General features: G+C 61.9%; 59 protein-coding genes (1 of these 59 cut by a window edge). 40 read left to right on the plus strand and 19 right to left on the minus strand.

Annotated elements, in window-relative coordinates:
* The 7 genes from ABDB87_RS09580 to ABDB87_RS09610 all read left to right on the plus strand — a co-directional run.
* Positions 1 to 623, plus strand: partial view of a patatin-like phospholipase family protein gene (locus ABDB87_RS09580; protein WP_345926367.1) — the 3' portion only. The gene continues 412 nt to the left of window position 1, outside the view; only the last 623 of its 1,035 coding nucleotides appear in the window; its start codon lies off the left edge, out of view; it ends in the stop codon at positions 621 to 623.
* A gap of 100 nt (positions 624 to 723) precedes the next feature.
* A complete protein-coding gene (flhB, locus tag ABDB87_RS09585; protein ID WP_345926369.1) occupies positions 724 to 1,878 on the plus strand; it encodes a flagellar biosynthesis protein FlhB in 1,155 nt (384 codons plus the stop codon).
* Positions 1,879 to 1,889: 11 nt separating this feature from the next.
* A complete protein-coding gene (gene flhA / locus ABDB87_RS09590) occupies positions 1,890 to 3,989 on the plus strand; it encodes a flagellar biosynthesis protein FlhA (protein ID WP_345926371.1) in 2,100 nt (699 codons plus the stop codon).
* A gap of 331 nt (positions 3,990 to 4,320) precedes the next feature.
* A complete protein-coding gene (gene flhF, locus ABDB87_RS09595) occupies positions 4,321 to 5,874 on the plus strand; it encodes a flagellar biosynthesis GTPase FlhF (RefSeq protein ID WP_345926373.1) in 1,554 nt (517 codons plus the stop codon).
* Entirely contained in the window at positions 5,871 to 6,653 is a 783-nt protein-coding gene (locus ABDB87_RS09600) for a MinD/ParA family ATP-binding protein (protein ID WP_345926375.1), read from the plus strand. The genes flhF and ABDB87_RS09600 overlap by 4 nt, the downstream gene beginning before the upstream one ends.
* A gap of 140 nt (positions 6,654 to 6,793) precedes the next feature.
* On the plus strand, positions 6,794 to 7,546 hold the full coding sequence (locus tag ABDB87_RS09605; protein ID WP_345926377.1) for an RNA polymerase sigma factor FliA: 753 nt from the start codon (positions 6,794 to 6,796) through the stop codon (positions 7,544 to 7,546).
* A gap of 20 nt (positions 7,547 to 7,566) precedes the next feature.
* A complete protein-coding gene (locus tag ABDB87_RS09610; RefSeq protein ID WP_345926379.1) occupies positions 7,567 to 8,307 on the plus strand; it encodes a flagellar motor protein in 741 nt (246 codons plus the stop codon).
* 12 nt (positions 8,308 to 8,319) lie between these two features.
* Here ABDB87_RS09610 and ABDB87_RS09615 read toward each other — a convergent pair whose 3' ends face one another.
* Entirely contained in the window at positions 8,320 to 8,667 is a 348-nt protein-coding gene (locus ABDB87_RS09615) for a cupin domain-containing protein (protein WP_345926381.1), read from the minus strand.
* 169 nt (positions 8,668 to 8,836) lie between these two features.
* On the opposite strand from ABDB87_RS09615, the gene ABDB87_RS09620 reads away from it, so the two are divergent.
* Positions 8,837 to 9,094, plus strand: a complete 258-nt coding sequence (locus tag ABDB87_RS09620; RefSeq protein ID WP_345926383.1) for a DUF1161 domain-containing protein — start codon at positions 8,837 to 8,839, stop codon at positions 9,092 to 9,094.
* 36 nt (positions 9,095 to 9,130) lie between these two features.
* Here the strand turns inward: ABDB87_RS09620 and ABDB87_RS09625 are convergent, their stop codons facing one another.
* Genes ABDB87_RS09625 through ABDB87_RS09640 form a run of 4 tightly spaced genes read right to left on the minus strand, consistent with a single transcriptional unit; the run spans position 9,131 to position 14,127 of the window.
* Positions 9,131 to 10,615 (minus strand): glycosyltransferase family 39 protein, encoded by a 1,485-nt coding sequence (locus tag ABDB87_RS09625; protein ID WP_345926385.1) that lies wholly within the window; start codon positions 10,613 to 10,615, stop codon positions 9,131 to 9,133.
* A 23-nt stretch (positions 10,616 to 10,638) separates the two neighbouring features.
* Positions 10,639 to 12,183 (minus strand): ArnT family glycosyltransferase, encoded by a 1,545-nt coding sequence (locus ABDB87_RS09630; protein ID WP_345926387.1) that lies wholly within the window; start codon positions 12,181 to 12,183, stop codon positions 10,639 to 10,641.
* Between the two features lie 8 nt (positions 12,184 to 12,191).
* The gene (locus ABDB87_RS09635; RefSeq protein WP_345926389.1) at positions 12,192 to 13,208 is read right to left on the minus strand and encodes a glycosyltransferase family 2 protein; all 1,017 of its coding nucleotides are present in this window, start codon (positions 13,206 to 13,208) and stop codon (positions 12,192 to 12,194) included.
* Positions 13,201 to 14,127, minus strand: coding sequence for a lysylphosphatidylglycerol synthase transmembrane domain-containing protein (locus ABDB87_RS09640; RefSeq protein ID WP_345926391.1), 927 nt, complete (start codon positions 14,125 to 14,127; stop codon positions 13,201 to 13,203). The genes ABDB87_RS09635 and ABDB87_RS09640 overlap by 8 nt, the downstream gene beginning before the upstream one ends.
* A 204-nt stretch (positions 14,128 to 14,331) precedes the next feature.
* Between ABDB87_RS09640 and ABDB87_RS09645 the strand changes: the two genes are divergently transcribed.
* The 4 genes from ABDB87_RS09645 to ABDB87_RS09660 all read left to right on the plus strand — a co-directional run bounded on the left by ABDB87_RS09645 (position 14,332) and on the right by ABDB87_RS09660 (position 18,097).
* On the plus strand, positions 14,332 to 15,630 hold the full coding sequence (locus tag ABDB87_RS09645) for a threonine/serine exporter family protein (RefSeq protein WP_345926393.1): 1,299 nt from the start codon (positions 14,332 to 14,334) through the stop codon (positions 15,628 to 15,630).
* Positions 15,627 to 16,547 carry an arginase gene (gene rocF, locus ABDB87_RS09650; protein WP_345926395.1) on the plus strand — a complete coding sequence of 307 codons (921 nt, stop codon included), beginning with the start codon at positions 15,627 to 15,629 and terminating at the stop codon, positions 16,545 to 16,547. Before ABDB87_RS09645 ends, rocF begins: the two co-directional genes overlap by 4 nt.
* Before the next feature lie 192 nt (positions 16,548 to 16,739).
* Positions 16,740 to 17,690: a GGDEF domain-containing response regulator gene (locus ABDB87_RS09655; RefSeq protein WP_345926397.1), complete on the plus strand. Its 951-nt coding sequence runs from the start codon at positions 16,740 to 16,742 to the stop codon at positions 17,688 to 17,690.
* Positions 17,687 to 18,097, plus strand: coding sequence for a response regulator (locus tag ABDB87_RS09660; protein WP_345926398.1), 411 nt, complete (start codon positions 17,687 to 17,689; stop codon positions 18,095 to 18,097). Before ABDB87_RS09655 ends, ABDB87_RS09660 begins: the two co-directional genes overlap by 4 nt.
* A gap of 15 nt (positions 18,098 to 18,112) precedes the next feature.
* Here ABDB87_RS09660 and gloB read toward each other — a convergent pair whose 3' ends face one another.
* Entirely contained in the window at positions 18,113 to 18,886 is a 774-nt protein-coding gene (gene gloB / locus ABDB87_RS09665; protein ID WP_345926399.1) for a hydroxyacylglutathione hydrolase, read from the minus strand.
* A gap of 25 nt (positions 18,887 to 18,911) precedes the next feature.
* On the opposite strand from gloB, the gene ABDB87_RS09670 reads away from it, so the two are divergent.
* Both ABDB87_RS09670 and rnhA read left to right on the plus strand, forming a co-directional pair.
* Positions 18,912 to 19,667, plus strand: a complete 756-nt coding sequence (locus tag ABDB87_RS09670) for a methyltransferase domain-containing protein (RefSeq protein ID WP_345926401.1) — start codon at positions 18,912 to 18,914, stop codon at positions 19,665 to 19,667.
* Positions 19,668 to 19,690: 23 nt separating this feature from the next.
* A complete protein-coding gene (rnhA, locus tag ABDB87_RS09675) occupies positions 19,691 to 20,152 on the plus strand; it encodes a ribonuclease HI (protein ID WP_345926403.1) in 462 nt (153 codons plus the stop codon).
* A gap of 23 nt (positions 20,153 to 20,175) precedes the next feature.
* Here rnhA and ABDB87_RS09680 read toward each other — a convergent pair whose 3' ends face one another.
* Complete coding sequence (locus ABDB87_RS09680; protein WP_345926405.1) at positions 20,176 to 20,643, minus strand: OmpA family protein; 468 nt, start codon at positions 20,641 to 20,643, stop codon at positions 20,176 to 20,178.
* 51 nt (positions 20,644 to 20,694) lie between these two features.
* Entirely contained in the window at positions 20,695 to 21,420 is a 726-nt protein-coding gene (locus ABDB87_RS09685; RefSeq protein WP_345926407.1) for a type 1 glutamine amidotransferase, read from the minus strand.
* A 79-nt stretch (positions 21,421 to 21,499) separates the two neighbouring features.
* On the opposite strand from ABDB87_RS09685, the gene ABDB87_RS09690 reads away from it, so the two are divergent.
* The 3 genes from ABDB87_RS09690 (at position 21,500) to ABDB87_RS09700 (ending at position 23,730) form a co-directional block, all read left to right on the plus strand.
* The gene (locus tag ABDB87_RS09690) at positions 21,500 to 22,099 is read left to right on the plus strand and encodes a retropepsin-like aspartic protease family protein (protein WP_345926409.1); all 600 of its coding nucleotides are present in this window, start codon (positions 21,500 to 21,502) and stop codon (positions 22,097 to 22,099) included.
* 8 nt (positions 22,100 to 22,107) lie between these two features.
* Positions 22,108 to 22,698: a CoA pyrophosphatase gene (locus ABDB87_RS09695; RefSeq protein WP_345926411.1), complete on the plus strand. Its 591-nt coding sequence runs from the start codon at positions 22,108 to 22,110 to the stop codon at positions 22,696 to 22,698.
* A 108-nt stretch (positions 22,699 to 22,806) separates the two neighbouring features.
* Positions 22,807 to 23,730 carry a CobD/CbiB family protein gene (locus ABDB87_RS09700; protein WP_345926413.1) on the plus strand — a complete coding sequence of 308 codons (924 nt, stop codon included), beginning with the start codon at positions 22,807 to 22,809 and terminating at the stop codon, positions 23,728 to 23,730.
* A gap of 3 nt (positions 23,731 to 23,733) precedes the next feature.
* Here the strand turns inward: ABDB87_RS09700 and miaA are convergent, their stop codons facing one another.
* Positions 23,734 to 24,687 (minus strand): tRNA (adenosine(37)-N6)-dimethylallyltransferase MiaA, encoded by a 954-nt coding sequence (gene miaA / locus ABDB87_RS09705; RefSeq protein WP_345926415.1) that lies wholly within the window; start codon positions 24,685 to 24,687, stop codon positions 23,734 to 23,736.
* A 20-nt stretch (positions 24,688 to 24,707) separates the two neighbouring features.
* Here miaA and ABDB87_RS09710 point away from each other — a divergent pair, with 20 nt between their 5' ends.
* Positions 24,708 to 25,592: a TraB/GumN family protein gene (locus ABDB87_RS09710; RefSeq protein ID WP_345926417.1), complete on the plus strand. Its 885-nt coding sequence runs from the start codon at positions 24,708 to 24,710 to the stop codon at positions 25,590 to 25,592.
* Positions 25,593 to 25,641: 49 nt separating this feature from the next.
* Here ABDB87_RS09710 and ABDB87_RS09715 read toward each other — a convergent pair whose 3' ends face one another.
* A complete protein-coding gene (locus tag ABDB87_RS09715; protein ID WP_345926419.1) occupies positions 25,642 to 26,739 on the minus strand; it encodes a TRAP transporter substrate-binding protein in 1,098 nt (365 codons plus the stop codon).
* Between the two features lie 78 nt (positions 26,740 to 26,817).
* Positions 26,818 to 28,167: a metalloprotease PmbA gene (pmbA, locus tag ABDB87_RS09720; protein WP_345926421.1), complete on the minus strand. Its 1,350-nt coding sequence runs from the start codon at positions 28,165 to 28,167 to the stop codon at positions 26,818 to 26,820.
* A gap of 118 nt (positions 28,168 to 28,285) precedes the next feature.
* On the opposite strand from pmbA, the gene yjgA reads away from it, so the two are divergent.
* Together yjgA and mog are read left to right on the plus strand one after the other, a co-directional pair.
* Positions 28,286 to 28,843 (plus strand): ribosome biogenesis factor YjgA, encoded by a 558-nt coding sequence (gene yjgA, locus ABDB87_RS09725; RefSeq protein ID WP_345926423.1) that lies wholly within the window; start codon positions 28,286 to 28,288, stop codon positions 28,841 to 28,843.
* Positions 28,840 to 29,433, plus strand: coding sequence for a molybdopterin adenylyltransferase (gene mog / locus ABDB87_RS09730; protein ID WP_345926425.1), 594 nt, complete (start codon positions 28,840 to 28,842; stop codon positions 29,431 to 29,433). The genes yjgA and mog overlap by 4 nt, the downstream gene beginning before the upstream one ends.
* On the opposite strand, the gene ABDB87_RS09735 is transcribed toward mog, so the two are convergent.
* The 3 genes from ABDB87_RS09735 to ABDB87_RS09745 are packed head-to-tail and all read right to left on the minus strand — an operon-like array spanning position 29,434 to position 31,587.
* On the minus strand, positions 29,434 to 30,018 hold the full coding sequence (locus ABDB87_RS09735) for a DNA-deoxyinosine glycosylase (RefSeq protein ID WP_345926427.1): 585 nt from the start codon (positions 30,016 to 30,018) through the stop codon (positions 29,434 to 29,436).
* Complete coding sequence (locus ABDB87_RS09740) at positions 29,996 to 30,541, minus strand: acyltransferase (RefSeq protein WP_345926429.1); 546 nt, start codon at positions 30,539 to 30,541, stop codon at positions 29,996 to 29,998. The genes ABDB87_RS09735 and ABDB87_RS09740 overlap by 23 nt, the downstream gene beginning before the upstream one ends.
* On the minus strand, positions 30,538 to 31,587 hold the full coding sequence (locus ABDB87_RS09745; RefSeq protein ID WP_345926431.1) for an Ldh family oxidoreductase: 1,050 nt from the start codon (positions 31,585 to 31,587) through the stop codon (positions 30,538 to 30,540). Before ABDB87_RS09745 ends, ABDB87_RS09740 begins: the two co-directional genes overlap by 4 nt.
* Before the next feature lie 118 nt (positions 31,588 to 31,705).
* Between ABDB87_RS09745 and ABDB87_RS09750 the strand changes: the two genes are divergently transcribed.
* Complete coding sequence (locus ABDB87_RS09750) at positions 31,706 to 31,957, plus strand: hypothetical protein (protein WP_345926432.1); 252 nt, start codon at positions 31,706 to 31,708, stop codon at positions 31,955 to 31,957.
* Between the two features lie 74 nt (positions 31,958 to 32,031).
* On the opposite strand, the gene ABDB87_RS09755 is transcribed toward ABDB87_RS09750, so the two are convergent.
* Entirely contained in the window at positions 32,032 to 34,602 is a 2,571-nt protein-coding gene (locus ABDB87_RS09755) for a [protein-PII] uridylyltransferase (RefSeq protein WP_345926435.1), read from the minus strand.
* Between the two features lie 2 nt (positions 34,603 to 34,604).
* Entirely contained in the window at positions 34,605 to 35,444 is an 840-nt protein-coding gene (gene map, locus ABDB87_RS09760; protein WP_345926437.1) for a type I methionyl aminopeptidase, read from the minus strand.
* A gap of 283 nt (positions 35,445 to 35,727) precedes the next feature.
* On the opposite strand from map, the gene rpsB reads away from it, so the two are divergent.
* The 19 genes from rpsB (at position 35,728) to ABDB87_RS09855 (ending at position 53,074) form a co-directional block, all read left to right on the plus strand.
* A complete protein-coding gene (gene rpsB / locus ABDB87_RS09765) occupies positions 35,728 to 36,477 on the plus strand; it encodes a 30S ribosomal protein S2 (RefSeq protein WP_345926439.1) in 750 nt (249 codons plus the stop codon).
* A 95-nt stretch (positions 36,478 to 36,572) separates the two neighbouring features.
* Positions 36,573 to 37,472, plus strand: coding sequence for a translation elongation factor Ts (gene tsf, locus ABDB87_RS09770; protein ID WP_345926440.1), 900 nt, complete (start codon positions 36,573 to 36,575; stop codon positions 37,470 to 37,472).
* A 14-nt stretch (positions 37,473 to 37,486) separates the two neighbouring features.
* Entirely contained in the window at positions 37,487 to 38,200 is a 714-nt protein-coding gene (gene pyrH, locus ABDB87_RS09775) for a UMP kinase (RefSeq protein WP_345926441.1), read from the plus strand.
* A gap of 10 nt (positions 38,201 to 38,210) precedes the next feature.
* Entirely contained in the window at positions 38,211 to 38,768 is a 558-nt protein-coding gene (frr, locus tag ABDB87_RS09780; RefSeq protein ID WP_345927283.1) for a ribosome recycling factor, read from the plus strand.
* Positions 38,769 to 38,802: 34 nt separating this feature from the next.
* Complete coding sequence (gene uppS / locus ABDB87_RS09785) at positions 38,803 to 39,573, plus strand: undecaprenyl pyrophosphate synthase (RefSeq protein ID WP_345926443.1); 771 nt, start codon at positions 38,803 to 38,805, stop codon at positions 39,571 to 39,573.
* A gap of 2 nt (positions 39,574 to 39,575) precedes the next feature.
* Positions 39,576 to 40,400 (plus strand): phosphatidate cytidylyltransferase, encoded by an 825-nt coding sequence (locus ABDB87_RS09790; protein WP_345926445.1) that lies wholly within the window; start codon positions 39,576 to 39,578, stop codon positions 40,398 to 40,400.
* Positions 40,401 to 40,412: 12 nt separating this feature from the next.
* Positions 40,413 to 41,603, plus strand: coding sequence for a 1-deoxy-D-xylulose-5-phosphate reductoisomerase (gene ispC, locus ABDB87_RS09795; RefSeq protein ID WP_345926448.1), 1,191 nt, complete (start codon positions 40,413 to 40,415; stop codon positions 41,601 to 41,603).
* Positions 41,600 to 42,961, plus strand: a complete 1,362-nt coding sequence (rseP, locus tag ABDB87_RS09800) for an RIP metalloprotease RseP (protein WP_345926450.1) — start codon at positions 41,600 to 41,602, stop codon at positions 42,959 to 42,961. Before ispC ends, rseP begins: the two co-directional genes overlap by 4 nt.
* Entirely contained in the window at positions 42,961 to 45,264 is a 2,304-nt protein-coding gene (gene bamA, locus ABDB87_RS09805; RefSeq protein ID WP_345926453.1) for an outer membrane protein assembly factor BamA, read from the plus strand. Before rseP ends, bamA begins: the two co-directional genes overlap by 1 nt.
* 80 nt (positions 45,265 to 45,344) lie before the next feature.
* Positions 45,345 to 45,776 carry an OmpH/Skp family outer membrane protein gene (locus ABDB87_RS09810; RefSeq protein ID WP_385918051.1) on the plus strand — a complete coding sequence of 144 codons (432 nt, stop codon included), beginning with the start codon at positions 45,345 to 45,347 and terminating at the stop codon, positions 45,774 to 45,776.
* 5 nt (positions 45,777 to 45,781) lie between these two features.
* Complete coding sequence (lpxD, locus tag ABDB87_RS09815; protein WP_345926457.1) at positions 45,782 to 46,810, plus strand: UDP-3-O-(3-hydroxymyristoyl)glucosamine N-acyltransferase; 1,029 nt, start codon at positions 45,782 to 45,784, stop codon at positions 46,808 to 46,810.
* Between the two features lie 5 nt (positions 46,811 to 46,815).
* Positions 46,816 to 47,253: a 3-hydroxyacyl-ACP dehydratase FabZ gene (gene fabZ, locus ABDB87_RS09820; protein WP_345927285.1), complete on the plus strand. Its 438-nt coding sequence runs from the start codon at positions 46,816 to 46,818 to the stop codon at positions 47,251 to 47,253.
* A complete protein-coding gene (lpxA, locus tag ABDB87_RS09825; RefSeq protein ID WP_345926459.1) occupies positions 47,250 to 48,020 on the plus strand; it encodes an acyl-ACP--UDP-N-acetylglucosamine O-acyltransferase in 771 nt (256 codons plus the stop codon). The genes fabZ and lpxA overlap by 4 nt, the downstream gene beginning before the upstream one ends.
* An 18-nt stretch (positions 48,021 to 48,038) precedes the next feature.
* Positions 48,039 to 49,178 (plus strand): lipid-A-disaccharide synthase, encoded by a 1,140-nt coding sequence (gene lpxB, locus ABDB87_RS09830; RefSeq protein ID WP_345926461.1) that lies wholly within the window; start codon positions 48,039 to 48,041, stop codon positions 49,176 to 49,178.
* Between the two features lie 2 nt (positions 49,179 to 49,180).
* Positions 49,181 to 49,765, plus strand: a complete 585-nt coding sequence (gene rnhB / locus ABDB87_RS09835) for a ribonuclease HII (protein ID WP_345927287.1) — start codon at positions 49,181 to 49,183, stop codon at positions 49,763 to 49,765.
* A gap of 10 nt (positions 49,766 to 49,775) precedes the next feature.
* Positions 49,776 to 50,570 carry a TrmH family RNA methyltransferase gene (locus tag ABDB87_RS09840; protein ID WP_345926463.1) on the plus strand — a complete coding sequence of 265 codons (795 nt, stop codon included), beginning with the start codon at positions 49,776 to 49,778 and terminating at the stop codon, positions 50,568 to 50,570.
* Between the two features lie 157 nt (positions 50,571 to 50,727).
* Entirely contained in the window at positions 50,728 to 51,513 is a 786-nt protein-coding gene (locus tag ABDB87_RS09845) for a formate/nitrite transporter family protein (RefSeq protein WP_345926465.1), read from the plus strand.
* 124 nt (positions 51,514 to 51,637) lie between these two features.
* Positions 51,638 to 52,171 (plus strand): AP2 domain-containing protein, encoded by a 534-nt coding sequence (locus ABDB87_RS09850; protein WP_345926467.1) that lies wholly within the window; start codon positions 51,638 to 51,640, stop codon positions 52,169 to 52,171.
* A gap of 147 nt (positions 52,172 to 52,318) precedes the next feature.
* Entirely contained in the window at positions 52,319 to 53,074 is a 756-nt protein-coding gene (locus ABDB87_RS09855; protein WP_345926469.1) for a HesA/MoeB/ThiF family protein, read from the plus strand.
* Here ABDB87_RS09855 and ABDB87_RS09860 read toward each other — a convergent pair.
* From ABDB87_RS09860 to nrdR, 3 genes are all read right to left on the minus strand, one after another.
* The gene (locus tag ABDB87_RS09860; protein ID WP_345926471.1) at positions 53,057 to 53,311 is read right to left on the minus strand and encodes a hypothetical protein; all 255 of its coding nucleotides are present in this window, start codon (positions 53,309 to 53,311) and stop codon (positions 53,057 to 53,059) included. The genes ABDB87_RS09855 and ABDB87_RS09860 overlap by 18 nt on opposite strands.
* Positions 53,312 to 53,409: 98 nt before the next feature.
* Positions 53,410 to 54,495, minus strand: coding sequence for a bifunctional diaminohydroxyphosphoribosylaminopyrimidine deaminase/5-amino-6-(5-phosphoribosylamino)uracil reductase RibD (gene ribD / locus ABDB87_RS09865; protein WP_385918047.1), 1,086 nt, complete (start codon positions 54,493 to 54,495; stop codon positions 53,410 to 53,412).
* A complete protein-coding gene (gene nrdR / locus ABDB87_RS09870) occupies positions 54,492 to 54,971 on the minus strand; it encodes a transcriptional regulator NrdR (protein ID WP_345926475.1) in 480 nt (159 codons plus the stop codon). Before nrdR ends, ribD begins: the two co-directional genes overlap by 4 nt.
* Between the last annotated feature and the right edge of the window lie 21 nt (positions 54,972 to 54,992).

A 54,992-nucleotide genomic window follows, 5' to 3' on the forward strand; every position in this document is an offset into this window, starting at 1 on the left:
GTCAGAGCACGATCGAGCTGTTCATTGCCGCCACACATGCCAATACCGGCCACCTGAAGCTCTTTCGCAATGCGGAGCTGAGCGTGGACGCACTGCTGGCCTCCGCCTGCCTGCCCAGCATCCACCGGGCGGTGGTGATCGACGGGGAGCCTTACTGGGATGGCGCGTATTCGGCCAATCCGGCGGTTTTTCCGCTGTTCCGTTTCTGCGCGAGCCGCGACATCCTGATCGTGATGCTGGCGCCGCTGAGTCACGACCGAACTCCCCGCAGTGCTGAGGAAATCCAGCAGCGCACCCTGGAGCTGGGCTTCAACAACTCCTTCCTGCGCGAGATGCGGCTGCTGGCCGCGATGCGGGAGATGACCGAGCAGAGCGGCTGGCTGGCCGGCACGCTGGAGCAGCGTCTGCGCAGCATGCGTTTCCACCTGGTGGAAGCGACCGAAGCCCTCGATGGCCTGGGCGCGCTCAGCAAGATCGTGGCGAATCAGGCCTTCCTGCATCGTCTGCGTGACGCCGGCCGGGCGCATGCGCAGAGCTGGCTGGCCGCGCATGGAGAGGCCGTGGGCCGGCGATCCAGCATCAATGTGGGCGATGTCTTCCTTCCGCCGGTCGTTGTCAGCTGAGCCGCCCACGGCGGGCGAATAGGCTGGATTTCTCCGGTCTGTTCCACGCGGCAGAGATTGCCGTGCCGGCAAATAATGTCTTCATCCGGCAGAGGCAGGCATGGCTGAAGACAGCGATCTCGAGAAAACCGAACCAGCGTCACAGCGGCGAATCGAAAAGGCCCGCGAGGATGGTCACGTTCCGCAGTCGCGCGAGCTCTCCACGTTTCTGGTGCTGCTGGCCGGCGCGATGATGCTCTGGGTCTCGTCGCAGTGGATGGTGCAGCGCTCGGTCGTGATGCTGGAAAAGGGGCTCAGTTTCGGCCGGACGGAGGTCTTCCGGCAGGAGTACATGTACGAGCAGCTCATGCGCCTGAGTTGGGACGCCTTGCTGGTGCTCGCTCCCCTGCTGGTGGTGATGATCGTTGCCGCACTTGCGGCGCCGGTGCTGGTCGGCGGCATGATCTTTTCCGGCAAGGCCTTCCAGCCGGACTTCAGCCGGATGAACCCGATCTCGGGCATCACCCGGATTTTCTCCCTCCATGGCGTGGCGGAACTCGTCAAGGGCGTGCTCAAGAGCGCGCTGGTGGGCAGCGTATGCGCCTGGGTGATCTGGACGCATCGCCTCGAGATCCTGGCCTTGATGAATATGCCGGTCGAGTCAGGTCTGAGTGCCTTCGGCCATCTGCTGCTGGTCTCCGTGATTTCCATCGTGGCGGGGCTGGCCCTGGTGGCGGGGATCGACGTGCCCTTCCAGCTCTGGCGTTACTACGACCAGCTCAAGATGACCAAGGAAGAGCTCAAGCAGGAATACAAGGAGCAAGAGGGGGATCCGCAGCTGAAGGGCCGGATCCGCGCCCGTCAGCGCGAAATGGCCAAGCGCCGCATGATGGCAGCGGTGCCCAAGGCCGATGTGGTTGTGACCAACCCGACTCACTTCGCGGTGGCCCTCAAATACGAGGCCAGCAGCATGGGGGCCCCCACGGTGGTGGCAAAGGGGGCGGACCATGTGGCCGCCGCCATCCGCGAGCTCGCTGCCGAGCACAAGGTGCCGATGCTCGAGGCGCCGCCGCTGGCGCGCGCGCTCTTCCGCCACACCGAGGTCGGCGAGCAGATTCCGGCCGCCCTCTATACCGCCGTGGCCGAGGTCATGGCCTACGTATTCCAGCTCAATCACTACCTGGCGGGGGAGGGGCTGCCGCCCGAAACCCCGCACGATCTGCCCGTCCCGGTCGAGATGGACCCTGGCGCACCGGCTGACGCAGAAACCACCTGACGGTTACAAACATGGCTTCCAACGAAAACGTCCTGGATCTCAAGCATCTATTTTCGCTGTCCAACATCCGCCAGCTGGCCGCGCCACTGCTGCTGCTGACGGTGCTGGCGATGATGGTGCTGCCGCTGCCGGCCTTCGCGCTGGATGTGTTCTTCACCTTCAATATCGCGATTTCGATGATGGTGCTGCTGGTGGCGATGTACACCCGCAAGCCGCTGGATTTCTCGGTGTTCCCGACCGTGCTGCTGGTCACCACGCTGCTGCGCCTGTCACTCAACGTCGCATCCACCCGTGCGGTGCTGCTGCATGGTCACACCGGGCCGGACGCGGCCGGGAAGGTGATCGAGGCCTTCGGCCACTTCCTGGTCGGTGGCAACACCGCCGTCGGCATCGTGGTGTTCGTGATTCTTACCGTGATCAACTTCGTGGTGATCACCAAGGGTGCCGGCCGGATCGCGGAAGTGGGCGCTCGCTTTACCCTGGATGCGATGCCCGGCAAGCAGATGGCCATCGATGCCGACCTCAACGCCGGCCTGATCGATGACAAGGAAGCCAAGCGGCGTCGCGCCGAGGTGGCGCAGGAGGCGGACTTCTACGGCGCGATGGACGGTGCGTCGAAATTCGTACGCGGTGACGCGGTGGCCGGGATCCTGATCCTGGTCATCAACGTGGTGGGCGGCCTGATCGTCGGGGTCGCGCAGCATGACATGGAGTTTTCCCGCGCCATGTCTCAATACACGCTGCTGACCATCGGTGATGGTCTGGTGGCCCAGCTTCCGGCCCTGATCATCTCGGTGGCGGCCGGCATGGTGGTGTCCCGCGTGGGGGATGACGGTGACATCGGCGCCCAGTTCGTCAATCAGCTCTTCAACAACCCGGTGGTGATGGTGCTCACCGCAACCATCCTGGCCGTGCTGGGCCTCATTCCCGGCATGCCGAACATGGTTTTCCTGCTGCTGGCCTCGGCGCTGGGCGGGCTTGCCTGGTACATGAACCGGAAGAGCGCGGAAGCCGCGGCGGACAAGGAAACAGCCACCCCGGCGCAACCGGTGGCCCAGGCCGTGGAGGCGCATCAGGAAGCCAGCTGGGAAGACGTGACGCCGGTCGACGTGCTGGGGCTCGAAGTCGGCTACCGGCTGATTCCGATGGTCGACAAGAGTCAGGATGGCGAATTGCTCAAACGCATTCGCGGGCTGCGCAAGAAATTCGCGCAGGACATCGGCTTCCTTGCCGCGCCGGTGCATATCCGTGACAACCTCGAGCTGCGGCCGAATGCTTACCGCATCACCCTGAAAGGGGTGGAGATCGGCAATGGCGAAGCCTATCCGGGGCAATTCCTGGCGATCAATCCCGGTCGCGTGTCGGGCCCCTTGCCAGGCAACATGACGAAGGACCCCGCCTTCGGCCTGCCTGCGGTATGGGTGGAAAGCACCCGCCGCGAGCATGCCCATGCGCTCGGCTATACCGTGGTGGACGCGAGCACGGTGGTGGCGACCCACCTCAATCACGTCATCATGAGTCATGCCTCGGATCTGCTCGGCCGTCAGGAAACCCAGGCCCTGCTCGAACACATCGCCAAGGATTCGCCCAAGCTCGTCGAAGATCTTGTGCCCAAGGTGCTGCCCCTGCATGTGCTGCAGCGCGTGCTGCAATATCTGCTCGAGGAAAGCATCAATATCCGCGACATGCGCAGCATCGTCGAAACGCTGGCCGAGCATGCGCCGCGCACGCAGGACGCGGTGGAGCTCGCCTCCCGTGTTCGCATGGCGCTGGGTCGGGCCATCGTGCAGCAACTCTTCCCGGGCAGTGCCGAGATCGATGTCATTGCGCTGGAGCCGGGGCTCGAGCGGATACTCGGTCAGGCCATGGCCAGCGGCGGCGAAGGCGGCGCGATCGAGCCCGGGCTGGCCGACACCCTGCTGCGCGAGACGGCCGGCGCAGCGCAGCGTCAGGAAGATCTCGGCTTGCCGCCGGTGCTGCTGGTGCCGAACAACCTGCGCTGGCTGCTGGCGCGCTTCCTGCGCCGCTCGGTGCCCAATCTCAAGGTCATCGCACACTCCGAAGTACCGGAGAGCCGGAACATCCGCGTGGTGGCCGTCGTTGGCGGCTGAGCCGGCTCGAATGGCTGATCCGGATTCCGGGTCAGCCTGGCTTGCTGCATTCCCCCAGTTTTTTTCTCTCGCGAGTCCTACGGCCATTCGATTCCGCAGACCTGTTTCGGCGGTCGTTCCATTCCTCTTTTCGGACGCCCGTCCGTCCTTGTAAGACGGCTTCCTACAAGGCTTTGAGCGCCGGCAGAGATTGCCGGAAAAGCTTGCCGAATTACCGGATTTTTACCGTTTTGTTCCGCTGCTCGCGGCTGTTTGCCGGGGCAAATAATGTGTCTCACGGAAACGCAGGAGAAATGTTTCCGGAACACGGAATGGAAGCGGAGGCAGTCTCATGGTCCAGGTCAAACGGTATGTCGGAAGAACGGCGCGGGAAGCGCTGGCGGCGGTCAAGGCCGAGCTCGGGGCCGACGCCGTGGTGCTGTCGAACCGCGCAGTCGAGGGCGGTGTCGAAATCGTCGCCATGCCTTCGGAACAGATGGGTGCGCTCTCGGCGACCGTGCATCAGGCTCGTCAGCCGGCACCTGCGCCTGCGCCCGTTCCGGTCCGCGCCCCTGCGAGCGCTGCGGTTTCGCGCCATGTCGATCCGGACGAGGACAGCGATTTCACCGTTACGCTCGGCCAGCACATCGCGCGCCTGGCGCGGGAGCAGACGCCGGCCTCGCTGCCTGCGCGCAAGCGTCCGGAAGCCCGTTTTGCCGATGGTCTGGTGACGCGCCAGGCCGACGAATCCGCGGGCACCCAGATGGATGTGAGACCTTTCAATCCGCCGCGGGTGAAGCCCAACGGAGACCCCTGGGAAGCGCCCGCTCCGGCTGCGCAGAAGCCGCGTGTACCGGCGGAAAACCTTGCGCCGGTACGCCATGAGTCCTTTGCCGCGCATGCCGGCTTTGCGCCGGAAGGGGACCCCAAGGTCGAGGCGCTGGAAGCCAGTAACGCCCGTCTGGCCGAGGAGCTCGCGTCGATCAAGGGCATGCTCGAGCGCCAGCTGGCGGGCTTCGCATGGAACGAGATGTCGCGCCAGGCACCGGTCCGCGCCCAGCTCATGAGCGAACTGCTGGAGAGCGGCTTCTCGGCCCAGATGGCGCGCGAGCTGACCGAGGCGCTGTCCGCCGAACTCAGTGCCAACCAGGCCCGCGCAGATGTCCGCAATCGCCTTGCACGGCGACTGAAAGTGATCGACAGCGATGCCGACATCATCGAGCGCGGCGGCGTCTATGCGCTGGTGGGGCCGACCGGTGTCGGCAAGACCACGACTGCGGCGAAGCTCGCCGCACGCTGTGTGGTGAGGCACGGCGCAGACAAGCTCGCGCTCATCACCACCGATGGCTACCGGATCGGCGCCCATGAGCAGTTGCGTATCTATGGCCGCATCCTCGGCGTGACGGTTCACGTGGTCCGCGATGCGACCGATCTGCGGCAGACGCTGCAGGATCTTCGCCAGAAGCACATGGTGATCATCGATACCATGGGCATGAGCCAGCGCGACAAGATGGTCGTGGAGCAGGCCTCCATGCTGACGGCTGCCGGCGTCGTCCGCCGCCTGCTCGTTCTCAACGCGACTTCGCGCGGCGATACCCTCGACGACGTGGTGCGTGCCTACGATGGCCCGGATCTTGCGGGATGCATCCTGAGCAAGGTCGATGAAGCGGCTTCGCTGGCGCCGGTGCTGGATGTGGCCATGCGTCGCGAGCTGCAGATGTACTACGTCGCCAACGGTCAGCGCGTGCCGGAAGATCTCCATCTTCCCAACTGTGCCTATCTGGTCCATCGGGCCTTGCGTGAGATCGGGGCGGATTCGCCCTTCAAGCTGGACTCGAAAGAGGCCGGCATGCTCATGACGAAGCCGCTCGAACCGGTGCGTGCCCAGAGGGGAGTGACGAGATGATGGACAAACGCTTTCAGGATCAGGCCCAGGGCTTGCGCCAGCTGCTTCATGCAGCGCCGCCCGAGGTGCTGGCGGTGCTGCCCTGCGGGCAGGGCAGCATGAACTGGGTGGCCGGACAGCTGCGCGCGCGCGCCGCATCAGGCGCCCGCATCCTCGCGATGGAAGAGCGTCGTGCCTACGGCAATCTGGCCGACTGTCTCGGCATCAGCCCGCGCTTCGATCTGGCTGCGGCCATGCGCGGCGAACTGCCGCTGGATGCGTGCATCCATGAATCGGTGGCCGGTCTGGATGTGACCCTGGTGGCTGCACTTGCCGACGCGCTGGGCAAGGATCGCATTTTCAACCAGCGCTGCGAGGCCCAGCTTCGCGTGCTGCGCAGCGGCTGGGACGAATGGGTGGTGCTGGCCCGGGGCGGCTCCATCGAAGGCTTCTCGCAGCTTTCCCTCGCCTCGCCGAGGTTTCTGGTGGCCCTGTCGAGCGACCCCATGTCGCTGACGGCGGCCTATGCTTGTCTCAAGCAGATCGCTGCCGCGGGCGGCGAGCGTCTGGTGTCGATCTGCATGACGGATGCGGAGGCGCCTCACGCCCGGCAAACCTTGCAGCGTCTGTGCGATGTGGTCCTGCAGCGGCTCGACATGCCCCTGCAGCCGGTTAGCAGCGTGGGCGAGGCGCTGGCCTGCGGGCGCCATGAGCCGGGCAGCGGGGCCGATGCCTACATCGACCGCCTTGTGCGTGCTGCCGCAGGGGGCGCGCGTCAGGGGCTGGCCGCCAAGGGCTGAATGGCTCCGAATTGAGCGGGACTTGTCCGCTTTTTCCGGCGCTAGGAAGCAGCAGGGCCGTCGCAGAATGGTGACAACATTCTTTAACGCATGTCGCAGCTCCGCAAGGCGCCGCAACCCGTCAGAAGAGAGAGACAACGATGTATAACGCAGCTGGAACACTGGACAAGAACCAGCTCATTGCGCGCTACGCGCCGCTGGTCAAAAGGATTGCCTACCACTTGATGGCCAAGCTGCCGGCGAGCGTGCAGGTCGATGACATCATCCAGAACGGCATGATGGGTCTGCTCGATGCGATCACGCGTTACGAGGAAGGACTGGGCGCCCAGTTCGAGACCTACGCGGTGCAGCGCATCCGCGGCGCCATGCTCGATGGTCTGCGCGAGAACGACTGGTTGCCACGCAGTCTGCGCCGCGAGATGCGACGCATCGAGACCGCCGTGCACACGCTGGAGCAGCAGAACGGACGCCAGCCCACCGAGGGTGAGCTTGCCAAGCTGCTGGGCATGGATCTGGGCGAATACCAGAAGATGCTTCAGGACGCCCGCGGCTATCAGCTGGTGTATTTCGAGGATTTTGGTGACGAGGATGACGACGATTATCTCGAACGTCATATCGTCGGTGCAGCGCCCGATCCACTCACGATGCTGGAGGATCATGACATGCGCAACACGTTGATACAGGCGATCGAAGATTTGCCCGAGCGCGAGAAGATGGTCATGGGGCTTTATTACGAGGAAGACATGAACCTGCGCGAGATCGGCGAGGTGCTGGGCGTGTCGGAGTCGCGCGTCTGCCAGCTGCACAGCCAGGCCATTGCACGCCTGCGCTCGCGCATCTCGGGTGGCCGCGAAACACCGCGCACGCGTCAGCGCCGCGCCAGCGCAGCCTGAGCGGAAGGGTGGAGTAGCGCGTGGATCTCATCAGCATCATTGGCCTGCTCGTCGGTCTGGTCGCGATTGTCGGCGGCCAGCTGCTCGAAGGCGGCCATATCGGTTCGCTCATTCAGCCGACCGCTTTCCTGATCGTCATTGGCGGCACTGCGGGAGCCGTGATGCTGCAAAGCCCGTGGAAGACCTTCAAGGCCGGTCTGCGGATGGTGAAGTGGGTTTTTCAGCCGCCGGCGCCTTCGCTCGAGCGGATCATCGCCGACATCGTTTCCTGGAGCGGGGTGGCGCGCAAGGAAGGCCTGCTGGCGCTGGAGTCCCGCATCGAGTCGCATCGTGATCCCTTCGTCCGCAAGGGGCTGCAACTGCTCGTCGACGGCGTCGAGCCCGAGCGCATCCGTGATGTGCTTGAAGTCGAGATCGGTGCGTGGGAAGGCGAGCTCAAGCAGGCAAGCAAGATCTGGGAGGCCGCGGGCGGCTATGCGCCGACCGTGGGGATTCTCGGTGCGGTGATGGGGCTCATCCATGTGATGGAGAACCTCTCTGACCCTTCCAAGCTGGGCGCCGGTATCGCGGTGGCGTTCGTGGCGACGATATACGGCGTGGGCTCGGCGAACCTGGTCTTCCTGCCGATTGCCAAGAAGCTGCATGCCACCATCGGTCAGCTGGTGGCGGTTCGCGAGATGACGCTTGACGGGCTTATCGGCATCGCGCACGGAGATAACCCCCGCCTCATCGAGTCCCGCCTGAGGGGCTACATCAACTGAGGCGCGCGCGGCTTACAGCGCCCAGAAGACGAACACGCCCATGGTTTCGTCGCCATCGTTGAGCAGCATGTGTGTCGAGCCTGCCCGGGTAAGGATCACGTCCCCCTGCTTCGCGCGCCGCTCCTCGCCATCGATCCTGATCAGGCCGCAACCGTATTGCACGACATAGATTTCCTCGCGGTCGTCCTTGTGTCCGTGCTCTCCGATCGAGGTGCCCGGAGGCAGCTCGGTGAAGGCGACGTAGCGCAGCCCGGACGCAAAGTCTTCGGCACCGAAGAGCTTGCAGCTGCGTGCCAGCCCCTGACCGTCGTGAATGCTTTTCTCGACGACAGGCATGTCGTGGTAGTTGCGGATTTCCATGCGTTTGCTCCCTGATGATGCCCGGCATCTTACCTGCTCCGGCCGCGGCCTCCGTCCTGGCCAGCCCTGTCAGGCGAAGGCGGCTGCCACGTCCGGCAGAAGGGTTAGAATGGCTCAGGCACATGCAGGAGTCATGTGCCTCACACACCGCAAACAAGGAGGCTTTCACATGAAACGCGTAGTCATTGCACTGTCGCTGGCTGCATTGTCCGTCCCCGCTTTTGCGAAGATGGACTGCGCCGAACTCAAGTCTGCCATTGCGGCGAAGATCGAGTCCAAGGGCGTGACGGCCTATACGCTTGAAGTCGTCGATAAAGGCCAGGGCGGGTCGGCGCGGATTGTCGGTTCCTGTGAAGGAGGCGCCAAGGAAATCGCTTACGTGCGCGGCAAGGCGGCTCCTGCCGCAGCAGCGCCGGAGTCGAAGTAATCGTGTTGTCAGGCGCGCGCAAGGCGCGCCTGTTTTTCAGCGGCTGTAGCCGCGGAATCCGCTGAGCAGCCAGACCGAGGCTTCACGCCGCAGGCCGGGTTCGATCTCGACACTGATCCGGGCGAGTTTCGTTGCGCTGGCAAAGCGCTCGAGCAAAGCCTGGTTGTCGTCCCGGCTGATGAGGATGAACGGGCGGCTGTGCAGCGAGTCGTCCAGCGGAGAGGTCAGCTGGTAGTGGTCTGCCGGGTGCGGTCCGGGCGTCCAGGCCGCGTGATCGGGCTCGATGTCGCGGAACTGGTAGAGCATGTGAGCCATCATGGTCCGGTCTTCGGTCAGCATGACAGCGTCAGGATGTGCCGCCAGGTACGGCCGGATGGCTGCTGCCAGCGTATCCCAGCCTTTCGCCCGCTTGAGCGGATCCATCCTTGCGGTCTGCGTTTTGCCGCTCACCCGGTAGAAGTCCCCCAGGTGATAGGCGCCGAACATCAGCACGAGGTTGAGCCCCAGCGCAATCAGCCACCAGTTCTGGTTACGAAGGCGGGCCAGGAATTTCGTGGCCAGCAGCAGCGCGGCCAGCAAGGCTGGCGCGGCCCAGTTGCCGTTCGCTTCGGAGCGGCTGGCCTGGATGATGACAATGGCAAGCAGCGGCACGCTGAAGGCGAGCAGGAACTGGTAGCGCCCGTCACGGCGCTTGCGCCAGGCGAGCAGCAGGCCCCCCAGAAAAGCGAGGGCGAAGCCCGGGCCCAGTGATCCGGCCTGGGCAAGCAGAAACTCGCCAAGGTTGCCGCTTTTGTCGTTGAGGCCATCCACATGCGTGATGTCAGCCGTATGGCGCAGGGTCGGGAAGTCGTGCGCCCAGTTCCACAGGATATTGGGCAGCACGATCAGGCAGGCCAGCGCGATGGCGGCCCAGAGCCCGGGATGAACGAAAATGCGCCGCAAGCGGATGTTGGACAGCAGATAGAACCCGGCGGACAGGCCGAAGGCGGCCATCGTGTACTTCGACATGATGCCGAGGCCCACTGCCGCACCGAGCAGGAGCCAGTCCCGCATGTAGTCGGTTTCCAGTGCGCGGATCAGGGCCAGCATGCCCAGCGCCCAGAAGAACATGAGCGGCGCGTCGGTGGATACGGCCAGCCCGAGTGCAGAGACGAGCGGGATGAGGCAGAAGGCGAGCCCGGTGCGGAAGCCCACGCGGGCGTCGAAGAGCCGGGTACCGATCCGGTAGAGCAGCCAGGAGGTTGCGGGATACAGGATCAGGGCGGGCAGCTTTACCGCGAGCAGTCCGTCGCCGAAGAGTGCCGTGCTGGCGGCGATCAGCCAGCCGATGACCGGGGGCTTGGAGAAGTATCCCCAGTCGAGCGACTGCGCCCAGGTCCAGTACTGGGCTTCGTCGATATAGAGCGTGACCCCCAGACGCGGAATGACCCAGAGCCGGTAGACAGTCAGCAGGATCAGCAGCAGCACGAGCAGCCAGGGCTGTGCCATGTGGCTGGTCGGCCGGGTTTCAGCCGAGCTCATGCGCATCCGCGTCCAGTCTTCCATTACTTCACTTTCACGAGAACAACGCCGCCTTCACGGAAGAGCACTTCAACATTGGCGTCGGCGGGAAGACGATCAACGCGGGTCAGCGCGATCACGCCCGGCTGGGCCTGTACGGTCGGGCTGACCTGTTGACGATAGACCGAGAAGCTGGGCGCATGGAAGTTCCAGAGGATGCCCGGCGTCTCCAGCTTACGAGCGACCAGCCCTGCGCGCTTGACCGGCCCTTGCAGGACGTCTCCCACGAAGGGCGCGACGGCCAGCGCCATCAGCAGCGTGTTGAGTACGGTCGCCACCAGAATCCGGCGCGGCAGCTCGATCGGCGCACGCAACACGAACACGCTGGCCAGAAAGGCGACCGCGATCGTGACGTAATAGCCGGCAGGAATTGCATCGGCCACGCGGCTGACCTGCGCCCGGTAATACGCATCCCGCACCCAGCCTGCTTCACCGGAGTGTGCCAGCAGCCAGGGCAGGGCGATGAAGAGCAGCATCAGCACCAGTACAGGCGCTGCCGCCAGTGCGACCGAGCGCACGCGCTCGCGATGGAGCGCAAGCAGTACGAAAAGCGGCGTGCAGCCATACAGTGCGTAGTGCGGCAGCTTCGTGCCCGAAAGCGAGAAGAAAACCGTTACGAACAGGAACCAGATCCAGAGAAAGCGCGGCAGCGGCGCCTTCCAGTCGGCCGGCAGCTGGCGCACCGAGGCGATCAGCCAGGTCAGCCAGGGCAGGAGCAGCACGGGCACCATCAGCACGTAGTAGAACGCGCTGCCGGAATGCCCTTCAAGCGAGCCTGAAAATCGCTCGACGTTATGCTTGAGGATGAAGCCGTTGATGAAATCCTGGCCGTGAATGGCGAGGGCTGCCGCATACCAGGGCACCGTGATCGCGAGCAGGATCAGCCAGCCGGCCGGATTGAACACGCTGCGCAGCCAGTCGCGGAAGCGACCTGCGGTGAGGCAGTAGATCAGCGTGGTGGCGCCCGGTACCAGCAGCGCGATCGGCCCCTTGGTCAGCACACCGAGACCGATCCACACATAGCTGCGCAGCAGCGGCGCACGCTGGCCGGATTCCAGATGACGCCAGCCATCGAGCAGGGCCAGCGCCAGCAGCATGTTGAGCAGGGCGTCTGCGGTCGCAGCACGGCCGATGATGTGGACGCCAAGACTGGTGGCCGCGATGCCGCAGGCCAGTATCCCGGCTGCACGCCCGAAGCGCTGCCAGGCAAAGAGCCCGACGGCGTAACACCAGGTCGAGGCGGCCAGCGCCGAGGGCAGGCGGAAGCTCCATTCGTTCGGGCCGAAGAGCCAGACGAAGATTGCCTGACACCAGTAGATCAGGATCGGCTTGTCAAAACGCGGTGCGCCATTGAGCCAGGTCGACAGAAAGTCGTGGCGAACGAACATCTCGCGCGTGGCTTCGGAAAACGCCCCCTCATCCACGTCGAACAGCGGCGCGCCGCCCAGATTCATCAGGAACAGGACGGCAGGCAGCAGAAAGAGAAGCCAGCGCGCAGAGCCTGCCGGGTTATTGCCGGAAGCGTGCATCGTGTGGCTCAGGCTTTGTGCCAGGCTTCGTCAGCCGTCAGCGTGTCGGGATTGCGAACCTGATACAGCTTGCCGGCGCCTGACTCAAAGTAGATGCGCGCGAGCGTCTCGCCGAGGATGCCGGAGAGGATGAATTGCACGGCCATGATGATCGAGAAGAAGCCGACCATCAGCAGCGGGCGCGTGCCGATGTTTTCATGGCCGACGAACTTGAGGAAAGCCATGTAGGCCAGGATCAGGCTGCCCACGCCGCCGAGGATCAGCCCGGCCCCACCGAAGAAGTGGCCGGGGCGGGCGCGGAAGCGCATGAAGAAGTACACCGAGATCAGGTCGAGGATCACGCGGAAGGTGCGCGAGATGCCGTACTTCGACTCGCCGAACTGGCGGGCATGGTGCGTGACGACTTCTTCCGCGATGCGTCGCGGGGTGGTCACGGTGGCGAGCCAGGCCGGAATGAAGCGATGCATCTCGCCATACAGACGCACGTTTTTGAGCACGTCGGCACGGAAGGCCTTGAGGCTGCAGCCGTAGTCGTTCAGCGTCACGCCGGTGATGCGGGCGATCAGGCGGTTGGCGATGCGGGAGGGGATCTTGCGCAGGAAAAGGCCGTCCTTGCGATCCTTGCGCCAGCCGGCAACCATGTCCAGGTCTTCGTTGAGCAGACGCCCGACCATGCGTGGAATATCCGCCGGGTCATTCTGCAGGTCGCCGTCCAGCGTCACGATCACCGTGCCGCGTGCGGCGTCGATGCCGGCCTGCATGGCTGCGGTCTGGCGGAAGTTGCGCATCAGCTCCACGGTGCGAACATGCGACCCGAACTTCGCGCCCACGCGGCGCAGCTCGTTGGGCGTCGCGTCTGCACTGCCGTCATCCACGACGATCAGCTCCCAGGGGTGCGGGTAGCCCTTCAGGCCTTCATGAACCCGTGTGACCATGGGCTCGACGTTTTCTGCCTCGTTGTACATCGGGATGACGATGGACAGGCTGTGAGGGGGCAGGTTCGGTGTGGTCGTAGCGTCAGTCATCAGCGTTCTCTCGGGTAAATCCGGGTTGGGCGCCTGGCAGGAAGGCCAGGGCCAGACCGCCAGCGCTCAGCGCCAGGGCGATCACGAAAAGGTGCAGGGCCAGCGCGGCGTTGAGGCCGGCTGAAAAGGTCACGCCATGCGCGGCCATCAGCGCCGCGCCGCCTGCTTCATAGGTGCCGAAGCCGGCTACCCCCTGGATCGGCAGGATGGCGGCAAGTTCCACGCCCAGCGCGCCGGACATGCCGGTCAGCAGCGGTGCTTGCAGCAAGGCCGACAGCAGCCAAGCCTGGGCGAGCAGTTTGACCGACCAGTTGGCAAGCGTCCACATCCAGCCGCGCAGGGAACGACGGGTGGATTCGGCCAGAGCTTCACGGACACGATGGACGGTGGCGGCAAAGCGCCCGCTTCGGGTCTCGATTTCGGGGTGCCGTCTGGCCCAGGCCGGAATGGCCCAGGCCGCGGCGAGCACCGCGAGCATCCAGAGCGCACGCAGCCAGCCGGGCAGATCCGGCCACACGAAGGCCGCCAGCGCGAGCACGACGAAGGCATCCTGGATGCGCAGCCAGAGCAGGGCGACCACGGCACGCGTCGTCGGCACGCCGAACCAGCGCTTGAGCAGCAGCGGAAAGGTGGCTTCGCCACTGCGGAAAGGCAGCACGTTGATCGAGGCGTTGTGCAGCAGCGTCAGGCGCAGCACCGAAACGAAGCGTGCGCCGGTATCTGCGGCAAATTCGTCATGCACGCGTGCAGCGCGAAGCAGGTAGCTGGCGAGAAAGGCGAGAATGGCAAGCAGGAATTCTGCCGGGCTGACGCGGGTGAGGGCGCTGCCCAGTTCCTGCCAGCGCGCGCCGGCGAGCACCCAGACCAGAAGGCCCGATGTGATCACGAGCGCAAGGACGCGCTGGAACCAAGATTTCAAGAATGCAACTCCAGGCGGCGAAAGATCGGAAAGGCGGTTAGCATCGGGGCCGTTCAGCCTCGGGCAGGTGCTGAAGCCGGCATCCGTGCCGGCGTGGCGCTTGCTTGTTGTCGGAAGGCGCGAAGTTTATCACCTCAACATGCCGATTTCCCTTCCTGAAAAAACGTGCCCTAGGCACAACCGCAACGACTGGTGTTTCTTGACATGACTGATGTAAATGCTGCGGGAACGGCTTCCCGTACCGGTCTTCCGGGGGCCGACGCTCCGGAACTGCTCTTTTTGCAGCGTGCTGCACGCCTGCTGCTGACCTACAACATGCGCACCTCGCTGCTGCGCGAACGCATCGACGAGATCGCCAGGGCCCTGAACCTGAGCCTGCAGGTCTCCCTGGCCTATCGCACGGCCACCATCTATGCACCGGGTGGCGTCACCATTCATGCCCAGACCCCCGAGTTGCGCATCAACGTGGCGGTGAGTGCACGGGTCAATCGGATCATTGATGCTGTCTGCGTCGGCAAGCTGCCTGTCAGCGACGCGATCGGTCAGCTCGACGACGCCGAACGCAGCGCCGAACGACATGACCGCTGGGTGCTGGCCCTGATTTTCGGCCTCGGAGCGGGCGCGCTTGCCTGGCTGCTCTCGGCGGACTGGCCGGCGATGGCCGTGATTTCCTTGTCTTCCGCACTGGGCCTGCTGCTGCGCCAGGAGCTGCACAAGCATCATCCGGTCCTGTTTGCCCTGCCTTTTGTGGCTGCGCTGACCGGCTCGCTGCTGGGCGGGATGGTCATCCGGATGGGCTGGACCCAGACCCCGGGGATCTGTCTGATCGTGCCGGCGCTCATGCTGGTGCCCGGGCCGCATCTGATCAACGGCCTCTACGACATGCTCGAGAACAACATGCAGACCGGGCTCTCCCGCCTGGGGCTGGCGCTGGGCATTCTGGTCGCGGCGGCAGCCGGCGTGTTTGCGGGCGGTTACCTCACGCTGGGCATGACGACGGCGCCGATTTATCACATCGAGCTCGCGCCCATTTCGCTGTGGCTTGACGTGATTCTGGCCGGCGTGGCTTCGTGTGCTTTCGGTGCGTTCTACAATGCGCCCTGGCGTGTGCTGTGGACGTCCATCCTCTGCGGCATGGTCGGACATGGCGTGCGTTACGTGGTCATGGAGCAGGGGCATCATGTCGAGATCGCGACCCTTTTCGCGTGTTTCGTGATCGGCTTCATGGCGATTCGCTGGGTTTCCAGCCAGCGCTTGCCGTTTGCGGCAGTGGCCTTTGCCGGCGCGGTGCCGATGATGCCGGGCACCCTGATTTACAGGACCATCGCGGGCGCCATGGACATTTCCTTTCTGGGCGCGAAGGCGCCGATGGAGCTGGTGGCCAGCACGATGGCGAGTGGTTTCAAGGCGGGATTCGTGGTCGGCGCCATGGGAATGGGCTTGCTGGCTGGCGCATGGCTGGGGGGGATCGTTCTCCGGCAATTCGGAAAGCTTTTCAGATGAACAGACAGATAGCATTGATCGGTGCACCGACCGATATCGGAGCGGGAACCCGTGGCGCCTCGATGGGGCCCGAGGCCCTGCGTGTCGCAGGCCTGCGGACCGCACTGGAGAGTCACGGCCTGGCGGTTGAAGACCGCGGCAACCTTTCCGGCCCGACCAATCCGGGCCTGCCTCCGGTTTATGGCTATCGTCACCTCGAGGAGGCGATAGCCTGGAATCGCGCCGTGCACGACGCGATCAGTCTGGCGCTGGCAGACGGCCGTTTGCCCATCATGCTGGGCGGTGATCATTCGCTGGCCATCGGCTCGATCAGCGCTGTCGCGCGGCATTGCCGTCGCGTCGGCAAGAAGCTGCGCGTGCTCTGGCTTGATGCCCACGCCGACTTCAATACCTCGGTCATCACGCCTTCCGGCAATATTCATGGCATGCCGGTTGCATGCCTTTGCGGTCACGGACCGGATCCGCTTACCGGCATGTCCGATTGCCGGCCGGCCATCGATGCGGCCTGGGTTCGCCAGATCGGCATCCGTTCGGTGGATCAGGGCGAGAAACGCTTCGTGCACGAGGCCGGGCTGGAAGTTTTCGACATGCGCTTCATCGACGAGAACGGCATGCGGCACACCATGGAGCAGGCGCTGCTGGGGCTTGACCCGGACACGCACCTGCATGTCAGCTTCGACGTCGATTTTCTCGATCCGGAAATCGCACCCGGTGTCGGCACGCTGGTGCCGGGCGGCCCCACCTACCGTGAGGCCCAGCTGTGCATGGAGATGATTGCGGACACCGGATTGCTGGCCTCGCTCGATGTGGTCGAACTCAACCCGGCGCTCGACGTGCGCAACAAGACCGCGATGCTCGCGGTCGATCTCATCGAAAGCCTGTTCGGCAAGTCGACGCTGATGCGTCGGGAGGCCTGACTTCCTCATGCACGGCTTGATGCAGGGGACGTTTGCTGTGGAAGCAAACCCTAAAGAATGTGGTTCCACGAGCCGATATTCCTGCGGTCCGGGTCGCGATCCAGCGCCTGGCCTGACGGGTTCGCACGGTCGGCAGCGATGCTTTCCGGTCGCAAGCTCCGGACACTACTCCGTCCCGAACGGCGAAAAACGATGAAAGCGCTGGTAATCGACGACACATTGACAAGCTCCACGCTGCTGGCACAACGCCTGCGCAAGATGGGGATCGAACCTCTGTGCGCCGCAGACGGACTGGGTGGTATCGAACTCTTCAAGGCACATCGACCTGACCTGGTGCTGCTTGATGTGGCCATGCCGGGGCTGGATGGTTACGAGACCGCCAAGCGCATGCGCCAGCTCGAGCGCGATGGCGAATGGACGCCCATCCTGTTCCTGACCGCACGCACCGGAGACGATGATCTGGCCCGCGGCATTGCCGTCGGCGGCGACGACTTTCTGGTCACCCCGGTCTCCGAGATCATCCTGCAGACCAAGGTTCGCGCCATGCAGCGGATGACCCAGATGCGGCATTCGCTGGTGGTGCTGACCCGCAGGCTGGATGAGGCCAACCGCGAGCTGACCCGGCTCTCTTCGGAAGACAGCCTGACCGGCGTGGCCAACCGACGCCAGTTCGACGAAGTGCTGCGGCGGGAATGGTCGCGTGGTGCGCGGGCGGCGAGTCCGCTCTCGCTGATCATGTGCGATGTAGATCACTTCAAGCAGTACAACGATCTTTACGGTCACCCGGCGGGGGATGCCTGCCTGAGGGAGATCGGCCGGCTGCTTCGCGAGTGCGCCCGGCGCCCGGCTGACCTTGCAGCACGTTATGGTGGCGAGGAGTTTGCGCTGATCCTGCCGGACACCGATGCGGATGGCGCGGGACGCGTGGCCCGGGCGTTGTCAGGGCAGCTCGAGGCACTGGCCATGCGGCATGAGGGGTCTGCTCACGGACGTGTCACCCTGAGTATCGGGGTTGCCAGCAGCTTGCCGCGCCGTGATGCAGGCAGTACTGAAGATCTTGTTACCGCGGCGGACCGGGCGCTCTACCGGGCCAAGCATGCCGGACGGAATCAGGTGCAGGTCACCGACGGAGAACTTACATGAGCGGATCTGGCAGACGGCTGGAACACATCAGTGTCCTGATCATTGACGACAACGACACCACGCGGGCGATGCTGCGTTCGATCCTGCGCGCCGAAGGCATCAACGTGATCGGCGAGGCACGGGACGGAGATAGTGGTCTGGCGCTCGTGCGCAAGCAGGCACCCACCGTGGTGTGTCTGGATGTCATGATGCCCAATGTGGGCGGACTCGACATCCTGCCGCAGATCCGGACGGAGTTTCCCGATGTCCGGATCCTGATGGTGACCGGCGCAACGGATCGCGACACGGTTCAGGCGGCCATTCAGGGCGGTGCCTGCGGCTATCTCGTCAAGCCCTTCAATGGCGCCCAGGTGGTCGCGGCCATCGAGCAGGCTTCGCTGCGCAAGCCCCTGCGAGGCAGTGCCTGAGCAGGGCCCGAGTGTTCAGAAGACGTCTTTCCAGCGGCGCAGTTCGCTGAAGGCCTCCAGTGTGTCGACGGGCGCGCGACCGAGCCGCTGGGTGAGTGCCGCGCGTACGGATGGCTCGGTGCAGCGCAGGAAGGGGTTGGTCGCCAGCTCGTCTGCCAGCCGTGAAGGCAGGGTGGGCCGACTCTGCTCGCGCAATGCCCGGCAATGGGCTTCCCGCGAAACAAGGGCGGTGTTGTCCGGCTCTACGGCTCGGGCAAATGCCAGGTTGGAAAGCGTGTACTCATGCGCGCAATGGATCAATGTCTCTGCCGGCAGACTGGCGAGTCGCCCAAGGGAAGCATGCAACTGTGTTGCTGTGCCCCCGAGCAGGCGTCCGCAGCCTGCAGCGAACAAGGTGTCGCCGCAGAAAAGATGGCCGGCGTGAAGATAGGCTAAGTGCTCTTCGGTGTGCCCGGGCACAGCAAGCACCTCGAAGCGTGCAGGGAAGCCCTCAAGGCTGAAGCTGGCGCCATCTTCATGGCGGTGAGTCACGAGCGGCATGTCGGGTGATCGTGGCCCATGGACCGGCACCTGGCCGTCGGCAAGCAGGGCTGCCACGCCGCCCTGATGATCCGCGTGGCGGTGGGTGAGCAGTATCGCGCTCAGCTGCAGCCCTTCGGCTGCGAGGAAGTTGCGTACTGGCGCCGCTTCGCCTGGATCCACCACGACGCAGTAGCGGCCTTCGCAGAGGGCCCAGATATAGTTGTCCCGCAGGGCGGAAACGGGAACAATCCGCTCAGTATTTTTCATGACCAGCATTCTACGGGGCTTCAGGATGTCTCACCGCACTCAGGGAGACTGGTTCGAAACGGCGAGAGGGCGTTACCTTCTGGCCTGGGAGCACGCGGCCTTCGACCGCAAGCTTGTCGATATCTTCGGTTTCAATGCCGTGCAGTTCGGCATGTGCAATCACGACTTCCTGCGTGCAAACCGCATGCCCAATCGCATCATGTGCTCCGACATGGCCGTGGCCGGTGTCTCGGCCGCCTCCGTTCTGGCCAGTGAGCACGAGTTGCCCTTCGCATCGCAGAGCCTTGATCTGGTCGTGTTGCCGCATGTGCTGGAGTTCGTGAACCGGCCGCATGAGGTGTTGCGTGAAGTGGAGCGCGTCCTGCTGCCCGAGGGGCATGTGCTCATCAGCACGTTCAACCCGATGAGCCTCTGGGGCATGCGGCGAGTGATGTCCGGGCATATGGGCGAATTTCCCTGGACCGGGCAGTACCTCTCCGTGCTGCGGCTGAAAGACTGGCTGAGTCTGCTGGGTTTCGAGCATCGCTCGGCCGCTTCAGGCTGTTTTGCGCCGCCCTTGTCGAGCGAGGTCTGGCTTCGGCGCTGGTCGTTCATGGAAAGCACTGGCCGCTACTGCTGGCCTTTCGGTGGTGCGGTAACGCTGCTTCACGCCGTGAAGAAAGTGCCGGGCATGAGGGTGATTGCACCCAACTGGCGCGATATGCAGCGCGCGGGCAAGAAGTCCATGGTGCCTGCGGCGAACCATCATGGCAAAACCGGCGCGGGTGACGTGTTCTCCTGACCGATTCTCTACAGGCTGATTGAATGGAACAGATTGAAATCTTTACCGATGGCGCATGTTCGGGCAACCCGGGGCCGGGAGGCTGGGGAGCGATCCTGCGCGCCGGCAAGGCCGAAAAGGAAATCTGGGGCGGAGAGCCCTCGACGACCAATAATCGCATGGAGATGCTGGCCGTAATCAGCGCGCTTGAGGCGCTCAAGCGTCCGGTGGCCGCGCGCGTCTATACCGATTCGCAGTATGTGCAGAAAGGCATGACGGAGTGGCTGCAGGGCTGGAAGCGGCGAGGCTGGAAAACCGCCGGCAAGGAGCCGGTCAAGAACGAGGATCTCTGGCGCAGGCTGGACGCGGCGGCTGCGCAGCATGCGCTGGAGTGGGTGTGGGTGCGCGGCCACAACGGGCACGTGGAGAACGAGCGCTGTGATGCGCTGGCGAGGCAGGGCGTGGAAGCCGTGCGCAAGACGGGGCAGGTCGTCCTGCCCTCCTGAAAGGCTGCGCGTCGGTGTCCGGCCTATTGCAGGCGGATGTCGACGCGTCGGGCTTCCTGCATGTCTTCGGTGCCCGGCACCACTTCCGGCTTGCGCAGATGCACCCGGTCTTCCGGCAGACCTGCCTCGATCAGCGCTTCGCGAACCGCATCTGCCCTGGCCTTGGCAAGCAGCGCATTTTTCTCGGGATCTCCGCTCGGGTCGTGGAAGCCGGAAATCAGGATCAGCTTCTTCGGATTGGTCTGAGCCTTTTCCTTGATGGTCTGGATCGCCCCGCCGGCTTCGTCGGGGAGCTCTGACTTGCCCGATTCAAAATAGATGGTGGCCAAGGGCTCCCCCTGGGGGACGATCTCGCCATTGACCATGACCGGAGCCGGGCTCTTGCCGCTCGACACGACGCCCAGCATCACGACGCCAAGTACGCAGGCAAAAATGATGGCGGCGAGCAGGATCGCCACGACCTTCAAACCGATGTCATCGTCGTCTTGCATGGTGTCTCCGGATGCTGACGGATTGGAAAACAGCGGCAGGATACGCGCAACTCAGGCTGGCTGCACGCGCTGCATCACCTGATCCAGCCAGTGTGTGTAGAGGCGTTCGGTCGCCACCCGCATGGCGGGCAGTTTTTTCGCGGTCTCCGCGCGGATCAGTTCAGCCGATTGCACCGGACTGCCGGGTACGTCAATGACTGCGGTTTCACCCGACCATTCTTCTGTCCATTGTCCGATCAGCTCAGGCGTCATTTCCACATGGCATTGCATGCCCAGATGCGGTCCGATCGCAAAGGCCTGATTGCCGCAGTGCGTGCTCGAGAGCAGGGGCTCGGCTCCCGCCGGGAGGGCGAAGGTTTCTCCGTGCCAGTGGAAACAGTCGAAGTCACCCAGCTCTCCCAGCCACGCGTGGGCGGCCGGCGTTGCAGCACGATAAACCCTGTTCCAACCTATTTCGCGGACCGGATTGCTGCTGACCCGGGCACCCAACGCCTTGGCCATCAACTGGCCACCCAGGCAATGGCCGATGACCGGAATGTCATTCGCAAGGGCTTCGCGGATCAGTGCGAGTTCCCGATCGATCCAGGGGAGCGGATCGTTGACGCTCATTTCTCCACCCAGAAAGCACAGGCCCGAACTGTCGGCGCATGACGAGGGGATCGCTTCCCCAAGATCGGTTCTGACCAGCCGCCAGGGAATCTCACGCCTATCCAGGAAGCTGGCAAAATGCCCGGGACCGACCAGGCGGCTGTGCTGGAAAATGATGACGGGTTTCATTCGATCTGGAGACGAGATGAATTTGAGTGCAGGGGCGCACCGGATATTTCTGAGCATTCTAGCCAGCCTCGGATTGGCCATGAGTGATACCGCTCATTCACAGGAGGTGGTGCTCGCGGGCGTTCTGGGGGGCAAGGCCTTGCTGGTCGTCGACGGTGGTCCGCCCCGCACGCTGGCGGTCGGGCAGCGCCTGGGTGCGGTACAGCTCGTTTCCGTCTCCGCCGATGCTGCCGAAATCGATATCAGCGGGCAGCGCAGTCGCCTCACGCTGGGCGGGCAGCCGGTCAGTGCGGCAAGTCGCGCCAGTAGCGCGCGTGAGGTCACACTCGTCTCGGATCTGCGAGGGCATTTCTCCACCATTGGCACGATCAATGGCAGCAGCGTGCGTTTCCTGGTGGATACCGGTGCCTCCCTGGTTTCCATGGGGCCCGCCACCGCGGTGGCGGCCGGGATCGATTACCGGCGTGGCGAGCAGGGAATGGCCTCCACTGCCAACGGGGTTGTGCCGGTCTGGCGGGTGCGGATCCGCAAACTGACACTCGGCGACATCCAGCTTGAGGATGTGGACAGTGTGGTGATGCAGGTTGAAATGCCCGCTGTGCTGCTCGGCATGAGCGTGCTCAACCGTATGGAGATGCGGCGCGACGGGAGTACGATGGTTCTTCGCCAACGCTATTGAGGGCTGTCGTGACGCCGGTCATCACGCTTGAGGTGCTCAGGTCTCGTCTGCAGGAGCAGGACGCTTCGGTCTGGAAGCAGGAGTGGCCCAGCCATGCCGGGCTGATCGAGGCGGCAGTGCTTGTTCCGCTGATCGAGCGTCCGTCAGGGTTGCATGTGGTGCTGACTCGCCGGGCGGAACATCTGCATCACCATGCCGGGCAGATCAGTTTTCCGGGAGGCCGACTGGAGGAGGATGACGAAAGTCTCACGGCGGCAGCCTTGCGCGAAACCGCGGAGGAAGTTGGCGTCTCTGCCGGGATGATCGAGGTTGTGCAGGTTCTGCCGGCCTTCTCTACGCCGAGCGGATTTCGCATCACGCCTGTACTGGGCAGTCTGAAACCCGATGTGTGTTTTGTTCCCGATCCGTTCGAGGTGGCCGAAATTTTCGAAGTGCCACTTGCCTTCGTGCTCCAGCGCGAAAACTACCAGCAGCACCGCATCTGCTGGCAGGGAGGGGTTCGGCATGTCCATGCCGTGCCCTGCAGGGGGCGTTTCATCTGGGGGGCTACGGCCGGCATCCTCAACATGCTGGCGGGGTTTGTCCGGTCCGGTGACTGACTTGCGAATTGTGCCTCGGGCGCCACACGGCCAAGCGGGGAGGGCTGGCCTTGTGCTATCTTCCGGGGCCTGAATCCGTTCGTGTGTCTGTTGCCCCTGAGCTTTTTGATGACCCTGCTCGCGCTCATCCTGACTCTTGTTCTTGAACAGTTTCGCCCCCTCAATGCGGCGCGCTATCTCTATCCGGTTCTGGCTGCGCTCGGAGATTTCTTCGAATCCCGTTTCAATGACGGCCAGGCACGACACGGTACCGCCGCGTGGTGCCTGATGATCCTGCCGCCGGTGCTGCTGTCAGCCGTGCTGTATTTCATCCTGTTTGCGGTACATCCGCTTGCCGCACTGCTCTTCAACATCATCGTGCTGTACTACACGATGGGCTTTCGCCATTCGAGCCATTTTTTCACCCGGATCCATGCGGCATTGCGAGCCCAGGAACTCCAGGAAGCGCGCCGTCTGATCGGGGAATGGCGAGGCCATCAACATGACCGCAGCAGCACCCAGGAGATCGTTCGCCTCACGCTGGAGCAGGGCATTGTCGGCTCACACCGGCAGGTATTCGCCCTCATCGTGTGCTTTGTTCTGCTGCCTGGTCCAAGCGGTGCAGTTCTGTACCGGATGGCGGACTACTTTGCCTCGACCTGGGGCAAGCGGACGGATCCGGACATCGGCGAATTCGGCCGGTTTGCGCGTCGCGCCTTCCATGTGATCGAGTGGCTTCCGGCCAGAGTGACGGCGACGGCGTTCTCGATCGTCGGCGACTTCGAGGACGCCGCCTATTGCTGGCGGACGCAGTCTGGCGAATGGCATGATCCCGATGAAGGCATCCTGCTCGCGGCAGGCGCCGGCGCTCTGGGAGTGAGGGTAGGTTTGCCCATCCAGGAAAGCGGCGAAATCGTGGATCGTCCGGAGCTGGGAACCGGGGATGAGGCCGAAGTCGAGCATCTGCAGAGCTTCGTCGGCCTTGTTCGTCGCACGCTGGTGCTCAGTGTGCTGGGCCTTGTGGTTCTGGGGCTGAGCCGTATCGCTGCGTGAGCTTCAGCCTGTCAGCCAGCGGCGGACCGAGCTTTCGACACGGTCTTCGAAACCTGCTTGCAGGCTGTCGAACTCCTCATAGCCGGACCAGTTCTCGCGGAATTGCCTGAGCCAGGTGATTTGTCGTTTGGCGAGCTGCCGTGTGGCGGCAATCCCTTTTTCGCGCATCGTCGCCAGATCGCTCAGCCCGTCGAGATACTCCCACACCTGCCGGTATCCGACACAGCGCATCGAGGTCATCGTGACTTCCAGCCGGTAGCGCGTGCGCAACTGACGGACCTCCTCCACAAGGCCCGCCTCCAGCATGGCATCGAAGCGCCGGGCGATCCGTTCATGCAGAACGTGGCGGGCCGAGGGTTGCAGGGCGATGGGCAGGCAGTCGAATTCAGGCTGCGTATCCTCCCGCCGGGCATAGCTCTCAGCCAGGGGGCGTCCCGTGAGCCGTACGATCTCCAGCGCTCGCTGGATGCGTTGGGCATCATTGGGATTCAGCCGTGCGGAAGCCTCCGGGTCGAGTGCTGCGAGTTCGGCATGCAGCGCGGGCCAGCCTTCCCGAGCCGCACGACTTTCTATTTCCAGGCGCAGCCCTTCATCGGCCTGAGGCAGGTCGGAGAGCCCCTCCATGAGCGCCTTGAAGTACAGCATCGTGCCGCCAGCCAGCACCGGGATCCGGCCACGTGCGGCGATCGAGGTCACGAGTCTCGTGGTGTCCTGCACGAACAGCGCGGCAGAGTAGCTTTGCTCGGGGCTCAGGATGTCGATGAGGTGGTGCGGGCAGCTGGCCTGTTCGCTGGCCGTGGGCTTGGCGGTACCAATGTCCATGTCCCGATAGACGAGGGCAGAGTCTACGCTGATGATCTCGATCGGCATTTTTTCGGCAAGCCTCAGCGCAGCAGCGGTCTTTCCGCTCGCGGTCGGGCCCATCAGCATTACGGCGCGCAGCCTGGAATCAGTCATCGGAATAACGAAAGAAAAAGATGCCCTTGATCGTAAGGCGGCTGGTCTTGGCCGTGATCCTGCTCATGCTGGCCTGCAGGGCGTTTGCCGGCAGCCCGCTCATGCTCTGGGAGGTCTCAGGCAAGGGCTCGACAGTGTACCTGTTCGGCTCGATACACGTTTGCACGGCAGCATGTTTTCCGCTGAGTCCGAGCGTACTGGCGCGGCTGGATGCGAGTGACGCCCTGATCGTGGAGCTCGATGCCGAGCGGCGCGCATCCCGACAGCGGCTTCTTGATGCAGGACGTCTTCCGCCAGGCAAAACCTTGTCAGGCATGCTGAAGCCTGCTGAGCGTGAGCGTCTCGCCGGCGTGCTCGGCAGTCTGGGCGTGCCTGCCGCTGCGGTAGAGGGTTTCCGGCCCTGGATGGCGGGTCTGGTGATTTCCGTTCAGGCCGCAGCCCAGGCGGGCTTCGACGCCGGCCTCGGTATCGATGTGAGCCTGATGGCCCGCAGCCGGAAGCAGGGAAAGATGCTGATCGAACTGGAGAGCGCCGATCGACAGGTTCGCGCCCTGTCTTCAGGAAGCGATGCAGAGCAGATCGAAGCCTTGAACCGTTTGCTGGAGCAAGTGGCATCGGGAAAAATGCCTGCCATGCTGGCAGATCTCCTGCAGGCCTGGAAAACCGGGGATGCAGCGTCACTGGCCGGAATGGTCAGGGACGACCTGCCTGACGATTCCGAGCAGTCGAAGGAATTGCTGCTTCACCGCAATCATGAGATGGCCCGGTCGATCGTTGCCCGGGCGCAGCGCGGTGGCAAATACTTCGCTGTCATCGGGGCGGCCCATCTGGTTGGTCAGTCGGGTGTGCCGACACTTCTGGCGCAGCAGGGCTTCAAGGTCGTGCAGGTGCGCGACGGAGAATGAAAAACCCCGCCGGAGCGGGGTTGGAGCCAGGCTGAATGCTGGACGTAAGTCAGCGCCGCGTGCCCTGCGAGTAGATGAAGGCGTCATAGGCGCGTTCGGCGACACGGAACCAGAGATTCTGGTCGTCATGGAATTTCTTCCATTGCGTGTAGACCTTCTTGAAGGTCGGATACTTGGCCGAGAATTCGTCGTAGAGCTCGTAGGTCGCCTTCTGGGCGGCCACCATGACGTCCTTCGGAAACTCGCGCAGCTGGGCTCCGCCCGCCACCAGACGACGCAGCGCGACGACGTTCTTGACGTCATAGTCGGCCTGCATCTGGACGTGAGCATTGGCGCAGGCATTTTCGAGGATCTGCTGATACTCCTTGGGCAGTTCGGCCCATTTCTTGAGATTCACGTAGATCGACAATTGCGGGCCGGCCTCCCAGAATCCCGGGTAGTAGTAGTACTTCGCGACGCGGTTGAAGCCGAGCTTTTCATCGTCATACGGACCGACCCATTCGACTGCGTCGATCGTGCCTTTCTCGAGAGCCGGGTAAATGTCGGCGGCGCCCATTTGCTGACCTACGACACCCAGCTTGCCCATCACCTGACCCGCGATGCCCGCGATACGCATCTTGAGGCCTTTCATGTCGGCGACGGTCTTTATTTCCTTGCGGAACCAGCCGCCCATCTGCACGCCGGTGTTGCCGCAGGGGATGTTGTAGATGTTGTAGCTCTTGAAGAGCTCACGCATGAGTTCCAGCCCGCCACCGGCCCACATCCAGGCGGACTGCTGGCGGCTGTTGAGGCCGAAGGGCACTGCACAGTCGAATGCGAAGGTCGGATCCTTGCCGACGTAGTAGTAGCTTGCGGATTGGCCCATGTCGACCGTTCCGTCCTTGACGGCATCCAGCACGGCAGCACTGGGAACAATTTCTCCGGCAGCAAAGAGCTGGATTTCGAACTTGCCTCCGGTGGCCGCCTTGACCTCACGCGAGACGGATTCGATCGCGTTGAAGAGCGTGTCGAGACTTTTCGGGAAACTCGATGCAAGCTTCCACTTGATCGTCGGCAGCGACGAAGACTGGGCGATGGCGGGTGCGGCAAGCGCACCAGCGGCCAGTCCGGCGCCAGCGTGCTTCAGGAACGAACGACGTTCAACCATGGGTGTCTCCCTGTATTTATGAAATCCGGCGCCCCGATTATCAAAGCACCGCCATTCCCCGCGAAACGGGGAAAACCCTCAGCTCCCCGCAATGGTCATCCGGCCGATCACAAGCGAGGGGCATTGTTTTCCGCCGCGAATGATGGTGTCATTGCCCAGTGCGGTGATGTTGCGGAACATGTCACGCAGATTGCCTGCAATCGTGATTTCATTGACGGGGTAGGAAATCTCGCCGTTCTCGATCCAGTAGCCCGCAGCGCCGCGCGAGTAGTCGCCGGTCACGTAATTCACACCCTGACCCAGCAACTCGGTGACCAGCAGCCCGCGACCGATTTCGCGCGCGAGTTCGGGCAGGCTTTTGCTGCCGGGACGGACAATCAGGTTGTGACAGCCACCGGCGTTTCCGGTGGTCTGCATGCCCAGCTTGCGTGCGGAATAGCTGCCGAGGAAATAGCCTTCCAGCACGCCGTCGCTGACGACCGCGCGGTCTCTGGTTGCGACGCCTTCGTCATCGAAGGGCGTGCTGCCGAGCGCCTTGGGGATGTGTGGCAGCTCATCGATGTGAATGCCGGCAGAAAAGACCTGCTTGCCGAGCGCATCGAGCAGGAAGCTTGATTTGCGGTACAGGCTGCCGCCACTGACTGCCTGGACAAAACTGCCGAGCAGGCCGCAGGCCTGGGGCGCCTCGAAGATGACGGGAACCTTGCAGGTCTTGATCCGACGGGAGCCCAGGCGTGAGAGCGCGCGGCGGGCGGCGTAGTCGCCGATGCTGGCCGGCGAGGCAAGCATGGCGGGGTCGCGCATGGAACTGTACCAGTCCCCCGTCTGCATGTCGTCGCCCTCACCGGCGATCACTCCAACCGATATCGAGTGCCGGGAGGTGGCAAAGCCCGCACGGAAACCGAGGCTGTTGGCTGCCATGAACTGGGATTCCTGCACATACACATTGGCGCCATCCGAGTTCCGGATTTCAGGGCTGACGGCAAATGCGGCAGCTTCACATTCACGGGCGATGAGGGTTGCAGCGTCGGTATCGATTTTCCAGGGATGATGCAGGTCGAGCTTGCTGCGCTTGCCTTTCCACAGCAGAGCCTTGTCGGCGAGGCCGGCGGCGGGGTCCGGTGCGGTGAAACGTGCGATCGACAGCGCGGCGTCGACCGTTGCGCGCAAGGCTGCGCGCGAAAAATCGGATGAGCTGGCATGCCCGCGCTGCTGGCCAAGATAGACCGTCACGCCAATGCCCTTGTCCCGGTTGTACTCGATGGTGTCTACATTGCCGCATCGCACAGAGACGGACTGCCCGAAGCCTTCCGAAATGTCCGTCTCGCAGGCCGTCGCGCCGCGCGAGGCCGCGTAGGAGAGGATCTCCTGGGCGAGGTCACCCAGCTGGGTTTGGGAATAGCTGAAACCGTTGTTCTTCCTGGACATGAATCGGGTGCCTTGACGCGTGGGGCTATAATCTTATCGTTTAAAGCCCTTGCAGGCGCAGGCACTGTGTGTTTCCAGCAAACCGGCCTGGATTGATCCGCTTGCTTCAAGAGAAAACATGAGAAAAACCGAAGATACCGAAGACTCCTACTTTGTCAGCAAGTCGCAGCGCAAGCGCGATATGGATGCGCTGCAGGATCTCGGCAAGAAGCTGACCGAGTACGCGCCGGCCCGCCTGAAAAAAGTGCCGATGTCCGAGAACCTGCGCGAGGCGCTGGTCGAAATGGCCCGGCTGACGGCCAACGGCGCACGGGCGCGGCAGTTGCAATACATCGGCCGCCTGATGAGGAGCGAGGAAGTTGAACCGATCCGTGCCGCGCTCGATGTGATCGAGGGCAAGTCGCATGCGGAAGTGGCACGCATGCACCGGCTCGAGAAACTGCGCGAACGCCTGCTGGAAGACGAAACCATGCTGACCGAGATCGGCAACGAGTTTCCGTCGCTTGATCTCGGACGACTGCGACAGCTGCGCCGCAACGCGATCAAGGAGCGGGCGGAGAGCAAGCCGCCCAAGGCCTACCGCGAAATCTTCCAGATCCTGCGCGAGATGGATGAAGGCAAGCATGGCGCGAGCGGAGATGATCAGGATGAGGATCTCGAGGTGGCCGGAGAATGAGTGCCAAGGACCTTCTCAGAATCGGCATCGTGTCGGTCAGCGACCGTGCTGCGGGAGGCATTTATGAAGACAAGGGCATCCCCGCTTTGCTCGAATGGTTCGGTGCCGCGATCTCCAGTCCGTGGGAGGGCGTCACCCGGCTGATTCCCGATGAGCGTGCGCTGATTGAAAGGACGCTCATTGAGTTGGCTGATGAAGAAGCTTGCGCCCTGATCGTCACGACGGGCGGAACGGGCCCGGCCGTGCGTGATGTCACGCCGGAGGCCACGCAAGCGGTCGGAGAGCGGGAAATGCCGGGTTTCGGGGAGGAGATGCGGCGGATTTCGCGCCACTTCGTGCCGACCGCCATACTCTCCCGGCAGACTGCGGTCATCCGTGGAAAGAGCCTGATCATCAATCTGCCCGGTCAGCCCAAAGCCATCCGTGAAACGCTGGAGGGGCTGCGGGACGCTGACGGCAGGCTGCAGGTGGAAGGCGTGTTTGCCGCCGTGCCGTACTGCATCGACCTGCTTGACGGGCCCTACATCGAGACTCATGAGCAGGTGACGCGGGCCTTCAGACCGAAGAGCGCAATTCGCAAACCCGCCTGATCAGAACGGGCTGGCGAGCGTCGGGCCCAGGGCCTGCAGCCAGAGGGCGAGTTTCTGCTCGAAGCGCAGGCTTGCGTGTGCCGGGCTGGTCGAGGGCAGGCGTTGCATTGCTGGCAGACGTGATTTCGTCAGATCGGGCAGCACGTGGCGGCGGAAGAGCTGCTCGGCTGCCGCTCCGTTGAAGCAGATCAGCTTCACGCCTGAATGATTCCGGAGAAACGCTTCGATGTCGTTTGGAACCACACTGGCGTGTTCGATGGACGCATCGAGGCTGCCCGGGCGAACACACTGTTGCAATACGTCCCACAGCGCGATGCCGGCAGCAGTCAGCGAGCGGCAGCGTTCTTCATAAGGCAGATCGGGCCTGAACTCGAGGATGCGGGCCATGATCGGCCAGAATCCGTTGTGCGGATGGGCGTAATAGCGGTGCGCCGTGAGGGAGGCTACGCCCGGCATGCTGCCGAGAATGAGTATCCGCGCATCGGGCTCCGCGATGGCCGGGAAGCTCCGCACGACGATGGCTGCCTCGGCCTTCGCGGTGGTTTCCGGCTTTCCGGTGGTTTCAGTCGATGAAGGCCGGGCCATTCTGCATCTGCCTGTTCATCTCTTCCTTCATGGCCGTCGTCACGCCACCGCGCAGGGTGTAGCGTTCATCAAAAACCGGCGACCCCGCCATCAACTGACGTTGACGCTCAAGGTAATCTGCCGTACTGCCCATGACGCGGGCGGGGTTTCCGAAGGCCAGGCTGCCAGCGGGAATATCGGCGCTGACAACGCTTCCCGCGCCAATGATGCAGTCGTCACCGATGCGGATGCCGGGCAGGACGATCGCGCCCGCGCCGATGAACACCCTGCTGCCGATTTCGAGCCGCCCCAGGCGGACCTTGCCCAGCGCCTGACGCATGCTGGCGTCGTGCGCGAGCAGGGTGACGCGCGGCCCCAGCGTGACGTCGTCACCGATCCGGATATGCCAGCAGTGACTCGCGTCGATGAGGCAGGAGTCCTGCATGAAAAAGTTCCGGCCGGTGATCAGCCCGTTCGCACGGAGACGGCTCAACGGGTCGCGGCCCAGCAGGCGTCGCAGCAGCCGGCGAATCGTACTCATCATCCTGCGGCTTCCAGCGAGACGCCTGCTGCGGCGAGTTCGCGAACGATGTCTAAATGAACCGGCACGCCGGCAACAAGATTTGCATCGCGCTCTGCCCAGCCCCGCTGACCGGGCCAGACAAAGGGGGCCGCCTCAGTCGCAAGGTAGGCGAGCATGCTTTCCACCCGGGCATTGAGTGTTTCGCGCCCGCCGAAGGCTGCCGGGTCGATCGCGATGAAGAGTTTGCAGGAGTCCGGGTCCAGCCCGCTGCGGTCAGAACCGACGATTTCATTGCCGAAGGCGCCGCCTGCCAATGCGGCGGTGAGCAGTTCGACCATCAGCGCCAGACCCGCACCCTTGTGTCCGCCGAAGGGCAGGACAGCCCCGGCCAGAATGGCGGCAGCATCCTGGCTGGGGCGACCTTCCGCGTCGAGCCCCCAGCCAGGCGGAACGTCCCGTTCCTCCCTTTTCCAGGTGTTGACCTTGCCAACGGCAGCCTGGCTCATTGCAATGTCGAGCACCAGAGGCGTGTCCGGATTGGCCTGGGGAATACCGATTGCGATCGGGTTGTTGCCGATGATCCGGCGTGTGGCACCCCAGGCCGCCATGGTTGGCATGGCATTGGTCATGCATAGCCCGATCATGCCCTGTTGCGCCGCCCGGGCGGCGTAGGCATGCGCACGTCCCCAGTGAGTGGTGCGGCGTGCAAGGCAGGCGCCGATGCCGCAATGCCGGGCGCGGCTCACTGCGTCATCCATGGCGTGACAGGCGCTCGCCCGTCCGGGGCCGTTTTCGCAATCCAGCAGGCTGGTGGCCAGTGTTTCCCGCTCGATTTGCCAGTGCGCCGAGGGATTGACACGGCCTTCCGCCATGGCCGTGAGCAGGGGCGGCAGCATGCGGATGCCGTGGGAGGGGACGCCAAGCAGATCAGCTTCAGCCATGATCCGCGCCTCGGTTGCGGCGCACGCGGCACTCAGTCCGGCTTTCGTCAAGGCGGCTGCAAGCAGGTCACACAGCGCGGGGTAGGGGATCCTGAGAGAGGAGGGCACGGTTGTTCCTGACTGCACACAAAGGAAGTGGGAGTTTAATCGCCGGCGCTGCCGAGCAGAATGATCAGGATTTTTTTGTCAAAACCCTAAACCCTTTGAGGCGACTGCCGTAATAGACCTTGAAGGAGGTGGTTCCGTGCCGGAATCATTGTTAAGCAAACCAGGGGGCTTCATGCAGGTAAGTGTCGAACAGATCAGGATCAGCGCCCAGTTGCTCGTCATGGACGCATTGCTTGAAAGTGCTCGTGCAGGCGGTGCGCCTGCCGTGTCTGCCAATGAGATTGCGCTGGGCCATATCCTGCGCATGCTGGCTGAGCCGCGAACAATTGATCCCGCCGGGCTGGATCACGCGCTTCAATCCTGTCAGGGCGCCCAGAGCCTCTGCTGATCTCGCCGGCCCGCACCGGGCGGGCCGCCATCCTTGTCGCTGTCAGATGCGCTGCTGCGCGCTGACCGCTTCCCTCAGATCCTCAACTGTTCTATCAGGGCTGCCTCCAGCTTGATGGTGTGGGCGCTGTTGCCCAGGTTCGGGCTGCTGACGAGGAACGTATCTTCCGCCCGCTCTCCCAGCGTCGCGATCTTGGCGGTTTCCAGATTGATGTCGTGCTCGATCAGCGTCCGTGCGATCAGGAACAGCAGGCCCGGACGGTCGGCTGCCACGATCGACAGGATGAACTGCTGACCTTTCTCATCAGGCATCAGACTGACTGAAGGCGCGATCGGGAAGTGCTTGAGCTGGCGCGAAACCCGGCCACCCGACGGGCAATCGATCGCTTCCTGGCTGGCCAGTTTTCGGGTGAGTTCGTGCTCGATCAGAGCGATGACGTCGCGATAATGCTCGCGTCCGTTCGGGTCCATGATCACGAAGCTGTCCAGCGCGTAGTCATTGCCGGTGGTGTGGATCTTGGCGTCAAGAATGCTGTAGCCCATCCGTGCAAAGAACGCGCACAGGCGCAGGAAGAGGTCTTTCTGGTCACGCGTGTAGACCATGACCTGGATGCCGTTGTCGACGAGACTGGGCCGGGCCTTGACCACGATTTCCTCGCCACGCGGGCGGTAATAGAGCATTCGCGTATGCCAGGCGATTTCATCCGCGTCGTGGCGGAGGAAGTAGAGCGTATCCAGTTCTTTCCAGAACGCGTCTTCGGTTCCGGGGCGCAGGCCGAAGAAGCGGAGTTTCTGGCGCGCGACTTCCTGTCTCTCTGATACCCCCATGAGCTGATCCGGGGTGTTGCCGCGCAGCAGCTGGCGTGTGGCGAGAAAGAGTTCCTCCAGCAGGCGTGACTTCCAGCCATTCCAGACTTTCGGACTCGTTCCCCGGATATCGGCGTGAGTGATGAGGTAGAGCGCGCTCAGGCGGCGCTCGGTCTTGACGAGGCTGGCGAAGCGCCGGATCACGTCGGGGTCCGAGAGATCCTGCTTCTGTGCCACCTGGGACATCGTCAGGTGGTGCTGGACCAGCCAGACCACCAGCTGGGTGTCTTCCTTGTCCAGACCATGGTTGCGGCAGAATCTGCGCGCGTCTCCCATGCCCAGCGTCGAGTGGTCTCCGCCGCGTCCCTTGGCGATATCGTGGAAGAGTGCTGCGATGAAAAGAAGCCAGGGCTTCTTGCATTCGCTCGCTATCCGGGTCATCAGCGGGTATTCGTGTGCGTGTTCTTCCATCAGGAAGCGGCGCACATTGCGCAACACCTGGAGGATGTGCTGGTCCACGGTGTAGGCGTGGAAAAGATCGTGCTGCATCTGACCTACGATGCGTGCAAAGGCAGGCAGATAGGTTCCCAGGATGCTGTACTGGTTGAGCAGCCGGAATGCGTGCGTCTGGCCCCGGGGCTCCTGAAGCAGGGCCAGGAAGGTCGCTCGATTGGCCGGGTCGGCACGGAAGCGCGCATCGATCAGGCTTCTGGCATGCCAAAGTGCGCGCAGGGTGCGAACCGTCATGCCTTTGACTTCGGCATGCTGCTCCATGAGCAGGAAGGCTTCGAGGATCGCGCCGGGGGTGCGTTCGAAGGTGTCGTCTTCCGCGATATCGAGCTGGTCGCCGACCAGCAGGAAGCGCTCGTTGAGTGCGCGCGTCTGGAAAGCGCCGGGAGGCTGATAGCGGGCGCCCAGGTTCTGCAGCAGTATCGTATTGAGCTGCGAGATCTTCTTGGCTGCCAGATAGTAGCGCTGCATCATGACTTCCGATGCGCGCCGGGCCTTGGTGGGTTTGACGCCGAAAGCGCGGGCCAGCGCTTCCTGATGATCGAAGATCAGGCGATCTTCGCGCCGTCCGGCAATGTAATGCAAGCGGATGCGGACTTGCTGCAGCACGCGTTCGTTCTTCTTCAGCACCCGGACCTCTTCGGCCGTGATCAGGCCGTGCCGGGCCAGCTCGTCCCAGCGCGTCCCAAGGCCTGACGCCAGGGCGATCCAGATGATGGATTGAAGATCGCGCAGGCCGCCCGGGCTTTCCTTGCAATTGGGCTCGACAGCGTAAGGCGTGTGGTTGAAGCGGTTGTAGCGCTGCTCCTGCTCGGCGCACTTGGCATCGAAAAAGCGGGCTGGATCAAAGCCGGCCTTGGTGGCCGAGATGAAATGGCGATAGAGCTTGCTGCTGCCGCAGAGTCGACGGGATTCAAGCAGATTGGTCTGGATGGTGACGTCGTTGGCAGCTTCTGCCACGCATTCTTCGACCGTGCGTACGCTGTGCCCGATGTCGAGGCCGAGATCCCAGAGTTTGCCAATGAATTGCTGGATGGTTTCGCCCAGTTCGGCGGAAGGCTCTGCGGCCAGCAGAATCAGGATGTCGACGTCCGAGCAGGGGTAGAGTTCGCCTCGGCCATAGCCCCCCACGGCGACCAGCGTGGCGCTGTCGGGCATTGAGAACGTCTGCCAGAGGCTCCGGAGTACGCCGTCGACGAGTCGAGCGCGCCCATGCAGCAAACGGGCTGGGCTGCCGTGCTGCTCATAGGCTTTTCTCAGATCCTGCTGAGCTTGCTGGAGTTCGTTGCGCAGTTTTTCGCATGCGCTGCGATAAGGGTCCGGAGTCACGGTCAGGCTGCTGAGCTGAAGTTCGGAAGGGTGATTGCGGAAAGATCGGTCGACGCCGGCGGCAGTGGGCAGCCCTCAGACCAGGTCAGTACTTCCACGCCGTTCCGGGTGACGAGAAGGGTGTGCTCCCATTGTGCCGAGAGCGAGCGATCCTTGGTGACGATGGTCCAGCCGTCGGGGAGTTCCGAGATGGCAGCCTTGCCGGCGTTGATCATCGGCTCGATCGTGAAGGTCATGCCTTCCTGCAATGTTTCGCCCGCGCCGGGCTTGCCGTAATGCACCACCTGTGGCGCCTCGTGAAACGCGCGCCCGATGCCGTGACCGCAGAATTCGCGGACCACCGAGAAGCCCGCACCTTCCGCGTGCTGCTGGATGGCGTGCCCGATGTCGCCCAGGGTAGCGCCGGGGCGCACTTGCGCGATGCCTCGCCAGAGGCATTCAAAGCTCACCTGGCTTAGTCGCCGGGCCTGGATGCTGACGTCTCCGATGAGGAACATCCGGCTGCTGTCGCCATGAAAGCCGTCCTTGATGACGGTGATGTCCAGGTTGACGATATCCCCCTTCTTGAGGAGCTTTGGCCCGGGAATTCCGTGGCAGACCTGGTGGTTGATCGAAGTACAGATCGATTTCGGATAAGGCGTGTAGCCGGACGGAGCGTAATTGAGCGGCGCGGGAATGCAGCCCAGTACCGTTGTCATGTAGTCATGGCAAAGCCGGTCAAGTTGTTCCGTGCTCACGCCTGCCACAACATGGGGGGTGATGTAGTCGAGAACTTCCGAGGCCAGGCGGCCGGCTGTTCGCATGGATTCGATTTCGTCACTGCTTTTGATGATGATGCTCATGCGCTGCTTGCTTGGCCTGAAAGAGCTTCGAAGGCTAGCGCAGAACGCCTGAGGGCAGCAACGCATTGCAGGTTTCGGATTGTGTGGCTTGAGGGAATTTGTGCCTCGCTGCTATACTTGCGGGCTGGGTCCATGAAGGATCCGGGTGAGGTTCATGAGGAATCTCGCAAATCCACACGTTCGCTGATCACGGGTCTGTCTGCAGGATGGGCAGCTAAGCCGCCGGGATGTTTCCGGTGCTGCAGCGAACGGAGGCTAACCCTGAAAACTTGGAGTATCAATCATGGCAGTTACCATGCGTCAAATGCTGGAAGCCGGTGTCCACTTCGGCCACCAGACCCGCTTCTGGAATCCCAAGATGGCCCCGTTCATTTTCGGCCATCGCAACAAGATCCACATCGTTAACCTCGAAAAGACCCTGGTCAAGTACAACGAGGCTGTCGATTTCGTCAAGAAGCTGTCCGCTAACCGCGGCACCATCCTGTTTGTGGGTACCAAGCGTCAGGCTCGCGAGATTCTCGCAGAAGAAGCCCAGCGCGCTGGCATGCCTTATGTTGACGAGCGCTGGCTCGGCGGCATGCTGACCAACTTCAAGACGGTCAAGGGATCGATCAAGCGTCTGAAAGAAATGGAACAGATGTTCGAAGACGGCTCCGTCGAGCGTCTGTCGAAGAAGGAAGCCCTGCTGGCCAAGCGCGAGCTGGAAAAGCTGACCAAGAGCCTCGGCGGCATCAAGGACATGGCCGGCCTGCCGGACGCGATCTTCGTGATCGACGTCGGTTACCACAAGATTGCCATCACCGAAGCCAAGAAGCTGGGTATTCCCGTCATTGGCGTGGTTGATACCAACCACTCGCCGGAAGGTGTGGATTACGTGATCCCGGGTAACGACGACTCGTCCCGCGCGATCCGCCTGTATTCGCAAGGTGTGGCTGATGCGGTTCTTGAAGGCAAGAACAGCATGGTTCAGGACATCGTTGCTGCTGCTTCGGACGAGTTCGTCGAAGTCCAGGAAAACGCAGAGCAAGCGTAATAAAGCCAGTGCATGCTCGCCACCGCGATCCCGTCAGGGGTTGTGCTGGCGAGCCTGTTGTTTTGAAATCCAATATTCTGAATTCAGGAGTGAGCATGGCGGCTATTACCGCAAGCATGGTTGCTGAACTGCGCGGCAAGACTGACGCGCCCATGATGGAGTGCAAGAAGGCACTGACCGAAGCCGACGGCGATATGGCCAAGGCCGAAGAAATTCTGCGCGTCAAGCTGGGCAACAAGGCAACCAAGGCTGCTGCCCGCGTGACCGCGGAAGGCATTGTCGGTACCTACATTTCTGCAGATGGCAAGCTGGCTTCCATCGTTGAAGTGAACTGCGAGACCGACTTCGTTGCCAAGAACGATGACTTCCTGGCTTTCACCAAGTCTGTTGCTGAGCTGATCGCTACCCAGAACCCGGCGGATGTCGCTGCCGTTTCTGCGCTGGCGCTGGATGGTTCGACCGTTGAAGCGGTTCGTGCAGCCCTGGTCGGCAAGATCGGTGAAAACATCACGATCCGTCGTTTTGAGCGCGTTGAAGCCAAGGGCAAGGTTGCGGCCTACATTCACGGCGGCGCCAAGATCGGCGTGCTGGTTGACCTGGTGGGCGGCGAAGAGCAGCTGGCCAAGGACATCGCGATGCACATCGCCGCTTCCAAGCCGAAGTCGCTGGATTCCACCGGTGTTGATGCCGCGCTGATCGAAGCCGAGCGTCGCGTCGCCATCGAGAAGGCCAAGGAAGCAGGCAAGCCGGAAGCCATGCTGGAAAAGATTGCCGAAGGCTCCGTGCAGAAGTTCCTCAAGGACGTAACCCTGCTGGGCCAGGTGTTCGTCAAGGCTGAAGACGGCAAGCAGACCATTGAGCAGCTGCTCAAGGCCAAGTCGGCTTCCATCGCTGGTTTTACCCTGTATCTGGTGGGTGAAGGCATCGAGAAGAAGGTGAATGACTTTGCTGCTGAAGTGGCCGCCCAGGCTGCCGCTGCCGCTGCTGCACGCTGATCGGAGAACGGAATATGCCCACTGCCTACAAGCGAATCCTGCTCAAGCTGTCCGGTGAGGCCCTGATGGGGGACGATGCCTATGGCATCAACCAGGGAGTCGTCTCCCGCATCGTGGCTGAAGTGGCCGAGGTTTCGCGTCTCGGTGTCGAAGTCGGCATCGTGATTGGCGGTGGCAATATTTTCCGTGGCATGGCTGGCGCGGCTTCCGGCATGGACCGCGCCACCGCTGATTACATGGGCATGATGGCAACCATCATGAATGCCATGGCTCTGGGTGACGCGATGCGCGTTGCCGGTGTGGCGGCCCGTGTGCAGTCGGCTCTGAACGTCGAACAGGTTGTCGAGCCGTATATCCGCAACAAGGCGATTCGTTACCTTGAGGAAGGCAAGATCGTCATCTTTGCCGCCGGAACAGGTAACCCGTTCTTTACGACCGATACGGCAGCTGCCTTGCGTGGCACTGAAATGGAAGCCCAGATTGTTCTGAAGGCGACCAAGGTCGATGGTATCTACAGCGCGGATCCCAACAAGGATCCTGCGGCTACGCGTTTCAGCAACATTTCCTTCGACGAAGCGATTTCGCGCAATCTGCAGGTGATGGATGCCACGGCATTTGCCCTGTGTCGTGACCAGAAGCTGCCGATCAAGGTCTTCAGCATCTTCAAGCCGGGCGCGTTGATGCGCATCGTGAGAGGCGAGGACGAAGGTACGCTGGTTCATATTTGAGAGGCTGATGATGATTCCCGAGCTGAAGAAAAACACCGAACAGAAAATGCAGAAATCGGTCGAGGCGCTCAAGACCAATCTCGGCAAGGTTCGTACGGGGCGCGCTCACGCCGGGTTGCTCGATCATGTGATGGTCGACTATTACGGCAATCCCACGCCGGTCAATCAGGTGGCGAACGTGTCGCTCATCGATGCACGCACCATCGGTGTCCAGCCTTGGGAAAAGCCGATGATCGCGAAGATCGAGAAGGCGATTCGCGATTCCGATCTGGGCTTGAATCCTTCGACCATGGGCGATGTCGTGCGCGTACCGATGCCCATGCTGACTGAAGAGCGTCGCAAGGACCTCATTAAGGTTGTGCGTGGCGAGGCTGAAGAAGCGCGGATTGCGATTCGCAACCTGCGTCGCGATGCCAACAACTCGCTCAAGGAAGCGGTCAAGGCCAAGGAAGTCTCCGAGGACGACGAACGTCGCGCCCAGGACGATGTCCAGAAGCTGACGGATCGTTACATCGCTGAAGCTGACAAGCTGCTCGCTCAGAAAGAGCAAGAGCTGATGCAGATTTGATGCGCGACTGATCCGCAGCCCGCTCAGCCATCAGATGCTTTCGAGATTGATCAGCTCCACCCGGGGAATTCCCGAGCGCGGCGATGTGCCGGAGCACATCGCCATTGTCATGGACGGCAATGGCCGTTGGGCCCGCAAGCGTCTTCTGCCCAGAGTGGCGGGCCACAAGCGTGGTCTTGAAACCGTCCGCAAGGTCGTTGCCCGGTGCATGGAACAGGGGGTCAGGCATCTGACCCTTTTTGCTTTCAGTTCCGAGAACTGGCGCCGACCCGCCGATGAGGTCTCCTTCCTCATGCAACTCTTCATGCAGGCACTGCGTGAAGAAGTGAAAAAACTTCACAAGAACAATATCCGTCTTCGAGTGATCGGAGACATGTCCCGCTTCGATGCCGAACTCGTCGAGACGATCCGGGAGGCCGAAGCCCTGACCGCCGGAAACGATGCGCTCTGCTTATCCATCGCAGCGAACTATGGCGGACGATGGGATATCGTCAATGCCGTGAACGTCATGCTGCGGTCTCAACCGGACAAGCGCGACGGTTTTACCGAGGACGATCTGTCCCGTCATCTGTGTCTGGCGGATGTACCGGAACCGGATTTGTACATCCGCACCGGAGGAGAGCAGCGAGTCAGCAATTTCCTGCTCTGGCAACTGGCGTATACGGAGTTCTATTTCACGGACTGCCTGTGGCCGGACTTCGATGAAGAGGCGTTTGCGAAGGCCATCGAGTCCTATCGCAAACGCGAGCGTCGATTCGGTCGTACCAGCGAACAACTCGCGCCCGGCTCAATCAAACAGGACTGACCATGCTCCAGCAGCGCATCATCACCGCTCTCATTCTGGGTGCCGGTGTCATTCTTTCCATATATTTCATGCCGGACTGGCTCTGGGGCGCACTGGTCTCTGCAGTCATCGTACTGGCTGTGAGCGAGTGGTGTGCACTGGTCAAGATCGGTAGGCCGGGTCAGGTGCTGCTGTCCCTTCTTTCAGTGATTCCTCTGATGTTCGTGGCCGTTCAGCCGGCGGGCGCTGTGGAAGACCTGCCGTTCATGCTGGGCGCTGTCTACCTCATCGCTGCTTCCTTCTGGCTTCTGTCGGTGCCGACCTTTCTGCATTTCCGGATCGAACCCGTAGGCTGGTACTGGCGCTATTTCGCGGCAGTCCTGATGATGGTTTCTTCGGGCATGGCCCTGATTGAGTTGCGCAGGGAGGATCCTTCCCTTTTGCTGGCAGCCTTGTTGCTTGTCTGTACCGCAGATATCAGCGCCTTTTTTGCGGGACGCCGGTTTGGCAAGCACAAGCTGGCGCCTGAAATCAGCCCCGGAAAAACCTGGGAAGGAGTTGCCGGCGCGGTTTTGGGTGTGACCGCGTTTTGCCTGCTGCTGTGGAGTCTCGTTCCGGCCATTCACTCCGCGATTCATCCGGCGCTTGTTGTCCTGCTGGCGCTTGTGGGTGTCACACTCTGCGTCGTGGGTGATCTGTATGAGTCCCTCCTCAAGCGCGAGGCTGGGGTGAAAGACTCAGGAACCCTGTTGCCCGGGCATGGCGGCGTGCTCGATCGCATCGATGCCATGCTGGCTTTTCTGCCGTGTGCGGGCGCAGTGCTGCTATTCGTTCAGATGATGCGCTGAAGGGAAAATGTCGTGAAACAGGTTCTGAGCGTTCTCGGTGCGACCGGCTCGATCGGGTTGAGTACGCTGGATGTGGTTGCGCGCAATCCCGAGCGATTTGATGTCTTTGCCCTGAGCGCTCACCGTCAGACCGACAAGCTGGCGGAGCTGTGTCGACGCTTCCATCCCCGATATGCGGTCGTCGCGGGTGAGACGGAGGCTGATGCACTCAGGACATTGCTCGCCGATCTTCCAGGTGTGCAGATCGAGTACGGCCCGCAAGCGCTTGTTGATATCGCATGCGCACCTGAGGTTACGACGGTCATGGCTGCCATTGTGGGGGCTGCAGGCCTGGCGTCCACTCTGGCGGCTGCACGAAGTGGCAAACGCATCCTGCTGGCCAACAAGGAAGCGCTCGTCATGGCTGGCGATGTTTTCATGTCTGCCGTGCGCGCATCGGGTGCCGTGCTGTTGCCGGTAGATAGCGAGCACAACGCAGTCTTTCAGTCCTTGCCTGCAGGGTTTGACTATGGGCTGACGCGCTGCGGGGTACGCAAGATCATCCTGACTGCCTCGGGGGGGCCGTTTCGCTGCACGCCCCTCTCGCATTTGCCCAAGGTGACGCCGCGCGAGGCCTGCGCACATCCGAACTGGTCCATGGGGCGAAAGATTTCGGTTGATTCGGCCACGATGATGAACAAGGGGCTGGAAGTCATTGAGGCCAGCTGGATTTTCGGCGTGCCGGCGGAGCGCATCGATGTACTCATTCATCCTGAAAGCACCATTCATTCAATGGTCCAGTACGAGGATGGATCCGTTCTGGCAGAGCTGGGCAATCCGGATATGCGTACGCCGATTGCCCATGCGATGGGGTTTCCGGAGCGACTGCCTTCCGGCGTGGCGGATCTTGACCTTGCGAGCATTGGCAAACTGACATTCGAGCCGGCCGATTTTGCGCGTTTTCCCTGCCTTGCGCTGTCGTATGACGCCTTGCGTGCGGCGGGCAGCGCGCCGGCGGTCATGAATGCCGCCAATGAGGAGGCTGTTGCTGCGTTCCTGGCAGCGCGTCTGCGCTTCGATCAGATTCCCCGGCTTGTGCAGGAGGTCATGGAACGTTGCGATCTTCGCCCGGTCAATGAACTCGGCTGCGTGATGGAGGCGGACGCGCAGGCGCGTGCATGGGCTCGCACGTTGTTGAATGAATGGGCGGGAGCAGTTTCATGAGTACGCTGCATTACGTGTTGTCTTTCCTGCTTGCTATCGCCATCCTGGTCGCGGTGCATGAGTACGGGCATTTCATCGTGGCCAGACTCTGCGGAATCCGGGTGCTCCGGTTTTCACTCGGCTTCGGTCCGCAGTTGTTTTCAGTGCGCTTCGGTGCAGAACGCACCGAGTTCTCGCTTGCGGCCATTCCCTTGGGGGGCTATGTCAGGATGCTCGACGAGCGCGAGGCTCCAGTCGAGGCCTCCGAACGGCATCGTGCTTTCAATACCCAGTCACTCATGAAGCGGAGCCTGGTCGTTCTCGCAGGTCCGCTTGCCAATCTTCTTCTGGCCATTCTGCTTTACTGGGGACTGGGGCTCGCGGGTACCCGTGACTTTCCCGCGCGACTGGGTAACGTGCCTGAGGGCAGCCCTGCCGCGCAGGCCGGCCTGCAGGCCGGCGACACGATCCGGGCTTTTGCCGGCAACGAAGTGAAGGGCTGGACTGATCTGCGCTGGCAGGTGGTACGTCACGCGCTGGATGACTCCTATGTGGATCTCGAGGTTCAGCAAGGTGAAATGGAGCCGCGCAAGACGCGGATTTTGCTGTCCGGCCTGCAGATCGAGGAGAAAGCAGCCGATCCGCTTCAGCAGATCGGCCTTGTCCTGCCCGCTGCAAGAATAAGTCCCGTTCTTTCGCGTCCCTTGCCAGGGAGCCCGGCTGAGCTTGCAGGCCTGCAGGAGAATGACTTCGTGCGCAGTGTCGATGGCAAGCCCATCGCGTTCTGGGCTGATTTCGTCAAGCTCGTCTCGGCTTCACCTGGCAAATCACTTCATGTGCTGATAGACCGGAGCGGACGCGAGCTGGAGATTGTGGTGGTGCCCGAGCGTGTGGCGGGAGACGTTCCGCGAGGCCGGGTTGGTGTTGCAGTAAAAATTGATCCGGACGCGTTAAACAGGGACACCATCATCGTTCGTCACGGTATCTTCGACGGGCTTGCACACGCCATCGAGCAAACCTGGACGACCAGCACATTTTCGCTGAAAGTCATGTGGAACATCGTGACGGGCAGGCTTTCCGTGCGGAACATCAGCGGCCCGGTCACGATCGCGGATTATGCGGGGCAGAGCGCGAGTGCAGGGCTGGAGCCTTACCTGAAATTCCTTGCCATGGTCAGTATCAGCCTCGGCATTCTGAATCTGCTTCCAGTGCCGGTGCTGGACGGCGGACACTTACTGTATCATGCGATCGAATACGTCCGGGGGCGGCCGATATCTGAGGCAGGTGAGGTGTTCGGGCAGCGGCTCGGCATGGTTTTTCTTGCGCTGTTGATGTCTCTGGCCTTTTTCAACGATATAAATCGGATTCTTTTCGGCTGATGTCAAAGACTTTCACTGCTATCCAGGCAGGCGTGCTCGCATTTCTGTCTCCCCTGTCTTTCGCTTACTCGCCATTCGTTGTCAAAGACATTCGTGTCGAAGGAATTCAACGGACCGAGGCAGGAACAGTCTTCAATTATCTGCCGATCAGGATCGGTGATTCCGTCTCCGAAACGACCGTCTCCCAGGCAGTGAAGGCCCTGTATGCAACGGGGTTCTACAAGGACGTGCGCATCGAAGTTGACAAGGATGTGCTGGTCGTCATTGTGGATGAACGTCCCGCCATCTCGCAGATCGCTTTTTCAGGCAACTCCGAATTCGATGCGAAGGATCTGCTCAAGGGATTGAAGGAAGTAGGTATTGCGGAGTCGAGAACCTTTGACCGCTCCCAGCTTGAAAAGGCCGAGCAGGAAATCAAGCGCCTCTACCTGACCAAGAGTTATTACGGCGCCGTGGTCAAGACCACAGTTTCTCCGCTTGAGCGAAATCGGGTTGCAATCAATTTCGAGATTTCAGAGGGCGAAGTCGCGCGGATCAAGAATATCCGCATCATTGGCGCCAAAGCGTTCAAGGAGTCCAGGCTGCTGGATCTGATGAGTCTGGAAGAGTCCGGCGGGATTTTTTCTTGGTTCCGCAATGCCAAATATTCCAAGCAGCAGTTGCTGGCCGATATCGAAGAGCTTCGTTCCTGGTACTTGGATCGCGGCTACCTGAACTTCGCGGTGGAATCCACCCAGGTTTCGATTACGCCGGACAAACGTGACGTTCACGTCTCGATCGCCATCAAGGAAGGTGACGTTTATCACATCGGGACAGTCAAACTTGCTGGCGATCTGATTCTTCCCGAAGCTGAGTTGCGCCGCCTGGTCACACTCAAAAGCGGTGAGGTGTATTCCAGGTCAAAGGTGGGTGAAGTGACCCGCGCGATTTCCGATCGACTGGGTAACGACGGTTATGCTTTCGCCAACGTCAACGCCGTGCCGGAAGTAGATGAAACGGCCAAAACGGTTTCCCTGACCTTGTTCGTGGACCCCGCTCGCCGAGCCTATGTCAATCGCATCAACGTGAGTGGCAACACCCGCTCGCGTGACGAGGTCGTGCGGCGCGAGATGCTCCAGATGGAGAACGCCTGGTTCGATCGCGAGAAGGTCGACAAATCGAAGGTGCGTGTCGACCGGACCGGCTTCTTTGAAGATGTCACGATCGATACCGTGCCTGTTACCGGGCAAGCTGACCAGGTCGACCTCAACGTCAATGTAAAAGAGCGTGCCACCGGTTCGCTCTCCGTAGGCGTCGGTTATTCGGCGACCGACAAGGTTGCGTTGATGGGCTCCATTTCTCAGAACAATCTCTTTGGCAGCGGTAACTCGCTGTCTTTCTCTGCCAACACGGGTAGCGTCAATCGTGCGCTGCAGTTGTCCTATGAAAACCCGTACTGGACGGAGGATGGTGTCAGCCGTGCTTTCGATGCTTATCAGCGCAAGGTTGATACCACCTCTACCAGCGTTGCGGGTTACAAGTCAGACTCCTTGGGGACGGGGGTCCGCTTCGGCGTGCCGATCGGTCTGGATGACCGTGTGTTTTTCGGCTTGTCTGTCGACCACACCAAGGTCACGACCTATGATGACAGCCCCGTGCAATACAAGGACTTCACGAGCCGTTTTGGCAGTGAAAATACGACGCTGCTGACCACGATCGGTTGGTCCAGCGACAAGCGGGACAGTTACCTCTATCCCACCAAGGGGACTTATCAGCGTGTGAATACAGAGGTAGCCGTGCCACCAGGGGGCATGCAGTACGCCAAACTCGGTTACCAATGGCAACGGTACTTTGCGTTGGATCGCACCAAGACCCTGATGCTTAATACCGACATCGGTTGGGCGACCGGTTATGGCGGCAAACCGGTTCCTTTCTACAAGAACTACTACGCAGGCGGTATCGGCTCGATTCGCGGCTTCAAGGACAACTCGCTGGGTCAGCAAGTGGTTGATTCGAGCGGAAACGAGACAGGCGATGCGCTGGGCGGGACGCGGCGCTGGATTGGCAGTGCAGAAGTCTTCTTCCCCATGCCAGGCGCCAAGGACAAGGACAAGAGTGTCAGGCTGAGTACTTTTGTGGATGCCGGCATTCTGTGGGGACTGGGGCAGAGTTTCTCCTTTGGAGATATCCGCTACAGTACCGGGGTAGGTTTGAACTGGATGTCGCCGATCGGGCCGCTGAAGTTCGCGATCGGCATTCCCCTCAAGAAAAAACCCGGGGACGAGATCCAACGCTTCCAGTTCACCATCGGAACCACGATGTAAGGGGGAGTGAAGTGAAGCGCGTGTTGCTTGCGGCCTTGTGCTGCGTGGGTTTGCTTCATCCAGCGTTTGCGTCTGCGCAGATGCGGATCGGGTTCGTCAATGCCGAGCGTGTCACTCGCGAGTCAGCTCCGGCTGTCAGGGCGATGAAGCGTCTTGAAAAAGAGTTCGAACGGCGTCAGAGCGAACTCAAGAAGCTGGATGCTTCGATGCAGTCGTTGCAGGCGGCACTGGAAAAAAACAGTTCGTCGATGCCCGACATCGAACGACGCGGCAAGGAACGTGAGTTTTCCGATCTCAGTCGTGACTTTCAACGCAAGGAGCGGGCGCTGCGTGAGGATTACGCTCAGCGCCAGAACGAAGAGCTGGCAGGCATCCAGGATCTTGCGAACAGGGTGATCCAGCAGATTGCCGAGCGCGAGAAATTCGACTTGATCCTGCAAGAAGCGGTGTACTTCAGCCCCAACATCGACATTACCGAGAAAGTGCTCAAGGCGCTTTCGGAAGCCAGGTAAGCCCCGTGAGTCTTTCTCTGCAGGAAATCGTCGCCGCACTGGGTGGCGAGATTTCGGGTGATCCGTCTGTTCGTATCCGGCAAGTGGCGCCGCTGGACCGTGCGCAAGCGGATGAGGTCGGCTTCATCGCACATCCGAAGTACCGGAAGTCCCTTGAAGGGACTTCTGCTGGTGCGGTCATCGTGCCGCCTTCGCTTGCGGACAGCACGGCTTTGCCGCGCATCATCATCCGGGACCCCTATCTCTATTTCGCCCGCGTCACCCGGTTGCTCAATCCGGTCATGCGGCCGGCTTCCGGCGTGCACGCCTCCGCAGTGGTGCTATCGGATTTGCCTGCCAGTGTCAGTGTCGGTGCCAACGCTTATGTTGGTCCGGGCTGCACGATTGGCGAGAACGTTGTCATCGGGCCTGGCTGCACTGTTGAAGCGGGGTGCAGCATTGGGGATGACTCGCTGCTGCACGCGCGTGTCAGTCTCTATGCCGACTCTCAGGTAGGCAGGCGCTGCATCCTGCATTCAGGCTGCGTGATTGGCAGCGATGGCTTCGGCAATGCACGCCGCCCTGATGGCAGCTGGGAAAAAATTCCGCAGATCGGTCGCGCGATTCTCCACGATGACGTGGAAATCGGAGCGAATACGACCGTGGATCGCGGTGCGCTGGACGATACGGTGATCGAGCAGGGGGCGCGTCTGGACAATCTGATCCAGGTGGCACACAACTGCAGAATCGGCGCACACGCGGCGCTGGCCGGCCAATCTGGCCTTGCAGGCAGCTCGACGCTCGGCAAGCGGGTCATGGTCGGCGGTCAGGCCGGCATCATGGGTCATATCGAAGTGGGCGATGACATTGTCGTTTCCGCCCGCTCTTTCATGAGCAAATCGGTGGCGGAGCGCGGCGTCTATACGTCGGCGATTCCGTCGCAGTCACATGCCGAGTGGTTGCGTAACGCTGTGCATCTGAAGCATCTCGATGAGATGGCAGATCGCGTTCGCGCACTCGAAAAGAAACTCAAAGAACTGGAGAACAAAGCGTGAGCGGGATGGACATTATCGAGGTCATGAATTATCTGCCACATCGCTATCCTTTCCTGCTGGTGGATCGGGTGCTTGAGATGACGCTGGGTGAGCGCATCGTGGCGATCAAGAACGTGACCATCAACGAGCCGTTCTTCGTTGGGCACTTTCCGCATTCACCTGTCATGCCCGGTGTGCTGATCATCGAAGCCATGGCTCAGGCTGCGGCCATCCTGTCGTTCAAGACCCGTGGCGCGATGCCTGATGAAAACTCGATCCTGTATTTTGCAGGGATCGACAATGCGCGTTTCAAGCGTCCGGTCCTGCCGGGCGATACGCTGACTTTCGACATGAAGCTCGAAAGGGAAATGCGCGGTATCTGGAAGTATTCCGGTGTCGCCCGTGTGGGCGATGAGGTGGCCGCTCAGGCTGATCTGATGTGCGCCATCAAGCAAATCGCATGATTCACGAAACCGCGATCATTCATCCTGGCGCGAAGATTGCCGCCGGCGTCGAAATCGGACCCTTCAGCGTCATTGGCGAGCATGTCGAGATTGGTGAAAACACCGTCATCGCTTCGCATGTTGTCATCAAGGGTCATACCCGACTCGGACGGGAGAACCGCGTCTTCCAGTTCGCGTCGCTGGGCGAGATTCCGCAGGACAAGAAGTACGCCGGAGAGCCCACGCGACTGGAAATCGGCGACCGGAACCTGATCCGCGAGTATTGCAACTTCAATATCGGTACCGCTCAGGACGCGGGCGTCACCCGTATCGGCGACGACAACTGGTTCATGGCTGGCGTGCATGTTGCTCATGATTGTCAGATCGGCAACAGTACCATCATGGCCAACAACGTGACACTCGCTGGACACGTCCATGTCGGCGACTTCGCGATTCTTGGCGGCATGGCGGCGGCCCATCAGTTCTGTGTGATCGGCGCGCACGTTATTGCAGGCGGTGGTTCCGTGATCCTGCAGGATATTCCGCCCTATGTCATGGCCAACGGCCATCCTTGCGCGCCTCACGGCATCAACAGTGAAGGGCTCAAGCGACGTGGTTTCTCGTCGGAGACCATCATGGCCATCAAGCGTGCTTACAAGTCGATCTATCGCCAGAACCTGTCGCTTGAAGAGGCTCGCAAGGCGATTGACGAGGCAGTAGCCGCCACGCCGGAGCTTCAACTGTTCCAGAATTTCTTTGCGATGGCCAAGCGCGGCATCATTCGCTGAGTTTTCCGGAGAGCCAATATGCGGATTGCCATGGTGGCTGGCGAGGCTTCGGGAGACCTGCTGGCCGCCCACCTGATTGAAGCACTGAAGCAGCGCTATCCGGATGCCGAGTTTGTCGGAATCGGTGGTCCGCGCATGTGTGCGGCGGGTTTTGTCTCCTGGTGGCCTGCCGAGCGGTTGGCCGTCATGGGTTATGTCGATGTGCTGCGGCGACTGCCCGAGCTGCTGGGCATTCGCCGGCAGCTCCTCCAGCGCCTGAAGGAATCGCCTCCGGACATCTTCATCGGCGTCGACGCGCCCGACTTCAATCTGCCGGTCGAACTCAAGCTGCGCTGCTCAGGCGTTCGCACGATGCACTACGTCAGCCCCTCGATCTGGGCATGGCGCGGACATCGGGTGAAAGGCATCGGGCGCGCAGCGGAACATGTGATGTGCCTGTTTCCCTTCGAGCCGGAGATATACCGTCAGCATGGAATTCCGGCGACATTCGTCGGTCATCCGCTCGCCGATGTTTTCCCGCTTGAGGATCAGCGTGCCACGGCAAGAGAGTTGCTCCAGCTCGAACCTGACCAGGAAATCGTTGCCGTGCTCCCGGGGAGTAGGGAGGGCGAGGTTGGGCGCCTGGCCGGAACCTACGTCAAGACAATGCGCCAGCTTGCATTTGTCAGACCGGACGTTCACTTTCTGGTCCCGCTGATCACGAGAGCTACGCGGGAGATGTTCGAGCACGCCTTGCACGCGGAGGGGGCTGGGCATCTGTCCGTGCGGCTGATGTTTGGCCATGCTCATGATGCAATGGCGGCTGCCGACACCGTGCTGGTTGCCAGTGGCACGGCCACGCTTGAGGCGGCTCTGCTCAAGCGGTCGATGGTGATTTCCTACAAGGTCGGAAAGATGACCTATCGGCTGGCCAAATGGCTCAGCTATCTGCCCTGGGTGGGCCTGCCCAACATCCTGGCGCGCGAGTTCGTCGTGCCCGAGTTGCTGCAGGACGATGCGACGCCCGAGAAACTGGCCGCAGCGCTTCTGGCCTGGCTGGAAGACCCGGAAGCGCGCAAGCATGTTGCACATCGCTTCGAAGCCATGCATCTGAGCCTGAGGCAAAACAACGCCGAGAAGGCTGCCGCAGTCGTGGCCGGCATGCTGGGGCGTGCATGACGATGCTTGCGCGGATTTGCGGCGTCGACGAGGCGGGGCGTGGCCCCTTGTGCGGCCCTGTGCTGGCTGCGGCAGTCATTCTTGACCCGGCACGGCCGATTGCCGGACTGGCCGACTCCAAGAAATTGAGCGAGAAGACGCGCGATCGACTGGCGCTCGAAATCCGGGAAAAGTCGCTCGCATGGTGTATTGCCGAAGCTTCGGTCGCGGAAATCGATCAGCTCAACATCCTGCATGCCACCATGCTCGCCATGCGGCGTGCAGTGGAGGGGCTCGCACTGCTTCCTCAGGAAATCCTGATCGATGGCAATCGGGTTCCGCCCGGCCTTGCCGCTCCGGCACGTGCCATCGTGAAAGGCGATGCGCTCGAACCTGCGATCTCCGCAGCATCGATTCTTGCGAAAACAGGCCGCGATGCCATCCTGCGCGAGATGGATCAGCGCTATCCTCAGTACGGATTTGCGGCACACAAGGGCTATCCGACAGCGGCACATCTGGATGCACTGAAGCTTCACGGGGCTACGCCTGAGCATCGCCGGAGTTTCGGGCCGGTGGCTGCCATCCTTGCCCAGGCTGCGCTGTTCTGAAAGAGGTGCGATGAAACTCATTTCCTCGCGGGACAATCCGCTGTTCAAGCATTTGCGGGCGCTGCTCGAAGATGCGCGCGCCCGCCGCGAGGAGGGCGCCTCGATCATTGATGGTGAGCATCTGCTTGAGGCCGCGATTGACGCTCATTGGCACATCCGCAGGCTGATCGTGCAGGAGTCTGTCGGAGCGGCTGCTGCCGAGCGCTGGTTGGTCGCCATCCAGCGACAAGGCCTGATCGCGCCCGAGGTGATTTCATTTTCGGATGCCCTGTTCCGGCAGCTGAGTCCCGTCATGACGCCGACCGGCTTTCTCGCCGAGATTGCCGTTGCTGGTCCTGTGCCGGAAGAGCTGCATGATGGCGATGTTCTCGTTCTGGCGGGAATCCAGGATGCCGGGAATCTCGGCAGCCTGATGCGCAGCGCCGTTGCGGCGGGCATCCGGCAAGTCTGGCTGGACAGGCAATGCACCCAGCCCTGGTCACCAAAGGCCCTGCGAGCAGGGATGGGGGCGCAATTTCATCTGTCGATCCGGGAGGGCTGTGATCTTCCGGCGCTGTTGGCCGCTGACGCTCGACCGGTGGCGGTAACATCGTTGGGCCAGGGCTGTCGCGATCTTTACGAGCTCGATCTGCGCAGTCCGCATCTTTGGGTGTTCGGCTCGGAGGGGCAGGGGGTGCCTGCGCAGATCGTCAGCCTGGCGGACATCAAGGTCCGGATTCCCATGGCCGGCAACATCGAATCCCTCAATGTCGGTGCAGCCGCCGCAATCTGTCTGTTCGAGCAGCTTCGCCAGCGTCAGGGCTGACACAGACTGCATCGTTTCCGCAGGCATTGCGGTGCTGCCGGGGCGTTTTGTGTTTTAAGTCTTTTGTCTGTATCAAATTCCGTGCATGACAACTGTGGTGCAATGGCCCACCTGCTTTTGCCGTGTCGGCAAGAGTCATGCATTGGAGTCTGACCGAATGATTGACCGTCCCCTGGTAGAAAAATCGGCCGCTACAGGCCAAAGAAAAGTCACGCTGCTCGAAAAGGATCCTGCCCGTTACATTGCCCGCGCGGTGCTCGCCGGCATGTTTCTCTCCATCGTTGTCTTCGTGTTCTGGTCCCTGCTCAACGACCTGCATGACACGCCCTTCGGCAAAGTCATCGGTTCGGCGTTTTTCGGTGTAGGCCTGTGCATCATTGTTTTCACGAACACCGAACTCTTCACCAGCAACAACATGTACCTGGCCGTGTCCTCCGCCGAAGGCCGGACGACCTGGGGCAAGACCGTTGCCTTGTGGACGGTATGCTGGCTGGGCAACTTCGTCGGCGCCCTCGTCGTGGGCGGTCTGCTTTATGGTGCCGGGGTGCTGGGCACCCTGCCTGAAAGCCATGCGCTGTTTGCCGGCGCAGAGCACAAGGTCCATCAGGCCATGTCGGTCATCTTCTTCAAGGGCATCCTGGCCAACTGGATTGTTTGTCTGGCTGTCCGCGTTTCCATGGGGATGAAGGAAGACATCGCCAAGATCGTGACCATCATCTGCGTGGTTTTCATCTTCCTCTACCTGGGCTTCGAGCACTCGATCGCCAACATGGGGACTTTCACGATGTCGCTGCTCGGCCACGGCAGCATCACGATGGGCGAGGCGGCCTATAACCTCGTGTTTGCCACTTTGGGCAACATCGTGGGCGGGGCGCTGTTTGTCGGCATTCCGCTGCGTTTCGTCAATCCCAAGTCTGACGGAACCGAAAGCGTCGGTCATTAAGCGTCAGCAGGTCTTTGCGCCTGTCGTGCCGGCAAGCATTTGCCGGCACTAAAGTTTTTCCCCCCGCTGCCGAAAATCCTCCATATCGCCGCCGTTCCCCACGACAGCAAGATGGAGGATTGAAGTGAGCAGAGGCAATGTGTATGGAATCAGCCGTGTGGACAATGAAGTCAGCCGCACCCATGGGTGGCTGGTGACTGTCCAGCGGCGAGGCCAGATTTTCCGCAAGCATTTCAGTGATGGCGTGCACGGCGGTAAGCAGAAATCCTTTCTTGCAGCCAAGCAGTTCCGCGACGAGGTCATTGCAAAGCACCCGCCCTTCACGATGCGGGAATACTCGAGCATCGTGAAGAAGAACAATCGTTCTGGCGTGGTGGGCGTTTGCCGTTACTGTGCATCCGAAACACGAGATCTTCCCGAGGACAAGCAGCGCTGGTTCTGGGTGGCGTCCTGGCCGCTGCCGGATGGCCGCCGCAAACGGGTGAAGTTTTCCGTCAAGAAATATGGCGAAGACGGTGCATTCAAGATGGCGCTGAAAGCCCGCAATGACGCGCTCAAGCAGATCGATGGAGAATTCGATCCGGGTGCTGTCCGTCGCAAGCCCGCGCGCAGGCAGAAGGCGGTCGCCAGCCAGGCCTCCAAGCTGCAGGCTGCCTGATCCTGCACTGATTGGCCGGGGCTGACTGCCCGATCAAGGTTTACCGACCCGCCCTGTCTCCATGACAGGGCGGGTTTTTTCATGCCATCTGCCTGCCGAGTGTGAGCTTGCCCGCTAGAATTGCCCTTTGAACCGGGCCTGGCTGCCATGAACGACGATCAGTTGCTGCGTTATTCCCGTCATATTCTCTTGCCCGAACTCGGGGTGGAAGGCCAGGAGGCCATTTCGAGAGGGCGGGTGCTGGTGGTTGGCGCCGGGGGGCTTGGCTCGCCGGCTGCGATGTATCTTGCGTCCGCTGGCGTTGGCGAGATCGTGTTGTGTGATGGCGATACGGTCGACCTTACCAATCTGCAGCGTCAACTCCTGCATGTGGAAAGCTCTCTGGGCCTTAACAAGGCGGTTTCCGGCAGGGAAAGCCTTGGCCGGATCAATCCGCTGGTCCACGTGCAGGCGATCGAGAGCAGGCTGGAAGCGGAGCAGTTGCTGTCACTCGTCGGGGATGTCGACGTCGTGCTGGACTGCACTGACAACTTTGCGACCCGGCACGCGATCAACCGGGCTTGTGTGCGGCAGCGCAAGCCGCTCGTATCCGGGGCGGCAGTCCGTTTTGACGGCCAGCTCACGGTTTTTGACCTGCGTCGCGACGACCAGCCGTGCTATCACTGCCTGTTTCCCGAGGGGGAAGATGTGGCCGAGATGCGTTGTGCCGTCACCGGCATCTTTGCGCCACTGACCGGCATCATCGGTGCCATGCAGGCTGCAGAGGCGCTCAAGCTGCTGGCTTCGTGCGGAGCGTCGGTAGCGGGGCGTCTGCTCGTACTGGAGGGCCTGTCGATGCGCTGGCGCGAAATCCGTTATGGGCGTGACCCCGGATGCGCGGTGTGTTCAGGGCAGAAAAACTGAGGCTTCCAGCAGTTCGGCAAACTGAAGATTGAGTTTGCGGGCGTGTTGAAGCGCTTCGATGTGGCTCAGCAGCTCGGCCAGTTGCCGGCGTTCACTGAGGCGGCTCTCGCCGCCGTCATCCTGCTGTTCGCGTCTTGGGCTCGCGTCAGGGGCGATGCGGGCGGCAAGCGGGACTGCGCTGATGGCGGGTGTTGCGGCGGTATGGGCTGAAACAGCCCGGGTCAGACCCATCTGCATCCTGCAAGACTCCAGACATTCGGAATGCCTTGAATCTATGGGATACGCCGTCGTCAGACATCAGGGGAAGGCTGGCAGTTCGTGTCCTGGCTGGCGGATCAGAAGCGTGCACTGATGCGCAGGTCTGGACCGATCTGATCCACTCGGTCGATCCGGAGCGAGGTCTTGTCGTCCAGACCGGAGAGTTCCGGCAGGGCGAACATGCCTCGCGCTGCGTGACCGAGCAGGCAAGGTGCCATGTAGAGCAGGAGGGCATCTGCCAGTCCTGCCTGGATCAGCGCGCCATTGAGCCGGGCACCGGCTTCGGTCAGTACTTCGTTGAGCCCGCGACGCCCCAGCTCTGTCATGAGTGCCGCGAGATCCACGTGCTCGTTAGTAGAGGGGAGCTGGAGCACTTCGCAGCCTTTTGCCAGGAGCGGGTCGCGCCGTGCGGCATCGTTGCTGGTGGTGACCACCAGCGTGTTGCCATGTTCAAGCACCGCGGCGTCCGGCGGTGTCCGAAGTTCGCTGTCGATAACGATGCGCAGGGGCTGCCGTTCGGTCTCGATGCCGCGGACGTTGAGGCGGGGATTGTCGGCCAGCACGGTTCCGCTGCCGGTCAGAATGGCACAGGAGCGGGCGCGCCAGTGATGGACGTCCGCGCGTGCTTCCGCAGAGGTGATCCATTGGCTCTGACCATCTGCCAGGGCCGTTCGACCGTCAAGTGAGGCAGCGGTCTTGATCCGGAGCCACGGACGGCCACGCTCCATGCGGGCCACAAAGCCTTCATTGAGGCGGCGCGCCTCTTCTGCCAGCAGATTGCAGGAGACTGCGATGCCTGCCTCGCGCAGCATCTGCAGCCCCCGTCCGGACACCAGGGGGTTGGGATCCTGCATGGCGCAGACGACGCGACTTATCCCGGCATTGATCAAGGCACCTGCGCAGGGCGGGGTGCGTCCGAAATGGGAGCAGGGCTCGAGCGTGACATAAGCGGTCGCACCGCGCGCGCGCGCGCCGGCTTCTCGCAGCGCGTGAACTTCGGCATGAGCTTCGCCGGCGCGTACATGCCAGCCCTCTCCGACCGTTTCGCCATCCTTTACGATGACGCAGCCGACTCGGGGGTTCGGCGTTGTCGTATAGAGCGCTCGCTCTGCCAGCGCCAGAGCACGGGCCATGAAGGCCTGGTCTTCGGGAAGGAACATCAGTTGCGTTTGCTGTTGCGGTTCCGGGCGGTGCTGCTGACTTCCCGGATGGCTTCGGAGAACTCTTCCGCGTCTTCGAAGTTGCGATACACCGAAGCGAAGCGGATGTAGGCGATCTTGTCCAGACGCTTGAGTTCGCGCATCACCAGTTCGCCAAGTTTTTCGCTGGGGATTTCGCGCTCGCCCAGCGAGAGCAGGCGGCCTTCGATGCGGTCCAGGGCGGCTTCCACGCTCTCGGCCGTCACGGGCCGTTTGCGCAGCGAAAGCTTCATGCTGCCAAAGAGTTTTTCCCGTTCGTATTCCGCCCGGCTGCCGTTCTTCTTCACCACCAGCGGCATCTTCAGCTCGATCCGCTCGTAGGTGGTAAAGCGCTTGTCGCACTCGTTGCAGCGACGGCGGCGGCGGATCAGGTCGCCTTCGTCGTTTTCACGCGTGTCGGTGACCTGAGTGGAGGGGGTGCCGCAGAAGGGGCACTTCATGACGCGCGCTCCGCACGCGTC

The organism is Uliginosibacterium paludis (genome assembly GCF_039631355.1).
GTDB classification, from domain to species: domain Bacteria; phylum Pseudomonadota; class Gammaproteobacteria; order Burkholderiales; family Rhodocyclaceae; genus Uliginosibacterium; species Uliginosibacterium paludis.

Excerpts from the sequence above, each read along its gene's own strand:
- ABDB87_RS09605 (WP_345926377.1), top strand. The coding sequence starts at position 6,794 with ATGTATAACGCAGCTGGAACACTGGACAAGAACCAGCTCATTGCGCGC.
- ABDB87_RS09645 (WP_345926393.1), top strand. The coding sequence starts at position 14,332 with ATGACTGATGTAAATGCTGCGGGAACGGCTTCCCGTACCGGTCTTCCG.
- rpsB (WP_345926439.1), top strand. The coding sequence starts at position 35,728 with ATGGCAGTTACCATGCGTCAAATGCTGGAAGCCGGTGTCCACTTCGGC.
- rnhA (WP_345926403.1), top strand. The coding sequence starts at position 19,691 with ATGGAACAGATTGAAATCTTTACCGATGGCGCATGTTCGGGCAACCCG.
- ABDB87_RS09700 (WP_345926413.1), top strand. The coding sequence starts at position 22,807 with ATGACCCTGCTCGCGCTCATCCTGACTCTTGTTCTTGAACAGTTTCGC.
- nrdR (WP_345926475.1), bottom strand. The coding sequence starts at position 54,971 with ATGAAGTGCCCCTTCTGCGGCACCCCCTCCACTCAGGTCACCGACACG.
- ABDB87_RS09860 (WP_345926471.1), bottom strand. The coding sequence starts at position 53,311 with ATGCAGATGGGTCTGACCCGGGCTGTTTCAGCCCATACCGCCGCAACA.
- ABDB87_RS09735 (WP_345926427.1), bottom strand. The coding sequence starts at position 30,018 with ATGGCCCGGCCTTCATCGACTGAAACCACCGGAAAGCCGGAAACCACC.
- ABDB87_RS09740 (WP_345926429.1), bottom strand. The coding sequence starts at position 30,541 with ATGATGAGTACGATTCGCCGGCTGCTGCGACGCCTGCTGGGCCGCGAC.
- pyrH (WP_345926441.1), top strand. The coding sequence starts at position 37,487 with ATGCCCACTGCCTACAAGCGAATCCTGCTCAAGCTGTCCGGTGAGGCC.
- rnhB (WP_345927287.1), top strand. The coding sequence starts at position 49,181 with ATGCTTGCGCGGATTTGCGGCGTCGACGAGGCGGGGCGTGGCCCCTTG.
- rocF (WP_345926395.1), top strand. The coding sequence starts at position 15,627 with ATGAACAGACAGATAGCATTGATCGGTGCACCGACCGATATCGGAGCG.
- ABDB87_RS09690 (WP_345926409.1), top strand. The coding sequence starts at position 21,500 with ATGAGTGATACCGCTCATTCACAGGAGGTGGTGCTCGCGGGCGTTCTG.
- lpxB (WP_345926461.1), top strand. The coding sequence starts at position 48,039 with ATGCGGATTGCCATGGTGGCTGGCGAGGCTTCGGGAGACCTGCTGGCC.
- ABDB87_RS09790 (WP_345926445.1), top strand. The coding sequence starts at position 39,576 with ATGCTCCAGCAGCGCATCATCACCGCTCTCATTCTGGGTGCCGGTGTC.
- ABDB87_RS09660 (WP_345926398.1), top strand. The coding sequence starts at position 17,687 with ATGAGCGGATCTGGCAGACGGCTGGAACACATCAGTGTCCTGATCATT.
- lpxA (WP_345926459.1), top strand. The coding sequence starts at position 47,250 with ATGATTCACGAAACCGCGATCATTCATCCTGGCGCGAAGATTGCCGCC.
- ABDB87_RS09685 (WP_345926407.1), bottom strand. The coding sequence starts at position 21,420 with ATGAAACCCGTCATCATTTTCCAGCACAGCCGCCTGGTCGGTCCCGGG.
- uppS (WP_345926443.1), top strand. The coding sequence starts at position 38,803 with ATGCTTTCGAGATTGATCAGCTCCACCCGGGGAATTCCCGAGCGCGGC.
- tsf (WP_345926440.1), top strand. The coding sequence starts at position 36,573 with ATGGCGGCTATTACCGCAAGCATGGTTGCTGAACTGCGCGGCAAGACT.
- flhA (WP_345926371.1), top strand. The coding sequence starts at position 1,890 with ATGGCTTCCAACGAAAACGTCCTGGATCTCAAGCATCTATTTTCGCTG.
- ABDB87_RS09625 (WP_345926385.1), bottom strand. The coding sequence starts at position 10,615 with ATGAGCTCGGCTGAAACCCGGCCGACCAGCCACATGGCACAGCCCTGG.
- fabZ (WP_345927285.1), top strand. The coding sequence starts at position 46,816 with ATGGACATTATCGAGGTCATGAATTATCTGCCACATCGCTATCCTTTC.
- rseP (WP_345926450.1), top strand. The coding sequence starts at position 41,600 with ATGAGTACGCTGCATTACGTGTTGTCTTTCCTGCTTGCTATCGCCATC.
- ABDB87_RS09715 (WP_345926419.1), bottom strand. The coding sequence starts at position 26,739 with ATGGTTGAACGTCGTTCGTTCCTGAAGCACGCTGGCGCCGGACTGGCC.
- yjgA (WP_345926423.1), top strand. The coding sequence starts at position 28,286 with ATGAGAAAAACCGAAGATACCGAAGACTCCTACTTTGTCAGCAAGTCG.
- ABDB87_RS09855 (WP_345926469.1), top strand. The coding sequence starts at position 52,319 with ATGAACGACGATCAGTTGCTGCGTTATTCCCGTCATATTCTCTTGCCC.
- ABDB87_RS09840 (WP_345926463.1), top strand. The coding sequence starts at position 49,776 with ATGAAACTCATTTCCTCGCGGGACAATCCGCTGTTCAAGCATTTGCGG.
- pmbA (WP_345926421.1), bottom strand. The coding sequence starts at position 28,167 with ATGTCCAGGAAGAACAACGGTTTCAGCTATTCCCAAACCCAGCTGGGT.
- ABDB87_RS09845 (WP_345926465.1), top strand. The coding sequence starts at position 50,728 with ATGATTGACCGTCCCCTGGTAGAAAAATCGGCCGCTACAGGCCAAAGA.
- ABDB87_RS09600 (WP_345926375.1), top strand. The coding sequence starts at position 5,871 with ATGATGGACAAACGCTTTCAGGATCAGGCCCAGGGCTTGCGCCAGCTG.
- ABDB87_RS09810 (WP_385918051.1), top strand. The coding sequence starts at position 45,345 with ATGCGGATCGGGTTCGTCAATGCCGAGCGTGTCACTCGCGAGTCAGCT.
- ABDB87_RS09670 (WP_345926401.1), top strand. The coding sequence starts at position 18,912 with ATGTCTCACCGCACTCAGGGAGACTGGTTCGAAACGGCGAGAGGGCGT.
- ABDB87_RS09655 (WP_345926397.1), top strand. The coding sequence starts at position 16,740 with ATGAAAGCGCTGGTAATCGACGACACATTGACAAGCTCCACGCTGCTG.
- frr (WP_345927283.1), top strand. The coding sequence starts at position 38,211 with ATGATTCCCGAGCTGAAGAAAAACACCGAACAGAAAATGCAGAAATCG.
- mog (WP_345926425.1), top strand. The coding sequence starts at position 28,840 with ATGAGTGCCAAGGACCTTCTCAGAATCGGCATCGTGTCGGTCAGCGAC.
- flhB (WP_345926369.1), top strand. The coding sequence starts at position 724 with ATGGCTGAAGACAGCGATCTCGAGAAAACCGAACCAGCGTCACAGCGG.
- gloB (WP_345926399.1), bottom strand. The coding sequence starts at position 18,886 with ATGAAAAATACTGAGCGGATTGTTCCCGTTTCCGCCCTGCGGGACAAC.
- bamA (WP_345926453.1), top strand. The coding sequence starts at position 42,961 with ATGTCAAAGACTTTCACTGCTATCCAGGCAGGCGTGCTCGCATTTCTG.
- miaA (WP_345926415.1), bottom strand. The coding sequence starts at position 24,687 with ATGACTGATTCCAGGCTGCGCGCCGTAATGCTGATGGGCCCGACCGCG.
- map (WP_345926437.1), bottom strand. The coding sequence starts at position 35,444 with ATGAGCATCATCATCAAAAGCAGTGACGAAATCGAATCCATGCGAACA.
- flhF (WP_345926373.1), top strand. The coding sequence starts at position 4,321 with ATGGTCCAGGTCAAACGGTATGTCGGAAGAACGGCGCGGGAAGCGCTG.
- ABDB87_RS09635 (WP_345926389.1), bottom strand. The coding sequence starts at position 13,208 with ATGACTGACGCTACGACCACACCGAACCTGCCCCCTCACAGCCTGTCC.
- ABDB87_RS09620 (WP_345926383.1), top strand. The coding sequence starts at position 8,837 with ATGAAACGCGTAGTCATTGCACTGTCGCTGGCTGCATTGTCCGTCCCC.
- ABDB87_RS09615 (WP_345926381.1), bottom strand. The coding sequence starts at position 8,667 with ATGGAAATCCGCAACTACCACGACATGCCTGTCGTCGAGAAAAGCATT.
- ABDB87_RS09710 (WP_345926417.1), top strand. The coding sequence starts at position 24,708 with ATGCCCTTGATCGTAAGGCGGCTGGTCTTGGCCGTGATCCTGCTCATG.
- ABDB87_RS09680 (WP_345926405.1), bottom strand. The coding sequence starts at position 20,643 with ATGCAAGACGACGATGACATCGGTTTGAAGGTCGTGGCGATCCTGCTC.
- ABDB87_RS09630 (WP_345926387.1), bottom strand. The coding sequence starts at position 12,183 with ATGCACGCTTCCGGCAATAACCCGGCAGGCTCTGCGCGCTGGCTTCTC.